A 55943-nucleotide genomic window follows, 5' to 3' on the forward strand; every position below is an offset into this window, starting at 1 on the left:
GAGTTCTACCGGGTCGGTGGACATACTCCAGTCAAGGTCGATGTACGGATCATCGCCGCCACCCACCAGAACCTGGAAACCCTGGTGCACGCCGGCAAGTTTCGTGAGGACCTGTTCCACCGCCTCAACGTGATCCGCATCCATATCCCGCGCCTGTCGGACCGTCGCGAAGACATCCCGACCCTGGCCAAGCACTTCCTCAGCCGCGCCGCCCAGGAACTGGCGGTGGAACCCAAGCTGCTGAAGAACGAAACCGAGGAATACCTGAAGAACCTGCCCTGGCCGGGCAACGTGCGTCAGCTGGAGAACACCTGCCGCTGGATCACCGTCATGGCGTCGGGGCGCGAGGTGCACATCAGCGACCTGCCGCCGGAGCTGCTGAGCCTGCCCCAGGATTCGGCGCCGGTAACCAACTGGGAACAGGCCCTGCGCCAGTGGGCCGACCAGGCCCTAGCCCGCGGCCAGTCGAGCCTTTTGGACAGCGCGGTGCCGAGTTTCGAGCGGATCATGATCGAAACCGCCCTCAAGCACACCGCCGGCCGCCGCCGCGACGCCGCAGTGCTGTTGGGCTGGGGCCGCAACACCCTGACCCGCAAGATCAAGGAGTTGGGGATGAAGGTGGACGGAGCCGACGAGGACGAAAGCGAAGAAGGCTGAGCCTTCCCCCAACAACGAGGATGTGCGTGCACCAGGATGGGGTGCATGCACTGCCCGAAGGCGCGATGAACCGCAATCGAGCACAGCGCCATCATTCAAGGCCTGGCCTTCAAATCTGAAAATTATCCCTTCGAAAACGCAAAAGCCCCGGATTCCGGGGCTTTCGGCTTTTTGTCCAGGCAATTCATGCAGCACTAGCCAGAGTTGGCACGCCCCCTGCAATAACCCCATCACTACCCAGTTTAGGGGACCTTGGTACAGGCAGGCCGGGGATTCCCCTCTTTAATACCCGGCCCATCACGCTCACAGCGACGGGCCACGTTTTCGGGAACCTCGGTACAGGCAGGCCGGGAATTCCCTCTTTAGCACCGGGCTCATCACGCGCATCGCGACGAGCCCAAGGTTTCGGGAACCTCGGTACAGGCAGGCTGGGGATTCCCTCTTTAACACCGGGCTCATCACGCTTTGAGCGACGCGCCCACAACCCTTTCGGGGACCCTGGTACAGGCAGGCCGGGAATCCCCTTCTTTACACCGGGACTCATCGCCCCCAAGGCGATCAGCCCCTCCCGCTTTTGGGGGCCTTGGTACAGGCAGGCCGGGGTTTCCCTCTTTTATTCCTCCCGCAGGTGGATCGCCAGGCGCCAGCGCCCCTCCACCTCGCTACCCGCCCAATCGCCCCGCAGCGGCCGGGCGGCCACCAGATTCAGCAGCAAGCCCCGGTCCGCCAGGCGCACCCGCCAGTTCACATTCTTCTGATTGACCTGTAGCTGACCGTTCTGCCCGCGCCCCTGGGCGTCGAACAGCAACGCCACGGCGCCGTCGATATGTTCGCCGTGAACCTTGGGCTCATGGTTGAACCACAGCACCAGGCCATCAGCGGCCACCTCGACCTGCTGCAACTCCACAGGATCGGGTTGGGTCAGGCGGCCAATCATCAGCCCCACCATCACCCCGACAATCGCCAGGGAGCCGAATACCTTCGGCATTAGCTTCGGTCGCGGGTCTTCTTCAGGCGTAGAATGCAGCCTGTCTTTCTCTTCGGAGCCGTGCATGTTTCACGTCATCCTCTTTCAACCAGAAATACCGCCGAATACCGGCAACGTTATCAGGCTATGCGCCAACAGCGGCTGCCACCTGCATTTGATCGAGCCGCTGGGTTTCGAAATGGACGACAAGCGCCTGCGTCGTGCCGGCCTCGACTATCACGAATACGCCACCTTGCAACGCCACGCCGACCTGGCCAGTTGCCTGGAAAGCCTCGGCCATCCGCGCCTGTTCGCCTTCACCACCAAGGGCTCGCGGCCCTTCCATGACGCCAGCTTCAAGGAAGGCGACGCCTTCCTGTTCGGCCCGGAAAGCCGTGGCCTGCCGGCGGACGTACTGGACGCCCTGCCCGGCGAACAACGCCTGCGCTTGCCCATGCGCGAAGGCTGCCGCAGCCTGAACCTGTCCAACACCGTAGCCGTGGCCGTCTATGAAGGCTGGCGGCAACTGGGCTTCAAATAACCATTCTCTGTAGCCGCTGCCGCAGGCTGCGACAAGGCCCGAACGGCCTTCTTGCAGGCGCGATCACGGCGCCCACTTCGTGGTCGATCGCAGCCTGCGGCAGCGGCTGCAGGGTTTGGACAGCTGACGCCCGAGCATGAAAAAAGCGCCGTGACAGGCGCTTTTTTCGTACCGCAACCCGTACTTACTGAACGGTGTTTTCGCCGGCGGACTGCAGGCGTTGCAGTTCCTGGGCGTACAGCGCGTCGAAGTTCACCGGAGCCAGCATCAGCGCCGGGAACGAACCACGGGTCACCAGGCTGTCCAGCGCTTCGCGAGCGTAAGGGAACAGGATGTTCGGGCAGAAGGCACCCAGGGTGTGGCTCATGGAAGCCTCGTCCAGGTTCTTGATCAGGAAGATGCCGGCTTGTTGCACTTCAGCGATGAAGGCCACTTCGTCGCCGTTCTTCACGGTCACGGACAGGGTCAGCACCACTTCGTGGAAGTCGGCTTCCAGGGCTTTCTGACGGGTGTTCAGGTCCAGGCCGACGCTTGGCTCCCACTGCTGGCGGAAGATGGCCGGGCTTTTCGGCGCTTCGAAGGACAGGTCACGCACATAGATGCGCTGCAGGGAGAATTGCGGTGCGCTTTCGTCTTCGGCAGCAGCCGTGTTCTGTTGGTCAGTCATCTCAGATCCTTCTTGATCTTGGGGTCTATAGGGTTAGGAATTTCAGGCCGCCAGCAGCGCGTCGAGCTTGCCGGCGCGCTCCAGGGCAAACAAATCATCACAACCACCTACATGGGTGGCACCGATCCAGATCTGCGGTACGGACGTGCGTCCGGCCTTCTGAGCCATATCGGCGCGCACCTGCGGCTTGCCATCGACCTTGATCTCTTCGAAGGCTACGCCTTTGCTCCCGAGCAGATGCTTGGCCTGCGAGCAATAAGGGCAGTAATCACTGGAGTAGACGATGACCTGGGGCATTACTTCACCAATGGCAGGTTGTCGGCTTTCCAGCTGGACACACCGCCAGACAGTTTGGCCGCGGTGAAACCGGACTTCAGCAGCTCACGGGCGTGGGTGCCGGCGTGCTGGCCTTGGGCGTCCACCAGGATGATGGTCTTGGCCTTGTGCTTCTCCAGCTCGCCGACGCGAGCGGCCAGCTTGTCCTGGGGAATGTTCAGCGCGCCGACGATGTGGCCAGCGGCGAAGTCCTTGGACGGACGGATATCGATCACTACGCCCTGCTCGCTGTTGACCAGCGCAGTCAGTTCACGGGTGCTGAGGCTGCGGCCACCGCGGCTCAATTCATGAGCGATCAACAGAGCCAGCAGGATGGCGAAGGCGCCGACGAGCAAGTAGTGTTCAGTGGCGAATTGAATCAGGTGAGCAACCATCTAAGGAGGTTCCAGGGCGTTAAAATGTCGGCCAGTATACACAGCCCTCAAGGTCGGCCAAACCCCGCCCGGCGGTGACGCCATTGGAACTTCGCTTTAAACTGCCACTCCGTTTTTCCACACCTCCTTTTTCAACACTTCCCTATCCAGCCACGAGTGGACGCCATGACTACCACGCCTAAACCTTTGGTCCTGATGATTCTGGATGGCTTCGGTCACAGCGAGAGCCACGAATCCAATGCCGTCTATGCGGCCAAGAAGCCAGTCCTGGACCGCTTGTGCGCCAGCATGCCCAACGGCCTGATCTCCGGTTCGGGCATGGACGTCGGCCTGCCGGACGGACAGATGGGCAACTCCGAAGTCGGCCACATGAACCTGGGCGCCGGTCGCGTGGTGTATCAGGACTTCACCCGGGTGACCAAGGCCATCCGTGACGGTGAGTTCTTCGAGAATCCGACCATTTGCGCGGCCGTGGACAAGGCCGTGGCCGCCGACAAGGCCGTACACATCCTCGGCCTGCTGTCGGACGGCGGCGTGCACAGCCATCAGGACCACCTGATCGCCATGGCCGAGCTGGCCTTCAAGCGCGGTGCCGAGAAGATCTACCTGCACGCCTTCCTCGACGGTCGCGACACCCCGCCAAAAAGCGCCCAGTCGTCCATCGAACTGCTGGACGAGACCTTCAAGACCCTGGGCAAGGGCCGCATCGCCAGCCTGATCGGCCGTTACTTCGCCATGGACCGCGACAATCGCTGGGACCGCGTGGCCCAGGCCTACAACCTGATCGTCGACGGCCAGGGCCAGTTCAACGCCGCCACCGCCCAGGAAGGCCTGCAAGCCGCCTACGCCCGTGAAGAGAGCGACGAGTTCGTCAAGGCCACCACCATCGGCGAGCCGGTCAAGGTCGAAGACGGCGATGCCGTGGTGTTCATGAACTTCCGCGCCGACCGGGCTCGCGAGCTGACCCGGGTCTTCGTCGAGGACGACTTCAAGGACTTCGAGCGCGCGCGCCAGCCAAAGCTGGCCGGTTTCGTCATGCTCACCCAGTACGCCGCCAGCATCCCCGCGCCGGCGGCCTTCGCTCCGGGCAGCCTGGAAAACGTACTGGGCGACTATCTGGCGAAAAACGGCAAGACCCAACTGCGCATCGCCGAAACCGAAAAATACGCCCATGTGACCTTCTTCTTCTCCGGCGGCCGTGAAGAGCCGTTCCCGGGGGAGGAGCGCATCCTGATCCCGTCGCCGAAAGTCGCCACCTACGACCTGCAGCCAGAGATGAGCGCTCCTGAAGTCACCGACAAGATCGTCGATGCCATCGAGCACCAGCGCTACGACGTGATCATCGTCAACTACGCCAACGGCGACATGGTCGGCCACAGCGGTGTGTTCGCCGCTGCGGTGAAAGCAGTGGAATGCCTGGACCTGTGTGTCGGGCGCATCGTCGATGCCCTGGAAAAGGTCGGCGGCGAAGCCTTGATCACCGCCGACCACGGCAACGTCGAGCAAATGTCCGACGAGTCCACCGGCCAGGCCCACACCGCTCACACCACCGAGCCGGTACCTTTCATCTATGTGGGCAAGCGTGCGCTGAAAGTCCGTGAAGGCGGGGTCCTGGCGGACGTGGCGCCCACCATGCTCAAACTGCTGGGCCTGGCGCAGCCTGAAGAGATGACCGGCAAGTCGATACTGCTGGACGCCTGAAACTGAAGCTGGCTGTTTCCTGCACAAACGCCCGATACGCCGTATCGGGCGTTTGCGTATCAGCAGCAGCCTTTGCCTCGCAGCCTCTCCAACTGATGAGCGCACCCAGGCAGCACCACCCGCAGCACTGCCGCACAAACAGTAATAATTATCAGTTACGATTGTGCGGCATCTGGAGAAAGCGAATGAACAAGACCACTGTATTTTTTTTAGCCTCCGTTCTTGCAGGTTGCGCCAGCCCCGCTCCTGTTGAACACAAACACACAGCTGAAATGGCTGCGTTCGAAGATCAGCGCCCCTCGGTAGAAATGGACAGCTACACCGCCGAGAAACTGAACGCCCTGCTCAAGGTTCGCCAACAGGCCGGGGCGCAAAGCACGGGCCAGCTGAGCGAGCAGATTTCACGGGCGTTCATGCACACGCCTTACGCAGCGAACATGTTGCAGGGCTCGGCGACCCTGGCAGAGAAGCTGGTCGTCGACTTCAGGGGCCTGGATTGCTTCACCTACCTGGATTACGTCGAGGCCCTGCGAAAATCCACCGATCAGGACAGCTTCATCAAGAACCTCATCCAGACCCGCTATACCGGCGACGGCGTGCACTATGCAGACCGCCGGCACTTCTTCACGGACTGGGCGCATGCCGGGCAACCGCTGACCGAAGACCTGACTGCGCAGTTGAGCGCGGATGCGGTGACCGTGACTAAACACCTCAACCAAAAGGCCAACGGGGACCTGTACCTGCCAGGCCTGCCCCTGGTCGACCGCGACATTACCTACATACCCAGCACGTCGATTGACGAGCAGGTGCTCAGCCGCCTGCAGACTGGCGACTACATTGGCATCTACACCCATCTTGCGGGCCTGGACGTCACCCATACCGGGCTCTTCATCAACACCGCCAACGGCCCCGTGCTGCGCAATGCATCGTCCAAGAAGAGGCAACGCGAGGTCATGGATTCACCCTTCATGGAATACGTGCAGAACATCCCGGGCATCGTGGTGTTGCGAACCCGACAAGACGGCCAGGCTTTCACACCGCAATCGGCGCCGGAAATCGACGCGCAATCAGCACGGCAACCCAGCCAGGCGCTCACCCACGGCTGATTGCCAACGGCGATCAGCCGCCAGCCACGCCAGCGAACGGGCCTTGCTTGATCGGGGTTTGCGGCAATAACCACCTGCACCCTGATAGCAAATGGCCCAATAACCGCCCGGAAACGGCTTTTTATGACGAACGCCGCAAAGCAGTTGGCTTTGAGGCGTTTTTTTTGCAGCGATGGGCGGGCATACTAGACCGTCCCTTTCCCTGGTGTCGCCCGCCTCTATGCTTCGCGCCCTGATTGCCCTTGCTCTGATCTGCCTGCTCCAACCGGCTTTTGCCGATGAGCGCGCGCAAACCCAACAACAGTTGGACGCCACGCGTCAGGATATTGCCGAGCTGAAAAAGCTGCTGGGCAAGCTGCAGGAAGAAAAGTCCGGGGTGCAGAAAGAACTGCGCGGCACCGAGACCGAGATGGGCAAGCTGGAGAAGCAGGTCGAAGCCCTGCAGAAAGAGCTGAAGAAAAGCGAATCCGAGCTGCAGCGACTCGATGAGGAGAAAAAAAAACTCCAGAGCGCGCGCACTGAACAGCAACGACTGATCGCCATCCAGGCCCGCGCGGCCTACCAGAACGGGCGCCAGGAATACCTCAAGCTGCTGCTCAACCAGCAGAATCCGGAAAAATTCGCCCGCACCCTGACCTATTACGACTACCTGAGCCAGGCGCGCCTGGAGCAGCTGAAGAATTTCAACGAGACCCTGCGTCAGCTGGCCAATGTGGAAAAGGACATTTCCCTGCAACAGGCCCAGTTGCTGGTGCAGAAGAGCAGCCTCGACAGCCAGCGTGAAGAACTCGACAAAGTGCGCAAGGAGCGCCAGCTGGCCCTGGCCAAGCTGAACAACGACGTGAAGGCCCGGGACGACAAGCTCAAGGCCCGCGAACAGGACCAGGCCGACCTGGCCAAAGTCCTGAAAACCATTGAAGAAACCCTGGCTCGCCAGGCCCGCGAGGCAGAAGAGGCGCGTCAGAAAGCGCTGATCGCCCAGCAGGAAGCCGAAAAAAAGCGTTTACGTGAGGCCCAGGCCGACGCCAGCGATGCCCCGCGCAAGCCCGTCAGATCAAGCCCGGGCGCCTTGGTTTCCAGCGCCGGTCCTTCCTTCGGCGGTGCATTTGCTGCAGCCCGGGGAAAACTTCCATGGCCAGTTGATGGTCGACTGCTGGCACGCTTTGGTGAAACCCGTGGCGACGACTCCCGTTCCAAGTGGGACGGGGTGATGATCAGCGCCGCCGCCGGCAGCCAGGTACACGCCGTACATGGTGGCCGGGTAGTGTTCGCCGACTGGCTGCGCGGCGCCGGGCTGCTGGTGATCCTCGATCATGGCAACGGTTACCTGAGTCTCTACGGACATAACCAGACACTGCTCAAAGAAGCCGGTGATGTGGTCAAGGCCGGAGAGTCCATCTCCACAGTGGGCAATAGTGGCGGACAGGACACTCCTGCGCTGTACTTTGCAATTCGTCAGCAGGGCCGCCCCAGCGACCCGGCACAGTGGTGCCACGCGCAAGGATAAGCGCTGCATCTAAATTAGGAGTTCGTTCGACATGCTGCATTTGTCCCGCCTTACCTCGCTGGCCCTGACGATCGCCCTGGTGATCGGAGCGCCTCTGGCGTTTGCCGCCGAAACCGCTCAATCGGCGACCGCCGCGACCACCAAGGCACCTTTGCCGCTGGAAGAACTGCGCACCTTTGCCGAGGTCATGGACCGGATCAAGGCGGCCTACGTCGAACCCGTGGATGACAAGACCCTGCTGGAGAATGCCATCAAGGGCATGCTCAGCAACCTCGACCCGCACTCGGCCTACCTGGGGCCGGAAGACTTCGCCGAACTGCAGGAAAGCACCAGTGGCGAATTCGGCGGCCTGGGCATCGAAGTCGGCGCCGAAGACGGCTTTATCAAAGTGGTCTCGCCCATCGACGACACTCCAGCGTCCAAGGCCGGGATTCAGGCCGGCGACCTGATCGTCAAGATCAACGGCCAGCCGACCCGTGGCCAGACCATGACCGAAGCCGTGGACAAGATGCGCGGCAAGATCGGCCAGAAAATCACCCTGACCCTGGTGCGCGACGGCGGCACGCCGTTCGACGTGACCCTGGCCCGCGCCACCATCCAGGTGAAGAGCGTGAAGAGCCAGTTGCTGGAGTCGGGCTACGGCTACATCCGCATCACCCAGTTCCAGGTCAAGACCGGCGAGGAAGTCTCCAAGGCCCTGGCCAAGCTGCGCAAGGACAACGGCAAGAAGCTCAACGGCATCATCCTCGACCTGCGCAACAACCCGGGCGGCGTGCTGCAGGCCGCGGTGGAAGTGGTCGACCACTTCATCACCAAGGGCCTGATCGTCTACACCAAGGGCCGCATCGCCAACTCCGAGCTGCGCTTCTCCGCCACCGGCAAGGACGAAAGCGAAGCCGTGCCGATGGTGGTGCTGATCAACGGCGGCAGCGCCTCGGCATCGGAAATCGTCGCCGGCGCCTTGCAGGACCAGAAACGCGCGGTGCTGATGGGCACCACCAGCTTCGGTAAAGGCTCGGTGCAGACCGTGCTGCCGCTGAACAACGATCGCGCGCTGAAGATCACCACCGCCCTGTACTTCACCCCCAACGGCCGCTCGATCCAGGCCCAGGGCATCGTTCCGGACATCGAAGTGCGCCGCGCCAAGATCACCAGCGAGGCCCAGGACAGCGAGTACTTCAAGGAAGCCGACCTGCAGGGCCACCTGGGCAACGGCAACGGTGGTGCCGACAAGCCGAGCGGCTCGTCGAGCAAGGCCAAGCCAATGCCGCAGGATGACGACTACCAACTGGCCCAGGCCCTGAGCCTGCTCAAAGGGCTGAGCATCACTCGCGGCAAGTGATTGAACCCTTCGCCGGTAAACCGGCTCCTACACAGGCTGTGTGAAAACGTTGCGAGTGAAGGCAAGACAAGGCAAAAACAGGCGAGGAACGGCCGGGGTCGCGTTCGACTTTAGGGGGCCTAAATGAGCATTCCGAGCCTGTTTTTAACGCAGTATTGCCAAACGCAGTAGTTTTCACACAGCCTGTACAGGAGCCGGTTTGCGTAGGAGCTGGCTTGCCAGCGAAGCGCCCGCCAGGGCGCCCATCCCCCTGAAGGCCTGATCAATATCCCCATGATTTCCCGCCGCTTACCCCTGTTACGCTCGCTCCGCGCCCCGCTGCTCAGCCTGCTGTGCATCATGCCCCTAACCACCCAAGCCGCCGAACCCACCGCCAGCGCGCCCAAGGCCTACCTGAGCCTGATCATCGACGACCTCGGCCAGAACCTGCCCCGTGACCGCCGCGTACTGGCCCTGCCCGGCCCGGTCACCACGGCGATCATGCCCGACACGCCCCACGCTGCCGAATTCGCCCGTGAGGCCCATCGCGCCGGCAAGATCGTCATCCTGCACATGCCCATGGACCCGGCCACCGGCCCCTTCGCCTGGCACCCCGAGCTGCCCATCGAAGAGCTGCAAAAACGCCTGGACGCCGCCTTCCAAGCCGTGCCCTACACCAGTGGCATCAACAACCACATGGGCAGCCGCATGACCGCCCAGCCCCAGGCCATGGCCTGGCTGATGGCCGACTTGCAGCGCCGCCACAAATTCTTCGTCGACAGCCGCACCAGCGCCCAGACGGTCGCCGCCGCACAAGCGCAGAAGATCGGTCTGGCCAGTGTTTCCCGGGATGTGTTCCTGGATGACGAGCGCACCGAGGCGGCAATTGCCCAGCAGTTGCAGACGGCGATCAAGCTGGCGCGCAAACAGGGTTCGGCGGTGATGATCGGCCACCCTTATCCCCAGACCCTGGCCGTGCTCGAACGCGAACTGCCCAAGCTCAAGGCCCAGGGCATCGAATGGATCGATATCAAGTCGATGATCAGTCTGCGCAGCAACGAAGCCATGGCCGGGCATGGCAAGAACGGCAAGTACAGATAGGGCGGCGGCAAGCCTCAAGCTGCAAGCCAAAGCGCCGCCGACCTGCTGTTACTTGTAGCTTGCCGCTTGCAACTTGCCGCTGATCTAGAGATAGCGCGCCATGATCTCCTCCACCATCCCCTCTTTGCGCATCTGCTCCAGGGCAGCCTGAAGCTTGGCCACCACCTCATCAGGCACATCCTTGTTCAGGGCCAGGTACAGCTCGGCGCTATTGAAGCGCAGCACGGTCTTGAGACCGGTGATACCTGCCTGCTTGGCCAGGTAACGTCCGGCCGGGTCGCCGGTGGCCCAGAGGTCGATCTGACCCGCCAACAGCTTCTTGGCATTGTCCTGGTCGCGCAGCACCACTTGGGGTGCCAGGCCCTGCTTGGTCAGCGTCTCGGCAATGGCATCGCCCTTGTAGGCGCCAATCTTGTATTTGCGCGCCTGCTCCAGGGATTCGAGGGTGATCTTGCTGCCGGCCTTGGCCAGCATGATCCAGTCATCCGGACCGATGGGGCCGACCCACTTGAACAGCCGTTCGCGGTCCGGCAGGCGCGCCATGACGAACACGCCATAGCCGGGTTGCTCCAGGGCCATCTTGTAGATGCGTTCCCAGGGGAAGCGCAGGGTCAGGCTGTAATTGACCCCGGCACGCTTGAACATTTCGCGGACGATATCCACGGCAATACCGTCGATATTCTCGCCTTGAGCGAAGTTCTTGCCGTTCCTGGCCATGTTGTAGGGGGGGAAGTTTTCCGTCAGCAGCACCAGGGAGGTGTCGGCGGTTTCAGCGGCGCGGGCCAAGCTGCCAAGGAGCAGAGAAGCGCTGGCGACAACCACGAGAAGACGTTTGAACATGACGGGATACCAGAATCCATGGCGTGCCCAAGAGTGCCGCGAGCACGCCATGCTGTCCAGTGGCTATCGCACAACAATCCCGCGCTGAGCCATATAGGCCTTGGCCTCGGGAACCGTGTATTCACCGAAGTGGAAGATGCTCGCCGCCAGCACCGCGCTGGCGTGACCTTCGATGATGCCGTCGGCCAGATGCTGGAGGTTGCCAACGCCGCCGGAAGCGATCACCGGAATCCCCAGGGCATCGCTGATGGCCCGGGTCACGCCCAGGTCGAAGCCGTTTTTCATGCCGTCCTGATCCATGCTGGTCAGGAGGATTTCGCCAGCACCCAGGCCTTCCATCTTCTTCGCCCACTCCACCGCATCCAGCCCGGTGGGCTTGCGTCCGCCATGGGTGAAGATTTCCCAGCGCGGGGTTTCGCCCGGACCGGAGACCTTCTTCGCATCGATGGCGACCACGATGCACTGGGAGCCGAAATGCTGCGCCGCTTCGCCGACGAACTCGGGGTTGAACACCGCCGCGGTGTTGATCGAGACCTTGTCCGCGCCGGCATTGAGCAGGTTGCGGATGTCCTGCACGGTGCGCACGCCACCGCCTACGGTCAGCGGGATGAACACCTGGCTGGCCATGCGCTCAACGGTATGCAGGGTGGTATCGCGCCCATCGACGCTGGCGGTGATGTCGAGGAAGGTGATCTCGTCAGCGCCCTGCTCGTCGTAGCGACGAGCGATTTCCACCGGGTCACCAGCGTCACGGATGTTCTCGAACTTGACGCCCTTGACCACCCGTCCGTTATCCACGTCCAGGCAAGGGATGATGCGTTTGGCCAGTGCCATGGCGAGTCCTCAGCCTTGGTACGAATCGCAGAAAGCCTGGGCTTCTGCGACATCGAGGGTGCCTTCATAGATCGCGCGACCAGTAATGGCGCCGATGATTCCCGGAGCCTTGGCATCCAGCAGGGCCTTGATGTCGCCCAGGTTGTGGATACCGCCGGAAGCGATCACCGGGATCCTGGTGGCCGCCGCCAGGGCCGCGGTGAACGGCACGTTGCAGCCCTGCATCATGCCGTCTTTGGCGATGTCGGTGTAAACGATGGCGGACACGCCGTCAGCTTCGAAGCGCTTGGCCAGGTCGATCACTTGCACGCTGCTGACTTCAGCCCAGCCGTCGGTGGCGACGAAACCGTCCTTGGCGTCCAGGCCGACGATGACCTTGCCCGGGAACGCGCGGCAGGCCTCGGCCACGAACTCCGGCTCCTTGACCGCCTTGGTGCCGATGATCACGTAGCTCACGCCAGCCTTCACATAGTGTTCGATGGTTTCCAGGGAGCGGATGCCGCCACCGATCTGGATCGGCAGGTTCGGGTAACGCTTGGCGATCGCGGTAACCACCTCGCCGTTCACCGGCTGACCTTCGAAGGCACCGTTCAGGTCCACCAGATGCAGACGACGGCAACCGCCTTCAACCCACTTGGCAGCCATGCTCACCGGGTCGTCGGAGAACACCGTGGAATCTTCCATGCGGCCCTGGCGCAGACGTACACAGGCACCGTCTTTAAGATCGATAGCGGGAATAATCAGCATCTGGCAAACCTTCAAATTCGATTGTTCAGCTTCACTCGAAAATCAATTTTTCTCGAGCGCCCACAGATCGCTTTCGATGCTCTCGAACCTCTCCTTGAGGTGCGTCTGCACATCGAAAATCGCCCTGTTGTAATAGTGCGGAGCAATTTCGCGAGTAAAGAGCTCAAGAATCTCCGCCGCCTCGAACGAGCCCAGGTCGAGCTCGAAGCGCTCCTCCATGAAGCGCTTGATCTTGTGCGTCGCCTCACTTTCCTGCTCGGCAGTGAGGCGCAGTATCGGCGGCTTGGATTTCTTGATCGCCATTTACCAGCGACCGTCCCAGGCAGCGAAGTTCTGCAGCAATTGCAGGCCGTGGGTATGGCTCTTTTCCGGGTGGAACTGCACGGCGAAACGCGAGCCTTCAGCCAGCGCTGCTGCGAAGTCCACGCCATAGTGACCGCTGCCTACCACCTGCCGGGCATTGCCGGCATGGATGTAGTAGCTGTGCACGAAGTAGAAGCGCGCCCGCTCCGCAATGTTGTGCCACAGCGGATGGTCCACCGCCTGCTGCACTTCGTTCCAGCCCATGTGCGGCACCTTCAGGTGCTCGCCGTCCTCGATCAGGCCCTTGCCGAAGAACTTCACCTGGCCGGGAAACAGGCCGATGCAGTCAACGCCCTCGTTCTCTTCGCTGTGGTCGAGCAAGGCTTGCATGCCCACGCAGATTCCGAGGAAAGGACGATCCTGGCTGACTTCGCGCACCAGGGTGTCGAAGCCCAGGCGACGGATCTCGGCCATGCAATCGCGAATGGCGCCCACGCCGGGAAACACCACCCGGTCGGCTTCGCGAATCACGTTGGCATCGCTGGTGATCAGCACCTTGCCGGCGCCCACGTGCTCCAGGGCCTTGGCCACCGAGTGCAGGTTGCCCATGCCGTAGTCGATAACGGCGACGGTCTGCATTACAGCACGCCCTTGGTGGACGGCATCTGGCCGGCCATGCGCTCGTCCAGCTCCACCGCCATGCGCAGCGCGCGACCGAAGGCCTTGAACACGGTCTCGATCTGGTGGTGTGTGTTGGTGCCGCGCAGGGTATCGATGTGCAGGGTCACGTTGGCATGGTTGACGAAGCCCTGGAAGAATTCCTGGAACAGGTCAACGTCGAAACCGCCGACAGTGGCGCGGGTGAAGGGTACGTGCATCTGCAGGCCGGGACGGCCGGAGAAGTCGATCACCACGCGGGACAGGGCTTCATCCAGCGGCACATAGGCGTGACCGTAGCGACGGATGCCCTTCTTGTCGCCGATGGCCTTGCTGAACGCCTGGCCGAGGGTGATACCGACATCCTCCACGGTGTGGTGGTCGTCGATATGCAGGTCGCCCTTGCTTTCGATGTCCAGGTCGATCAGCCCGTGCCGGGCGATCTGGTCCAGCATGTGCTCAAGGAAGGGCACGCCGATATCGAATCGGGCCTTTCCGGTGCCATCCAGGTTGATCGAGGCTTTGATCTGGGTTTCCAGAGTGTCGCGCTCGACAGATGCCTTACGTTCGGCCATCACCAGCTCCGCAAAATCATTGGGCGAAAAAGGCGAATAGTATAGGCCCGACGGCGGCCAAACAGAAACACGCTGGACAATATCCTGACGGGCGCCAGCCAATGGCTACGGGGCTGTACCTGTCATGACAACTGTAGAAACTGACGTGCGGGTGAAGGTGCCAGGCCTACAAGACCGAGGCACCTTGTCCACCGGCAAGCCGGCTCCTGAGCAGGAGCGGGCTTGCCGGCGAAGCCATCAATGGAACAGCACCGCCGTCTTCTGCAAGGTCACCCACACCCCCCAGGCCAGGGGAATGCCCACCACCAGCCAGGCAGCGATCACCACCGGCAGACTGGCGGACGAAGCTTTCCACTCCAGCACGACACTGCTGTCAGCGCCCTTGTCATGGCCCAGGGCCTGCTCGGCCGCCAGTTGCTCGTCGGTCATGAAGTACTTGTCGGCCACCGGGCGCACCAGCAGGTTGCACAGGAAACCCAGCACCAGCAGACCGGCCAGGATGTACAGCGTGATGTCATACGCCGCGGCGCGTTCAACGCCGATGCTCAACTGATACTCGCGCAGGTAGTTCACCAGCACTGGCCCCAGCACTCCGGCCGCTGCCCAGGCGGTCAGCAGGCGACCGTGGATCGCGCCTACCATCTGGGTGCCGAACAGGTCTGCCAGGTAGGCCGGCACTGTGGCGAAACCGCCGCCGTACATCGACAGGATGATGCAGAACGCTGCCACGAACAGAGCAATATTGCCCAGGTGGCCGAGGTTCGGAATCAGCGCGTACAGGGCAAAGCCCAGGGCGAAGAACACAAAGTAGGTGTTCTTGCGACCCAGGTAGTCGGAGAACGACGCCCAGAAGAACCGCCCGCCGATGTTGAACAAGCTCAACAGACCGGTAAAGCCGGCGGCAATCGCGGCGATCTGCGCCAGTTGCGCGGCGTCCAGCTGGCTGAAGCTCAGATCGTTGCCCAGCAGCTTGCCGGCGAACACTTCCTGCAACAGCGGCGAGGCCATGCCGAGGATGCCGATACCGGCCGATACGTTGAGGCACAGCACCAGCCACACCAGGCGGAACTGCGGGGTCTTCCAGGCCACGTTCACATGCACGTGGCGGTGAGTGATCATCGCATTGGCGGCTTTTTTCGCCGGAGCGGTCCAGCCCTCAGGCTTCCAGCCGGTAGGCGGAACCCGGTAGGCCAGGGCGCCACCGATCATGAACACGAAGTAGATGGCGGCCATCACCAAAAAGCTCTGCCACACGCCGACACTGGTGGGCGTGGCGAAATGGCTCATCAGGGCTGCGGCCAGAGGTGCGCCGACCATGGCACCGCCGCCAAAGCCCATGATCGCCATGCCGGTGGCCATGCCGCGCTTGTCCGGGAACCACTTGATCAGGGTCGACACCGGGGAGATGTAGCCCAGGCCCAAGCCGATACCGCCGATGACCCCGGAGCCGATCCACATCAGCCAGATCTGGTGGGTATAGACCCCCAGCGCCGAGATCAGCAGGCCGCCGCACCAGCACAGCGCCGATACCACACCGGCCTTGCGCGGCCCGGCATGTTCCAGCCAGCCACCCCAGATCGCTGCCGAGCAGCCCAGGAAGATGAAGAACAGGGTGTAGATCCAGCCGAGCATGGAAATCGGCCAGTCACACTGGGACGAAAAGACCTGCTCGATAAAGCCCATGCCCGGCGCGCACGCCACTGGCGCGCTGATGCCCAGCGCCTTGGACAGTGGCAGCCAGAACACCGAGAAGCCGTAGGCCATGCCGATGCACAGGTGAATGGCCAGAGCGGCCGGTGGGACCAGCCAGCGGTTGAAACCGGGCTTGGCAATGATGCGCTCTTTGGACAAGAACGCTGGCTGAGCGGCCGGGCTGGCCACCGCAGTGCTAGAGCTCATGGATGTTTCCCCCAATTATTAGAATTGTTCATCGGCCACTCCCCTGCGACGACCTTGGCACGCAGGCGCGGTCGTTTTATGAGTAAAGCTCCCTTTGGGCAGGCGCGACATTCAGTCGCAGAAGGACGGACGAACCGCGAGAGGTTACCATTTGCGACAAACTAAATACCCAAACTGGCATCACCTTTTTTCCCGCGACTGCTTCACCCGCAGGCCAGGCCACTAGCAAAAAAATGGCCGTTACAACGAAAAAACCTCTAACAGCAATGGGTGACCAGTCGCCAGGTTCAGAGCGTTATACTCCCTGGCTAAATTTTGAATTCGACACACAAGGACTCGCCCATGAAAGCGTTCGGCAAAATCCTGGGTCTGGTAATTCTCGGGCTGTTGCTGATCATCGTGGCTCTGGGCTTCGCCCTGACCCACCTGTTTGATCCCAACGACTACAAAGAAGAGATTCGCCAGATTGCCCGCGACAAGGCCCACATCGAGCTGACGCTCAATGGCGACATCGGCTGGAGCCTGTTCCCCTGGCTCGGCCTGGAACTGCACGACGCCGGCGTAGCCACCCTGGCCAACCCGACCCAACCTTTCGCCGACCTGCAGATGCTTGGCCTGTCGGTCCGGGTATTGCCGCTGCTGCGCCGTGAAGTGCAGATGAGCGATGTGCGGGTCGAAGGCCTCAACCTGCGCCTGAACCGCGACAAGGATGGCCACGGTAACTGGCAGGACATCGGCAAGGCCGCCCCTACCGACAAGCAGGCCCAAACCCCGGCCACCAGCACCGGCGAAGCGGGCCAGCCCAGCGTCGGCACAGACAAGCCTTCGCAGCCCATCCGCCTGGACATCGACAGCCTGACCGTGAACAACGCCCGGGTTGAGTACAACGATGAACAGACCGGCAAGCAGTTCACCGCCGAAAGCATCCAACTGAGCACCGGGCCAATTCACGAAGCCAGCAACACCCCGGTCAAGCTCACCGCATTCCTGGCCAGCAACCAGCCTGCCGTGCGGGTACGCACCGAGCTCAATGGCGAGCTGCGCTTCGATCGCGCCCTGCAGCGCTACCAGTTCGAAGACATGCGCCTGTCCGGCGAGGCCACCGGCGATCCGCTGCAAGGCAAGACCGTGACCTTCGCCGCCCAGGGCCAGCTGTTGCTGGACAAGGCCGCCAACGTCGGCCAGTGGACCGGTTTGAAAATCTCCCTCAACCAGTTGCGCGCTCTGGGCGAACTCAAGGTCAATGACCTGGACAAGACCCCGCAGATCAGCGGCGGGCTCTCCATTGCCCAGTTCGACCTGGCGAAATTCGTCGACAGCATCGGTCAGACCCTGCCGGCCATGGCCGAAGGCAGCCTGAGCAAGGTCGAGCTGGTCAGCCGCCTGCAAGGCACGCCCAGCAGCCTGGCCCTGGAAGACCTGAACCTGAAGCTCGACGACAGCACCTTCAGCGGACGCCTGGCGATCGAGGATTTCGCCAAGCAATCCCTGCGCGCCCAGCTCAAGGCCGACACCTTCAACGTCGACCGTTACCTGCCGCCCAAATCGGCCGAAGCCAACAGTGCCGCCACGGCGCGCAAGGCCGAAGTGCAAAGCAGCGAAGCCGACGCCATGGCCGGCGCTGGCACCACACCGCTGCCCAGCTCGCCGACCAAGGGCGCCTGGAGCACCGACAAACTGCTGCCGGTGGAGCGCCTGAACAAGCTCGACGTCGACGCCGACCTGAGCTTCGGCCAACTGATCCTGGACAAGCTGCCGATCCAGAATGCCGCGCTCAAGGCCAGCGGCCAGGGCGGCCTGCTCAAACTGTCCAGCCTGCGCGGCGAGCTGTACAACGGCAGCTTCGAGGCCAGCGGCAATCTCGATGTGCGCCAGAGCGCACCGCAGCTGAGCCTGCAGACCAAGATCAACCGCGTGCCGGTGGAACGCATCCTCGAAAGCCAGGGCCAGAATCCTCCGGTCAAAGGCCTGGTGACCCTGAACAGCAACCTCAGCGGCAGCGGCAACAGCCAGAAGGCGCTGATCGACAGCCTCAACGGTACTGCCAGCTTCGTCATCAACAACGGTGTGCTGCTCAACGCCAACATCGAACAGCAGCTGTGCCAGGGCATCGCGGTGCTCAACCGCAAGAACCTCAGCAGCACACCACGGGGCAAGGACACACCGTTCCAGGAGCTCAAGGGCAACCTGACGTTTCGCAACGGCGTGGCCAGCAACCCGGACCTGAAAGTGCGCATCCCCGGCATGACCGTCAACGGCAATGGTGATATCGACCTGCGGGTGCTGGGCATGGACTACCGGGTCGGCATCGTCGTCGAGGGTGACCTCAGCGATAACCCGGACCCGGCCTGCCAGGTCGGTGAACGCTTCGCCGGCGTTGAACTGCCCCTGCGCTGCCGCGGCCCACTGGAGCTGGGGGCCAAGGCCTGTCGTTTGGACAAGGACGGCCTGGGCCAGGTAGCCGCCAAGCTGGCCGGTGACCGCCTGCAACAGAAGATCGACGAAAAACTGGGTGACAAGGTCAGCCCGGAACTGAAGAACGCACTCAAGGGGCTGTTCAAGCGATGAGAGCCGAGGCCTTTGCACCGGCGGTGCTGGACTGGTACGACCGCCATGGTCGTCATGACCTGCCCTGGCAGCAGGACATCAACCCGTATCGGGTGTGGGTGTCGGAGATCATGCTGCAACAGACCCAGGTCAGCACCGTACTCAACTACTTCGACCGCTTCATGGCCTCGCTGCCCACGGTGCAGGCCCTGGCCGAAGCCCCGGAAGACGAAGTGCTGCACCTGTGGACCGGCCTGGGCTACTACACCCGGGCGCGCAACCTGCAAAAGACCGCGAAGATCGTCATGGCCGAGTACGGCGGCGAGTTTCCCCGGGATGTGGAAAAACTCACCGAGCTGCCGGGCATCGGCCTGTCCACCGCTGGCGCCATCGCCAGCATCAGCATGGGCCTGCGGGCGCCGATCCTCGACGGCAACGTCAAGCGGGTGCTGGCACGCTTCACCGCCCAGGAGGGCTACCCGGGCGAACCCAAGGTGGCCAAGCAGCTGTGGGCCACTGCGGAACGCTTCACGCCCCACAGCCGGGTCAACCACTACACCCAGGCGATGATGGACCTGGGGGCGACCCTCTGCACCCGGAGCAAGCCCAGCTGCCTGCTGTGCCCCCTGGAGCGAGGCTGCGAAGCCCACATGCTCGGCCTGGAAACCCGCTACCCGATTCCCAAGCCACGCAAGGAGGTGCCGCAGAAGCGCACCCTGATGCCATTACTGGCCAACCGCGAAGGCGCCATCCTGCTTTATCGGCGCCCCTCCAGCGGCCTCTGGGGCGGGTTGTGGAGCCTGCCGGAACTGGATGGCCTGGACGACATCCCGCACCTGGCATCGCAGCACTCCCTGGAGCTGGGCCAGCAACAGCAGATGCCCGGCCTGGTCCACACCTTCAGTCACTTCCAACTGGCCATCGAGCCCTGGCTGATCCGGGTCGAAGAGTCGGCCCTGCACGTCGCCGAGGCCGATTGGCTCTGGTATAACCTCGCCACCCCGCCGCGCCTGGGCCTTGCCGCCCCGGTGAAGACACTGCTCAAACGCGCGGCCGAAGTCTTGAATGCAGGAGAGTCGTCATGACCCGCACCGTAATGTGCCGCAAATACCAGGAAGAACTGCCGGGCCTGGAACGCCCCCCGTACCCGGGCGCCAAAGGCCAGGATATTTTCGAACACGTCTCGGCCAAGGCCTGGGCCGACTGGCAGAAACACCAGACCCTGCTGATCAACGAAAAGCGCCTGAACATGATGAATGCCGAAGACCGCAAATATCTGCAGGGCGAGATGGACAAATTTTTCTCCGGCGAGGAATACGCCAAGGCCGAAGGCTACGTGCCACCGGCTGAGTAAAACCCGCACAAAATCGGGGGCGGAACGTAAGCGGCGGTAATAATTAAACTTTTTTTCAAAACTTGCTTGACGCCCCCCTGAAAAACCCGTTTAATGCGCCCCGTTGCCCAGATAGCTCAGTCGGTAGAGCAGGGGATTGAAAATCCCCGTGTCGGCGGTTCGATTCCGTCTCTGGGCACCACCTTAAGCTTTCAGGTGGTGTTTACATCACGTGAAAGCAACCAAGAAACCCGCCTAGTGCGGGTTTTTTGTTGCCTGAGATTTAGCCCCTCCCCGTAAAACCTGCATCGCCAAGAGTGTCGCACCCCGACAGAAATACCCCGATACCCCATGACCCAACTCAAGTCGTGACTTGCTGGCACTCTCCTCAGTTTGCCAATCCGTCAGGCTGCCCTCTGTGGAGGTTCATATGAGTCAGGCAATTACGGGGAACAATCCGGACACCCACCTTCTTCCGCTGATCGACTGCCTCGGCGAGCTGATCCGTCAATCGCGCCGACAGGCACTACGCGCTGTCGATACGTTACAGGTACAAACCTGCTGGCAGATTGGCCGGCATATCGTAGAGTTCGAGCAAGGGGGTGCTGAGCGGGCAGCCTATGGAAAGCGTCTGCTGCCAGAGCTGGCAAAAGTACTGAGCGCGGAGTTTGGCAAAGGCTTCGACGCTACCAACCTGCGGCATATGCGGGGATTCTTCCTGAGCTTCGAAAAATGCGACGCACTGCGTCGCGAATTGAGCTGGACCCACTATCGCTTGCTGCTAAGGGTCGAAAGCCAGCACGCTCGCCAGTGGTACATGCATGAAGCCGCGACACAGGGCTGGTCAACCCGAGCCCTGGAACGCCAGATCGGCACGCTCTATTACGAACGCCTCCTGAGTAGCCAGGATCGCGCACCCGTCGAGCAAGAGGCGGCCATCAAGATTCAAGCCCTGAGCAAGACTCCCAGAGAGTTTGTCCGCGATCCGGTACTGCTGGAGTTTCTTGGAGTACCCAACGCCGCCAGCCTGCTGGAGAACGATCTGGAGCAGGCGCTGATCAATCAGTTACAAGCCTTCCTGCTTGAACTGGGCAAGGGCTTCGCCTTTGTTGCTCGCCAACAGCGCATCAGCACCGAGAGCAAAGACTTCTACCTCGATCTGGTGTTCTACAACTACCTGCTCAAATGTTTCGTGGTCTTCGATCTCAAGCGTGGCGAACTCGGCCATCAGGATATTGGCCAGATGGATATGTACGTGCGCCTTTACGATGAACTCAAGCGCGGGGCGGACGACGGACCTACAGTGGGCATCATTCTGTGCACACAAAAGGACGAATCCGTGGTTCGTTATTCCGTGCTGCACGGGCATGAACAACTGTTTGCCAGCAAGTACAAGCTGATACTGCCCAGCGAAGAGCAACTGCGCGATGAACTGGACCGCGAGCGAGCCAGGATCGAAGAACGCCTACTGGCGCAAACTGACCAAACGCTTCCCAGAAGTTCATAAGCGCCTCAGATGCTCTCAGGCCAGTTTGAAGGCAGCCAGAATCCTATCGATCCTGGCCGCATTTACGCATTACCTGCATCCGCCGATCAGAAGGCCTTATCCGCCCACTCCAGCGCCTGCCCCTGGGCCACATCGAGCAGGGCCACGCCATCACCGAGCAGCAGCGAGGCGATGTCGGCGATCTGGAACAGGTCGCTGGAGTCAGCCGTTTGCGCGGTCATGCAGGACAGGCTGTTCATCAGTTTGTGAAGGGCACGTATGCGCTGATCGGCGCAGGCCAGGAGATCGACCAGGGGCGCATAGGGATTGATCAGTAGGACGGGGTTGTCCGCTGGCGTGTGTTGAAGAGGGATGTATCCGTTCATTGGTGACACTCCTTGTGTATGAGGAGCTACCACCCCACTTCCTACCGGCCAGGTGGCAGCTGCACGCGGGGGTAGGAACCGGTCACAAGATCCGGCCACGCCGAAGCGTGCCCGCGTACAGCCGCCATAACGCATAGGCAGCAAACAGCACCCAAAGCGCTGGGTGCTGGTACGCATCTTATGATCGGGTTCCTACGCCCGGCCGCTGATTTGGCAGCGACCGGCGCAGAGTAAAGAGCAGGTCCGATCAGCGCAAGCCCTCACCTGGTGACTGAAAGCAACCAGTCCACTCAGTGTTTGTGCCGATGATGAACATCGGGGAAGTGTGCATGGCTATGCCGGATCGGCGCGTGCTCATGGGGATGGCTGTGGGGCTCCGAGCCGTCCCACTCAAAGCCGTGTTCATGCTGGTGGTGCTCGTCATGCCTATGGCGATGGTTGTGCGCGAGAGGCTCGTGCTGATGCTCGTGAACGTGGTGTTCCATCAAGTGAATCCACACGCCGATGGCCATCAGTGCCGCAGCCAGCAGAAACCACAGGGAAACCGACTCGCCGAGGATCAGAATCGAGAGCGCTGCGCCAAGGAAAGGCGCCGTGGAGAAGTAGGCTCCGGTGCGCGCACTGCCCAGCCCTCGCAGGGCCAGGACGAACAGCACCAGGCTGACGCCGTAACCCAAAAAACCCACCAGCAGTATCGGCCCCAGCGTGGCAGCAGCAGGCAGTTGCGCGCCAACAAGCAACGCCAGGCCGGCATTGACCACCCCCGCCACCACCCCTTTGCTGCCGGCAATGAACAGCGCATCGGACGCCGAGACGTTACGGGTCAGGTTGTTATCGATGGCCCAGCACAGGCAGGCGAAGGCCACCGCCAGTGGCCCCAACCAGTCATCAGCGCCGGCGTGCTGCTGCGGCCATGACAGAACGATCCCGCCCAACACGATGGCGAGCATGCCGAGCACGATCCGGCGATCGGCGTTCTCCTTGAACACCAGCCACGCCAGCACCGCGGTGAGTACCGACTCCAGGTTGAGCAGCAACGAGGCGGTGGCGCCTGCGGTCCGCGTCAGGCCGAACATCAGCGCGACCGGCGCCAGCACTCCGCCAAACAAAATCGCCCCCAGTAGCCACGGCCACTCGCGCGCCGTCAGCCTCGTCGGTCGCCAACCCCGATCGCGAACGCAACGGACAATGGCCAGGCCGATGCCACTGCCCAGGTACAGCAGCCCAGCCAGGAGCATCGGCGGAACGTCCAGCCCCAGCAGCTTGGCCAACGGCGTACTGGCGCCGAACAAGGCGGCGGCCGCCAGCGCATAGAGAACACTCAAGTTCATGGTCGGATCACCCTTCAGGCTCATTGCAAGATGCTGAACAGGATGACCCTGGCGGTGTAGAAATGCCGTGAATCAACCTACAACCGATCGGCAAGCCTCAGCTTCCAGGGGACGCTGCGCGTCCCAGCGGGAGCAAGCTCCCTCGCCACAGGTACAGCGCCTGCCCTTGGCTGACTGGCATTACCGCCTAGAGCGGCTTTTTCACTGAGCATGGCTCTGCAGTTTCAGCCGCCTTGCTGCACCGTACCGACCTCAGCATGCAGCTTTATACCCAATGCGCCCATGACCTTCATGATGGTCGCCAAACTGGGGTTGCCATCAGCTGATAGGGCCTTGTAAAGCCCCTCGCGAGTCAGGCCAGTATCTCGGGCTAGCTGCGACATCCCACGCGCTCGCGCGATATCACCCAAGGCCGCAGCCAGCAGCACGGGATCGTTCTCCTCCAGACAGGCTTCAAGGTAAAGAGCCATGTCCTGTTCAGTCTTCAAGTGATCGACTACATCCCACTTGCTCAGTTTTATCTTGGTCATCTCATCCTCCTAGAGCTCACGGGACAGCCTGATGGCAATCCTTATATCAGCGGCCTGAGTCGCCTTGTCACCACCAGCCAGCAGAACAATCACTTCATAGCCGCGCTGCACGAAATACAGTCGATAACCCGGCCCATAATCTATCCGCAACTCAGATACCCCCTCACCCACCGGCTTGCAGTCACCCAAAACCCCCAACTCCACTCGACGAAGTCGAGCTTTGATCCGAGCCTGTGCCCGAGCGTCCCTCAGCCTGGCAAACCACTGGCTATAACGCTCTGTCTGAATAAGCGCGTGCATGCACAAAATGTAAACCACAGTTTACATTTCATCAATAATGAGCACCCCCTCTCCGACAAAGCGTCCACATCACAACTCAATAACACCAGACCCATAAAAAAGGCCTGGATCGAAATGGAGCCAGGCCTCACAGGCAAACATCAGCAAGTCACCACTTGCTCGCATAGCAGCCTCAGCCAGAAGCGGCATCCATCAACACCTTGAGCGCCGCATCGGCCTCGACGCGTTGTGCCTGGGTGGGTTTGCCGGCAAATTGGCTGCGCTGCTTGTTGAGGGTCAGGTAGGCGTTGTCGCCATCGCCCCAAATGTAGGAGTAAATCAGCAGGAAACTGTCGGAGCCGGACTGGCAGTAAGGGGCGACGCTGCGCAGCGGCGCCAGCAGTTGGATCATCTCGCCATAGTTGTCGGTGAACTCCAGCAGGGCGAACTGCCAACGACCGGTCTGCGGATCGTATTGGGAGGAGCCGCCAGTGCCCGCCCACATTTGCACCACTTCCTGCAGGCTGCGCGCACCGGAATCCTGCAACCACTCGGCATCGACCCGGGCCGAGCCGTACATGTCCTTGCTGTCGAACCACTTCTGCCAATCGCTGTAGGAAATCGCCGGACGTGGCGGCGCAGCCATGGCTTGGGCGTACTGCTCGGGGGTCATGTTGCAACGCAGATACACCGAGGAAGGCTCGCTCGCCTGTGACTGCCCGGTCGCAGCCAAAAGCGCTGCCAGCGCCAGCCCTGTCCATGAGCGAAGTTGCATGGTTGCCGTTCCTGATCGTTCGAGAAAAGGCCGCCAGTCTACCGGCGCCGATCGACGCAGAGGGCCTGCCCTCTGCCGCAGAATCCGATCAGCACCGAACGCCAGCATACAAGCTCAAGCAAGCGCCTGCGCCGCCTGCCAATGCTTCATCTCCTCAGCGATAAAGTGCTGCACCAGATCGCTGTACAGCTTCTCGATGGCATCCGCGCTCAGGCCTTCGGCCTCGGCCCATTCGCGGCGGGTGGCGAGCATCGCCTTGAAGCGCTCCTCGGCCCGCACGGTGGCCGCCGAGGTCTTGAACTTCGACGCCGCCAGCACGTACTTGAAACGCGCACCCAGCAGTGCGATTACCGCCCGATCCAGGGTGTCGATTTCCCGGCGGATATCTTCCATGCCCTGGCATTGTTCCGGGCTCATCTGTTGCTTTACTTCCATGCTCAAGGCTCCATCGACGTCCAGGGATACCCGGCTTCGGCCGGGCCCGGATTATTCCCATGGCGGCGCATCGGAGTAAAGTTGCGGGCTCGCGCCCATTCGACTGCCAAGGAACTGCTCGCGTGAACCAGAAGAGAACCCGAGTCCGCCTGCCCCACCCCAAGCCCGGCAAAACCGGCAGGGGGGCCTGGGTATTCCTGCTGATCGGTGGCGTGCTGCTGGCACTCACCGCACTGCTGGGCTGGACCCTGGTAAGCGCGCTGCAGGACGGCCTGATCGCCACCCGCAACCGCGCCGGCCCCAAGCTCGTCTACAGCCAGGCACAACAACCGACCCAGTTCTATATCGAGCTGCTCTGGCAATGCACCAGCACCCTGTTGCTGGGCGCACTGGCCGTTGCCACGCTGTGGATCGGCCGGGTATTAATGGGCGCACAAAAAAACATCGCTGATGCCGGATGCCGCTCCGGCATAGTGCAGCCGCCCAGGAACAACCGCCCATGTCCCTGCTGTCCTCCCCCGAACTGCCTGCCACCCGCCCCGCCGCTGCCGGTCCAGATTCAGGTGCAGGTGCAGGTGCAGGTGCAGGCCCCAGCGCAACCTTCAGCGAACCGGCGGCGGATGGCGTTCTCCTCGGCGGCTTCACTTGGCGCCACCCATCAGCCGATCCAGCACGGCCGGTGGTGATCATCAACGCCGCGACCTCGGTGCGCTGCCGCTACTACTTCCGCTTCGCCGACTACCTGTTCGCCAACGGCTTCGACGTGATGACCTATGACTATCGCGGCATCGGCGAGTCGCGTCGGGGCTCGCTCAAGGGGTTCAAGGCGTCCTGGTCGGATTGGGGCGCACTGGATTTCGAAGCCATGCTGCAACGGGCCCAGCGCGAGTTTCCCGGACAGCCGATCGATGTGGTGGGTCATAGCTTCGGCGGCTGCGCCGTGGGCCTGGCCGCCTCCGCCGGGGTGATCCGTCGCGTGGCCACCATGGGCGCGCAATTCGCCTACTGGCGTGACTACGAGCCCCGGCTGCGCTGGCGCATGCTGGGCAAATGGCATGTGTTGATGCCCCTGCTGACGGGCCTCTACGGCTACTTCCCCGGCAAGCGCCTGGGCTGGATGGAGGACACACCTGCCGGGGTGGTCCGCGACTGGGCCACCCCGCACCCACGCTACGAAGGCCGCCCCAGCGGCCGCAGGCTGGCCGCAAAGCGTAGTGGGCAGCCCTTCGCCCAGGTCAGCGCAGCGATCCTCGCCATCAGTGTCAGCGACGACCCCTTTGGCACCGTGACGGCCATCGAGCGGCTACTGGGCTACTTCAGCAACAGCCCACGTACACATCTGCGCCTTCACCCCGAGGACATCGGCGAGGCCGAGATCGGCCATTTCGCCTTCTTCCACAGCCGCTTCGAAAGCCGGCTCTGGCCGCTGCTGCTGCACTGGCTGCAGCACGCCAGCCTGGCCCCGAGCAGCCCCGGGCAACAGCTGATGCTGGAGCGCTGATCAGGCAAAGGCGTTGATGAACCAGGTGATCAGCGGGATCGCCACAATGTCGATCAATACCGCACCGCACAGCGGCACGATGATGAAGGCCTTGTAGGAAAAGACCTTGTAGTGATCACAGATCGCGCCCATGTTGGCCACCGCATTGGGCGTCGCCCCCAGGCCGTGCCCCATGAAGCCGGCACACAGCACCGCCGCGTCATAGTTGCCGCCAAACAGGCGGAACAGCAGGAACACACACAGCAGCACCATCACCAGCACCTGCACCACCAGGATCACCAGCAGCGGCAGGCCGAGCTGTTCCAGCTCCCAGAACTTCAGGCTCATCATGGCCATGGTCAGGAACACCCCCAGGCATACGTCGCCCAGGGTGCTCACTGCGCTGTCGGGGATGTCGATGATTCGCGCCCGGTCATTGAGGTTGCGCAGGATGATCGCCACGAACATCGCCCCCACGTAGCTCGGCAGCACAATGCCCAGGTGTTCGTTCAATGCGCTGCCGATCCAGAAGCCCAGCACCATGATCAGCAGGACGCAGGTCAGCAGGCGCAGCAAGGTCGGCGCATCCAGAGGCGCCACCGAGCCCTGGGCGGCGCTTTCCAGGTGCTGCAAAGTGCTGACCTGATCGGCCTGGATCTGCAAGCGGTTGCGCTCGATCAGCCAGCGCGCCAGCGGGCTGCCCAGCAGGCCACCGGCAACCATGCCGAAGGTGGCCGAAGCCAGGGCCGCCGTGGTGGCGCCCACCGCCCCGAGGTTTTCCGCGATGGGACCAAAGGCCGCCGCGGCGCCAAAGCCGCCCTCCAGGGACACCGCACCGGCCATGATGCCCAGCAGCGGATCGATGCCCAGCGCCTTGGCCGCACCGACACCCACCAGGTTCTGCAGCAGCGCCAGGGACCAGCAAGCCCCCAGGTAGACGAACAGGATCTTGCCGCCACGACGCAGCAGGCCGAGGCTGCCCCCCAGGCCCACGGTGGTGAAGAACGCCACCATCAGGGGCGTCTGGATCGCGGTGTCGAGCTTGATCGCCAGCAGTTGCTGGTCGCGCAGCAGCCAGACGATCAGGGCAAAGCCGAAACCGCCGATCACCGGCGCCGGGACACAGAGCTGGGTCAGCCAGCGGCTGCGTTTCTTCAGCTGGGCTCCCACCCCCAGCAGGATCAGGGCCAGCGCCAGGGTGGTCAGCGCGTCCAATTCAAAAGTCGGCATGGCAAACATCTCTTCTTGTCATTGTGGTGTTGCGCGGCGAGGGGCGTGCCCCTCAGTGAATCAGGCTGGCCAATAGGCGCGCGGCCACGCGGGCGGTGCGCTGGTCCTGGTCGAGCCCGGGATTGAGTTCGGCAATGTCGGCTACGCGCAATTTGCCGCTGGCCCGAGCGTGGCGTACCAGGTGCTCGACCACTTGCACGTCCACTCCGTGGGCCGAGGGTGCACTGACGCCGGGAGCCTGGCTGGCTGGCAGCACATCCAGGCAGATGGTCATGTACAGCACGTCGATACCGTCGAGAAAAGCGTCGAGGCAGGCCTCGATGGCCGGCAGGTTCCAGCCCTGCATCTGCCGGTCCAGCAGGTAGCGCACATTGAGCTCCCGGGCCTGCTCGAACAGCGCCTGGGTATTGCTCAACTCGCTGACCCCCAGGCAGCAATACTCGAAGGGCATGCCGGCCTGTCGGCAATACTCGGCGATCTGCCGGAACGGCGTGCCGGAACTGCTTTGCGGTGCCTGACGCAGGTCGAAGTGAGCGTCGAAATTGAGAATGCCAATCCGCGGACAGGGCTGTTGGCGGCGCAGGTAATCGGCCAGGCCACTGAAGCTGGCAAAGGCGATTTCATGACCACCACCCAGGCCCAGGGCCAAGTGCCCCTGTTCGAGCAACTGGCCGAGGCGATTGGCGTAGAGCTGCTGGGCGCTTTCCAGAGCGTGGCCGTTACAGGCCACGTCCCCGGCGTCATACAGCGGGCCTCGGCCGTGCCAGGCCAGGTTGGCCAGGGCCGCGCGCAAGGCCGCCGGCCCCTGGCTGGCACCGGTACGCCCCTGGTTGCGCTTGACCCCTTCGTCACAGGCCAGCCCGAGCAAGGCAACACCCGCCGGCTGCTGTTCACTCCAGGGCTGTACCCACTGGTGCCAGCGCCGGGCGGCCAGGCCTTCGGCCAGGTCGATACGACCCTGCCAGAGGTGCATGGGGGCGGTAGTGATCATGGTCTTGCTCCAGTCAATTCAATCCAGTCGGGCACTCAGGCGCTGAGCGGCTTCGCGGGTCCAGCGGATCAGCCGCTCACTGCGCTGTTCGGCGCGGAACGCCGGGGCCATGAGGCTGATGGCGCCTTGCAGGCGGTCACGGCTATCGAGCAAGGGCGCGCTGACACCCCAGATGCCGTGGTCGATCTCGCTCAGGCTCACGGCATGCCCGGCTGCGCGAATCGCCGCGTAGCTTTCCAGGTACGCGGCGACATCCGCTTCCTCGACGCCCCGCTGGCGCAGGATCGACAAGCACAGCTCAGGCTCCATGTAGGCCAGCAACACCTTGGCCGAGGCGCCCAGCAGCAGCGGCTGCGCCAGGCCCTTCTGGTAGCAGCAGCGCAGGGGCTGCGGGCTGTCCACCAGTTCAATACAGATCGCCTGCCCGTTGCTGGGTACCATCAGCGCGACGCTTTCCTGGCTGAGCTCGGCCAGGCGGTTGAGCTCCGGTTTGGCCAGGGTCACCAGCAGGCCTTCGCGGTCGAACTTCTTCGCCAGTTGCAGGCAAGTGGGCCCGGGCAGGTAGCGGCCCTGGCCATTGTCCTGGGCCAGCCCCCAGCGCAACAGGGTCTTGAGATGGCGATAGGTACTGCTCAAGGGCTGCTGCAAGTTCAGCGAAAGCTCCTTGGCGGACATGGCCTCCGGGGATTGCCCCAGGGCCACGAGTATTTGCAGCAGACGGTCAGTGGGCGTGTGGTAGTTCATAGCGGCCTCTTGCAGCCATGGTGCATGGACTTTCCCGGCAAATGAAATCAGATTCCCAAGCAGTGGGAAAAGACTGCAAAAAACCTTCGGCAAAAGCACACCGCTGCAATAGCCCGCGGCTCATACAGGATCGACGGTGCCCGCCAAGAGACCATGGCGGGTGCCAGCGCGGTGATTTGCTGGCATCCTCTCCCGCCTGACTGGCCGCTCGCCTGGTATCTGCGAGCGCCACCCCTTTGTGCAACAAGGTAAGACGCCCATGGCATCGATCGACAAACAACACAAACGTGCCGCCCGGGCAAAGGCCAAGGCCAAGCAAAACCGCGCCAAGCGCACAGCCCCCACCTCGGAGCTGGAACTGGACCCCAACGACAGCCGCATCGACTTCGAATCGGTAGACCTGACCGAGCTGTTCGTGAAAATGCGTGACGCTGAGAAAACCAGCCAGCAAGCGCTGTGCACGGTGTTCCTCGCGGACCCGCTGCTGGAGCTGGTCTACGAGCAGGAGGGCGAACAGGGCGCCACGGATTTCATCCTGGCGGCACTGATCGAATACCGTAACTGGTCCACCGAGGCCGACGAGGCCACGGCCCTGGCCTGGATCGAGTCCGAGGCCTTCCAGGCCGACTACCTGGCCGCATCCCAGGCACTGTTCAGCGCCGAGGGCTGAGTTTCTTCCGGGCATGAAAAAGGGCGCATTCAGCAATGAATGCGCCCTTTTCCGTTTCAGCTAAACAGCCTGGCGTGATGCTCAGGCCGCTTCCAGCCGAGGGATTTCCATGCCGATGCGCGAGCTGGCGAAGTTCAGGTCGCCGCTGGCGATGGACTGGGCCTTGAAGCCCGAGCCGATCAGGTCGCGAACATACAGCTTGTTGTACATGAACATGAACACCAGGTTGCTCAGGCCGAAAGTGAACATGGCCAGCAGGAACATGATGGCGGCCCATTTCCAGTCGGCGCGGAACAGTGCCGGGATGAAGCCGAAGAAGAACACGGTCCAGGAGAAACCAACTGGCGCTTCCTTGATGGCTCCGGTGTTCGGGTTTTTGAAGATGATTTTAGTGAACGCCATGCGCGTCTCCTTGCCGCCCTTGTTTGAGAGACCAATGGCCGGGCGATCACCATTGAACCCTGAATGCTCGTTCTTCGAACCGGGACTGTCGGGCATGCCACAGGCAGGCGCTGACAATCAGGAACCAGGGCTAGTGCGCACGGATCAAGGGAAAGAGGCGGTAGGAGGATTCAGTACCCCGACAAGCATTCAGTCCCTTGCAATACAGCGCTATTCCCTAGCTCCTCTCACGCTGGCACGCAAGAGCTCTTATCGAAGAGCGCGCAGGCTACTATTTCGCCTGCATGCTGTCCATGAAACGCCATGTAACAAGTGAAAAATCCAATAAAAAAGGCCGCGGTCAATGCTGACAGCAGCCGTTTTGTCACTCAGAACGCCAACTTTTCAGCAGCCTCTGCCGAATCCTTCGTCATCGCCTGGTGGAACTGCTCGGCACTGATTTCGCTGAGCGTGGTGTAACCGTCGTAATGGTAAAAACGCTGTTTGTCCCGTGCATAGCGGTCCGCGAGAAACTCCAGGCTGGCCAGGTCGATGCGCTTGGCACTCACCGGGCGCCGGCCACAGAACAGCTTGCGCGTGCCCAGCTGCAAGAAGTCCGGATGGGGAACCCTCACTTCTTCCGGGCTGAACTCCACCTCCAGCGCCTTGCCGGCAGAAAACATCTGCGTCGCGCTGAAGGCGTAGCTGCCCATGAAGCGCGTGTGGGCCGGGTCGAGGTTCCTTTTTCTTTCGCTGTAGTAGTACACCGCGCCCTTATCCCTGGCCCAGCCATGCCCACAAGACTCGAAGCTGGCCAGATCCGCCTTACCCAGCGGCTCAGGCGCCTGATAAAAGACCCTGTGGCAAAAAACCGTCTGGCCATCGGTTAGATAGGGCCCACCCAGGGCACGGTACTGATCGACGGAGGCTGAAGAAAATCGCTCCGGCACCTGGGTCTCGGCACGATGAAAGGGGATCAGGTACAAGCCGTTGGCATCACCGCACAGGTGCGTGTCCAGCAGCTTGAAACTGCCGGCATCCAGACCATTGATAGCGCGACCATGAAAGTGCACCTGGTGCCCCAGCTCAAACCCCAAGCCGATGGAGCGCAGGGCGGGCGTTGTCGACGCTGGCTCACAGGGCTTTTGCAAACGGTGCCACCAGTAGCCCTGCAGCTGCGGGTGAGCCTCGAAGAACGCAGCCCACTCCTGCAGCATCCCGTCATCAATCACCCCAGCCGAACCGAGAGGGCCGTGCTTGTCGCCCACCAGCACCGGTGAATGGTTGTACTCACCGCGCTCCAGCCGGGCCACCACAAAACTCTGCACATCCACGTCCAGCGGCTTGTTGAACAGATAGGCGCGCTGCTCGTCGGCGTAGTAATGAAACCCCAGGTGGCGAAAACTCGGAGCATGGGCCCCGCGCAAGCGGGTGCCATTGCAGTAGACAAACTGGTCGTCCACGGCCACGTACGGGTCCGGCGTTTCACTGCGACTCAAGACTCGTCCCGCAGCATCGAACACCGACTCAACGCGGTTCAGCAAGCGAAAGTCGCCGACATAACGCAGGGTCTTCCCGGTCAGGAAGTAGGCCCGTTGGGCGTCCTTGGCGTAGCGCTCATTGAGCACACAGAACGTCGTCAGATCGGCCTTGTCGATGCGATAGAAATACTCGTAGGCAATACTGGAGCCCTGCTGCGCCTGGACGATCACCGAATGCCCATCGGTGCCCCAGCGCCGGGCCAGCATGTGAAAACCGTCCGGATTGGCAATCGGCAACGGCGAACCGTCCTTCTGGTGCAGCGGCACGCCGCCCCGGCAGACCTGATCATTGATCACCTGATAAGCCGGATGGTTGGTGCCACGCACCCGGTCCTCGGCGCTGGCGATCACCCGTGCGCCCAGGAAGACCTTGGCGCCGTCACTGAACAGCACCGCAGATGAAGGCCAGTCCTCCGGCACCGGGTCCAGCAGCGCCAGACGCTCTGGGTGTGCGTCCTCGATCAGCGCCAGCCCATAGTCGTGACAGAAGTAGGCCCGCTGGTGATCGCTCCAATGGTCATGGCCCAGGCTTCGCAACCCGCGACACACGCGCATCGGCAACGCCTGCAACGGGTGGTAGCCGTAACGTTCGAAGTAACGGGGCAAGGCATAGTAATCGGCCCGGGCATCACGCAGCAGGTGCCGATGAACACGATGGCGCCAGAGCGGCTCGCCCTCTACCAGAGGGGAAACCGGGTATTGCTCGGCTGCGGCCTGAGAAGCCTGCTCAGCCGGCGTCCGCCCCTCACGCTGCAGCATGAGGTACACGTCCCGGGCCCGCTCCTCCACCAACAGCGCCCCCTCCATAAAGGCAAACCCCTGATGCCATTCAAGGTCGAGCTTTTCCCACTCGGCAAAATCCATATCCAAGCCCTTCATCGCCACATCCCAAGCTGACCGAGCGGTGGATTATCAGTAGGCGACCTGCGAGCGTAAAGCGCCCCGACGCCAGACCGCGACTGAGCATCAGCCCGCCACAAACAGACATGCTACCTCGTATTCGGACATGAAAAAGGCCGCGGTCATCTCTGAGCGCAGCCTTTTTCCACAAGCAGTGAATCAAACCGTCAGTTCAGCGCCAGAGCCCCGCTGCGCTCGGCCTTGCGCCGACGGGCCACCAACAGGCCCGCAGCGATGACGATGACACTGAGCAGGCCAGTGGCGAGGATCTCCACCCGATGCTCTTCCTGGAACAGCATGATGCCCAGGATCGCCACGATGAACACGATCACCGCGTAGGTCAGGCCTGGGAACAGCCACATGCGGAAGGCGATCTTCTCACCGACGGCCATGCGTTTCTGGCGCATGCGCAGTTGCGATACGGCAATCACCAGGTAGACCAGCAAGGCGATGGCGCCGGAACTGGCCAGGAGGAACTCGAACACCGCAGCCGGCGCTACATAGTTGGCGAATACCGCAAGGAAGGCCGCAGCGGTGGACAGGATCACCGCCCAATATGGCGTGCCGCTGGCATTGGTGCGCTTGGCGACCGCTGGAGCATCGCCCCGCTTACCCAGGGAGAAGAGCATGCGCGAGGCGGTGTAGAGCGCCGAGTTCAGGCAACTGGTCACGGCCACCAGCACCACCAGATCGACGATCAGCTTGGCGTTGGGAATGCCCATGCGATCGAGCACGGTCTGGTAGGAACCGACCTGGGCCAGGCTTGGGTCGTTCCACGGCACCAGGGCCACGACGATGAAGATCGACACCAGGTAGAACAGACCGATCCGCCAGATCACCGAATTGGTGGCCTTGGAAATCTGTTTGCCCGGGTTGTGGGATTCCGCCGCAGCGATGGTGACGATCTCGGTCCCCATGAAGGAGAACATGGTGGTCAGCATGGCCGCCAACACCGCGCCCATGCCGTTGGGCATGAAGCCTTGGGTGTCCACCAGGTGCGAGACGCCGCTGACCTGGCTGCTGGGCAGCAAGCCACAGATGGCGGCAAGGCCGAGGATCACGAAGCCGATGATGGCCACCACCTTGATCAAGGCGAACCAGAACTCGAACTCGCCGTAGTTCTTCACGCTGAACAGGTTGGTAGCGGTCAGCAGCAGGGTGATCACCAGGGTGAAGACCCAGATCGCCACGTTGGGGAACCAGGCATGCAGGATGGTTGCAGCGGCGTTGGCTTCCAGCGGGATCACCAGCACCCAGAACCACCAGTACAGCCAACCGATGGTGAAACCGGCCCAGTGGCCAATGGCCCGATCGGCGTAGGTCGAGAACGACCCGGTGTCCGGCGAGGCGACGGCCATTTCCGCCAGCATGCGCATCACCAGCACCACCAGGGTGCCGGCGGCGGCGTAAGCCAGCAGCACGGCCGGACCGGCCTCGGCGATGGCGTGGCCGGAGCCGACGAAGAGACCCGCGCCGATAACGCCGGCGATCGACAGCATGGTCACATGCCGTGGTTTGAGCCCCTGTTCGAGGTCATTGGAGAGTTGCGTACCGCTCATGAAAAGCACCTTTGCAACGAAAAAAGAGTCACTCCACCCGGTCTGCATTCGTTCTCGTAAAAAGAATTCAACAGGGCGTTCTTTATTTCGCACGCAAGAATTGCGCCAAAATGTTACAGAGTCCCGGACAACAGGGCTTGGCGAGCCGACCGATGGAAATCCCAAGTCATTGAGAATAATGGTATTTCGCCACTTCGTTACCGGGCGACTCACTTTGTAGGACGAAACAGCGCACCAGAAACACACCCCCAAAGTGCGTGATGCACAATTAGGAAGCAGATCCATGACCTTTGGCCCGTTAACCCTTCCAACACCCGGCCAAAGCTGGCACCATCGCGCCTTTTTTTACGCGACACCTACCGGATTTCAGGCGAATTCAGGGTTCAAACGGGCGTTCGGTTGTTGATGGGGCGACAGTCTTCTGTGCTGATGCGACAACCTGCCACATACCCTCTGTTTACCTCCGGTAGCGCTGTTGGCTGCGCTTGGAACCCTATGCTAGCTTGGCGCCTCGCCAGGAAGGCCGCCAACAGCAGGAGCACAATGAACTCTATGAGGACCGCACATGGCTGAGGCCACGCCCGCGCTTGAAATCCGCAACTTGCACAAACGCTACGGCACTCAGGAGGTACTCAAAGGTATCTCGCTGACCGCACGCGACGGTGACGTGATATCGATCCTGGGTTCCTCCGGCTCCGGCAAGTCCACTTTCCTGCGTTGCATCAACCTGCTGGAAAACCCGCACCAGGGCCAGATCCTGGTGGCCGGCGAAGAGCTCAAGCTCAAGGCCGCGAAAAACGGCGAGCTGGTGGCCGCCGACGGCAAGCAGATCAACCGCCTGCGCAGCGAAATCGGGTTCGTCTTCCAGAATTTCAATCTCTGGCCACACATGAGCGTGCTCGACAACATCATCGAGGCACCGCGCCGGGTGCTGGGCCAGAGCAAGGCCGAGGCCATCGAAGTGGCCGAAGCGCTGCTGGCCAAGGTCGGTATCGCCGACAAGCGCCACGCCTACCCGGCCCAGCTGTCCGGCGGCCAGCAGCAACGCGCCGCCATCGCCCGGACCCTGGCGATGCAACCCAAAGTCATCCTGTTCGACGAGCCGACCTCGGCCCTGGACCCGGAAATGGTCCAGGAAGTCCTCAACGTGATCCGCGCCCTGGCCGACGAAGGCCGTACCATGCTGCTGGTCACCCATGAAATGAGCTTTGCCCGCCAGGTCTCCAGTGAAGTGGTATTCCTTCACCAGGGCCTGATCGAAGAGCAGGGATCGCCACAGCAGGTCTTCGAGAACCCGCTTTCGGCACGCTGCAAACAATTCATGTCCAGCAACCGCTAACGGAGCTACACGCATGCAGAGCTATAAGAAGATCCTCCTGGCCGCTGCCGTCACTCTGGCTTTCAGCGCCAGCGCTGCCGCCGAGACCCTGAAAATGGGCATCGAGGCCGCCTACCCACCGTTCAACAACAAGGATGCCAGCGGCCAGGTGGTCGGCTTCGACAAGGACATCGGCGACGCCCTGTGCGCCAAGATGAAGGTCGAATGCACCGTGGTCACTTCCGACTGGGACGGCATCATTCCGGCCCTGAACGCGAAGAAGTTCGACTTCCTGATCTCCTCGCTGTCGATCACCGACGAGCGCAAGCAGGCGGTGGACTTCACCGACCCGTACTACTCCAACAAGCTGCAGTTCATCGCCCCTAAAGACAAAACCGACTTCAAGACCGACAAGGCCTCGCTCAAGGGCAAGATCATCGGCGCGCAACGGGCGACCCTGGCCGGCACCTGGCTGGAAGACAACCTGGGTGACGACATCACCATCAAGCTCTACGACACCCAGGAAAACGCCTACCTGGACCTGACCTCTGGCCGCCTGGACGCGATCCTGGCCGACAAGTACGTCAACTACGAGTGGCTGAAAAGCGAAGCCGGCAAGCCTTACGAGTTCAAGGGCGACCCGGTTGAAGAAAGCGACAAGATCGGGATTGCCGTGCGCAAGAAAGATCCACTGCGCGAGAGACTCAACGCCGCCCTGAAGGAAATCGTGGCCGACGGCACTTACAAGAAGATCAACGACAAGTACTTCCCGTTCAGCATCTATTGATACTGACTTGCCTGACCGGCGCCTGCCCCCTGGGCGCCGGTCCTTAGCAAAGCCATCCAGACCCCATGAATATCGATCTCTACGGATTCGGCCCGGCGCTCGCCGCCGGCGCGCTGATGACCGTCAAGCTGGCCCTCTCGGCATTGTGCCTGGGGCTGGTGCTCGGTCTGCTCGGCGCCTTGGCCAAGACTTCTCCGTACAAGCCGCTGCAATGGCTTGGCGGCGCTTATTCGACCCTGGTGCGCGGCGTTCCCGAGCTGCTCTGGGTCCTGCTCATCTACTTCGGTACGGTCAACCTGATGCGTGCCCTGGGCGAGTTCTTCGGCAACCCCGATCTTGAACTCAATGCCTTCGCCGCCGGGGTGATCGCCCTTGGCCTGTGCTTCGGCGCCTACGCCACCGAAGTGTTCCGCGGCGCGATCCTGGCCATTCCCAAGGGCCACCGTGAAGCCGGCATGGCCCTGGGCCTGTCGAAATGGCGGATCTTCACCCGGCTGATCATGCCGCAGATGTGGCGCATCGCCCTGCCGGGCCTGGGCAACCTGTTCATGATCCTGATGAAGGACACCGCCCTGGTGTCGGTGATCGGCCTGGAAGAAATCATGCGTCACTCGCAGATTGCCGTGACCGTTTCCAAGCAGCCGTTCACCTTCTATATGGTCGCCGCCTTCATGTACCTGGGCCTGACCGTGCTGGCCATGACCGGCATGCACTTCCTGGAAAAACGCGCCGCTCGCGGCTTCGCAAGGAGCGCCCAATGAACTGGGAAGTGATCATCAAATGGCTGCCAAAGCTGGCTCAGGGTGCAACCCTGACCCTGGAGCTGGTGGCCATCGCGGTCATCGCCGGCCTGCTGCTGGCGATCCCCCTGGGCATCGCCCGCTCATCACGGCTGTGGTACGTGCGCGCCCTGCCCTACGCCTACATTTTCTTCTTCCGCGGCACACCGCTGCTGGTACAGCTGTTCCTGGTGTACTACGGGCTGGCGCAGTTCGATGCGGTGCGTGAAAGCGCACTGTGGCCCTATCTGCGCGATCCGTTCTGGTGCGCCACCGTGACCATGACCCTGCACACTGCGGCCTACATCGCCGAGATCCTGCGCGGTGCGATCCAGGCCATCCCGCCGGGTGAAATCGAGGCCGCGCGGGCCCTGGGCATGTCCCGACCCAAGACGCTGTTCTACATCATCCTGCCGCGCGCTGCGCGCATCGGCCTGCCGGCCTACAGCAACGAAGTGATCCTGATGCTCAAGGCCAGTGCCCTGGCCAGCACCGTAACCCTGCTGGAACTGACCGGCATGGCACGCACCATCATTGCCCGCACCTACCTGCCGGTGGAGATTTTCTTCGCCGCCGGGCTGTTCTACCTGGTGATGGCCTACGTCCTGGTACGCGGCTTCAAGCTGCTGGAACGCTGGCTGCGAGTCGACGCCTGCCAGGGACGCTGACCTTCCCCCGCTCCCGCCCGGGAGCGGGCCTGCCCGGACCCACCGCCCATGCCCTCGATCCTCCAAGGCCCCGCGCTGCTCGATCGCTTCCAGGCCCTGGACGGCTTCCTGCTTGAACACCAGGCGCTCTGGCGCCCGCGCCCGTTCCACCATCTGCAACTGCCGTGGGAATCCACTCATCCCGAACTGGCCCAGTGGCTAAGCCAACGCTCCCTGGAAGACGCCGAAGCCGCCCACAACCATCCGCAGCAGCTCCAGGCGCCGGCGCCCTTTGCCCAACTGGCGGAGCAGGCCCAAGCACTCGGCGCGCTGGGCGAACTTCCCATAAAGGCACTGCCCGCGCCTCACCCGCGCCTCAATGTCGACGTGCCCGGGCGCAAATGGCAGCAGATCGAAGCCTTCGCCGCCTGCCTGCAATTCGACCGCGCTCCGACTCACTGGCTTGACTGGTGCTCCGGCAAGGGCCACCTCGGCAGGCGTCTGCTGCAACCCGGGCAGCAACTGACCTGCCTGGAATACGACCCGGCGCTGATCGACAGTGGCGAGCAACTGAGCCGGCACCACGGTTTGCCCGCGCGTCATGTGCAACAGGACGTGCTGGCCGATGACACGCCCCAGCAGCTCTGCGCCGAGCACAGTCCGGTGGCCCTGCATGCGTGTGGCGATCTGCATGTGCGCTTGATCCAGCTGGCCAGCCAGCAGGGTTGTCCACAGCTGGCCATTGCCCCGTGCTGCTACAACCGCACCCGCGCCAGCCACTACCGGGGCTTATCCACAGCGGCCCAGGCCTCGCGCCTGGAACTGTCCCTGGAGGACCTGGCCCTGCCCATGAGCGAAACCGTCACCGCCGGCGCTCGGGTCCGGCGCCAGCGCGACCGCTCCATGGCCCGGCGCCTGGCCTTCGACCTGCTGCAACGGCAAGTGCGCGGGGTCGACCAATACCTGCCAACGCCTTCGCTGCCCAGCCACTGGCTGGACAAACCCTTCGCCGACTACTGTCGCGACCTGGCCGCCCTCAAGGACTTATCCACAGTCGATTGCCAGGATTGGGCCGCGCTCGAAGCCGCCGGCTGGCAGCGCCTGGCCCAGGTGCGCAACCTGGAGCTGCTGCGGGGCCTGTTCCGCCGCCCGCTGGAATTGTGGCTGGTGCTGGACCGTGCGCTGTTCCTGCAAGAACAGGGCTACGCCGTGCGCCTCGGAACCTTCTGCCAGGCTCCCTTGACCCCGCGCAATCTGCTCCTGCTGGCAGAGCGCCCTTAACCGCCTGCTACGACAACTCCGACCCATGCTCGTTGTGCATAACCACCGCGGCCAGTGACCTCACCAACGGACGTCGGATACCCCATGGGTCACCCGCAAGCCATTGAAAGTCGCCGAGCCAGCCGGGGAAGTGACTCAACTTCACAAAAGAAAAAAACCAAGCTCATGACGCCTACTAGTCTCTAAGGCGTGCAGGGCATATGCCGCACTCAAGCCACAGCTCTGGCGCAACTCAAGCGGTCATGTTTCGACAGGAAGTCGCCAAGCTCACCATCACTGACAGGGAGTCAACCATGAACATCATCGACCCTCAGGCACCCACCTACGAAACCCTGCAAAAGGGTTTCAACTTGCGTTGGCCACCCAGTATCGAACAGGGCGCGAACCGAATTTATGTGTGTACGACACCTGATGAAGTTCTGACGGCAGCCAATACAGCACTGCATGATGGCTATCGCATTACGGTGCGCAGTGGCGGCCACTGCTACGAGGGCTTTGTTTCCAACAAGTTGAGCGGCGAGACACAAAACCTGGCGATTATCGACCTCGGTGAAATGAAAGGCCTGAAGTACGACGAGAGCCAAACCATCACTTCGCCCTGGGATAGCCAGAACAAGACGTATCGTTTCATGGCATTGACCGGCAATCAGAACTGGGACGGCTACCTGTCGCTGTACAAGCAGGCCGGGCGCACCCTTCCTGGCGGCTCATGTTATTCGGTCGGTTTGGGCGGGCACATCAGCGGCGGCGGTTACGGTTTGTTATCGCGCCTTCAGGGCTTGACCGTGGACTGGGTCACCGGCGTCGACCTTCTTGTGCCTGTGGAAAACTCGCGGCAACTGGAGTTCCGGCATGTTCGCGCGGACAGCCCGTCGAACAACGACAAGGCATTGTTCACCGCCTGTTGCGGGGCCGGCGGCGGCAACTTCGGCATCATCATCGGCTACTACTTCGACCAACTCCCACAAGCCCCGCAACAAGCCTACTGGATTCCCCTGGCCTACCCGTGGAAAGAACTGATTCCCAACTTCTCGAACTTCCTGCGGGCCTATTGGCAATGGTTCTCGGATAACGACGCCAACGCGACCAGCCCGGTGGAAGGCGTTGGCAACGGTGGCTTGTTCACCCTGCTGAAACTCAACCATGTGGATACCTCCGACCATGTGGTGCTGGCGATCCAGTACACCGGCCCCAATGGCCGGGTCGGCGGCGCCAACGATATCCCGCTCAACGACTTCATCAGCAAGATGAACGCCGCGGCGGGCATCACGCCGACCCTGCATGACGGCTTTATCGCGCCTAACATTGCCCCGCTCAGGCACCCGCTCGCCGGCAGGAAATTCAGAGGCGCGGTGCCTGAGCACACGGCGATGGACTGGCTGTACGTCACGCAAATGATCAACGGCTCGGGCAACAATCAGCGGGGCAAATACAAGTCTGACTATCAGGTCGAACAGTTCTCCGAACAGGCCTGCAACGCCCTGCTGACGCACTTGACCGAAGCCACGCCAGACAAACGCTTCAGCCAGTCGCTGGTACAGATCGACTCCTACGGCGGGGCGATCAATAAAAAGGGCATGGGCACCACCGCGGTTCCGCAAAGAAGCTCACTGCTCAAAGCCCAATACCAGACGTACTGGACCCACGCTGCCGACGACGCGGTGCAAATCGCCTGGATCCGCAACATCTTCACCGCCGTGCACGGCGGCAAGCCCAAGCGCCCCACCTACGATGGCTGCTACATCAACTACCCCGATGTCGACATGAAATACACCGCCACCGGCACGGTAGACCCCGACTGGCTGAACTTGTACTACGGCTGGAACAGCGAACTCATCAACAGACTGTCCAACTTGAAAGCCGCCATCGACCCCAACAACCTGTTTCGTCATGAACTGTCCATTCCGGCCACGAAGGCCGAGTAGGTCGCAGCCTGGCCCCCCGGCGGCATGACCACAGCCTGCTCGGCTGAGCCTGCGTCGCAGGTTCGATGAGCAAGCTGTGGAGCCGTGCGACAGGCTGTCGCGACCTGTGGATAAGTCTGTTGATGGAATTCTGGCAAAGCCTTTGATTGCATGGCGCTGAAGGACTTTTGCAGACTGGTCATTTTTTGTTCACAAAATAAAAGCCCGAAAAAACAGCCAGTTGCATAAAGATGAGAACGGCTCCACAAATCCGACAGTTCCCGGCCCTGGCGACCCATCCGTTGTGCATAAACACCTGAGCGAACGGGCATAACGCCCTGCGCCCAGGTGCCAGGGAGCGACCTCAGGCAAGGGCCTGATAGCGCCCCTTACTCATCGGCCCGCGCCGGGATCCACCACTCTTCGCCCCGGGCGGTGCTGATGTACTCCGGCCAGCGGAAATCATGGGGCACCTTGAAGTCCTCGGGCAGCAGCGGCGCCTGCCAGCGGCTGCCGCCGATGCCGCCGCCGGTACGCTCGACGAACTCGGCCTTGGCCGCGCTGAGCAGGGCTTCGTCGGTCAGCAGGTCGACCAGGGTCGCGGCGATGGTCTTGGCGGCGACCTCGATCATCGGGTCGATGGTCTGGCGAATGCCGCCCAGGGCGTTGGACACCCAGTCCGGATAGACCGTGCCCGGCGGCGCGCTGAGCATCGGCCGGGCCACCAGCAGGCGCACGGTCGGGCAGTGCCAGGTGTATTCCGGGTAGTCGTCGGAGGTCAGGTAGTTCTGCCAGGCCGGCATTTGCAGGCGCATCTGGCGCTCGCATTCCTGGGGCTCGATCAAGGCTTCGGTGGCCGGCAGGAAGGGCTTGTCCATGGCTTCAAGGCCGAGGTTGCGCTGGATCTCGCGGGCGATTTCCCGGGCTTCCTCATCCCACTGCGGGGCGCCTACCGCCGCCAGGTTGTCGTAAGTGGCCTGGGCCATGACGTGGTTGGGCAGGCCGCCCCGGGACTTGCAGACCCAGGTCTTTTTCCAGCGACAACCGGTGGCCATGGCCGCGGCGGCGGCATTGTTGTCCATGACCTGGGAGATGGTTTCGGCCTGCTCGATGGAGTCGCAACGCAGCAGGTACTGGATCTGCGACAGGTGCGGCGGCAGGTTGTCGGCGGTGGCCTGGCCGGCGGTGAGAATCGCCTCGTTGTAGCTCCACAGGCCGGTGAACGGCAGGGTCGAGCGACGCAGACTTTCGTTGAGGGTGTAGAAATGCACCAGGGCGTCGTTGGCCCCCGGCGCTCGGGCCGCCAGGTGGTTCTGCGGAATCGGGCTGTAACGATCGGCGGCGATCCAGTTCTGCGGGTCCTCGCAGGTGAAGCTGTAGATGTAGGCGTAGGCGATGCCGCAGTGGGTGTCCCAGGTGGTGGTGTTGTTCAGCGGCAGCATGTAGGTGGGGTGAAAGCTGATGGCCGCGTCGAGGTCGTCGTAGTAGCCCTTGGCGGCGTGGACCGGCTTGGAGGCGCGGAGTTTTTCCGCCGGCTCGCCGAAGAACCTGATGCTGCCCTGCAGGCCGAATTCCACCATGGTCGCCTTGGCCGCCAGGGCCCCGCCAAGGGCGCTGATGCCCAGGGCCGAATGCGGGTCGGTGTGCCCCGGGGCAAAGCGCGACAGGCCATCGCGCGGCTGCTTGCGGGTGGTCGCCGCCTGGCAGTTGCCGGGCACCGCATCGTACTCGCCGTAGGTGGCCAGCAGCGGGCCCTGGCCCTGGGTGAAGGTGGCGCAGAAGGCCGTGGGCATGCCGCCGCTGCCGCGCTCGACGGTGAAGCCCTCGGCCTCCAGCAGTTCGACATACCAGGCACAGGACTTGTACTCGCGGAACGCCGGCTCGGCGTAATGCCAGATGATCTGGTGCCAGTCCGACAGTTGCTGGCGGTGGCGCTCAACCCAATCGAGAGCGAATGCTTTGTAGCGGGACATGCGCGGCACTCCTGGTTATCCAGGTTCCGGCCGGCCGCTGCCCGGACGCCTCGGCACCCGTGCAAGACCTGCAGGACCTCTTGTTGTTATAGGGATGGTCCGGTCGGTTGCGGCCCGGATCGAGGTCCAGTATTGGTGAAGCAGCTGCGACATCAATCGAATTTTTTCGCCAGCAATGTCAAAGAAAATTGACCAGTTCGGCGCCATCGCGGCCCATACTGCGACGCGGCCGGCCCCTCCTCGGGGCCCTGCCTGGGCAGCACCCAGGTACCGGCCGGTCCCCTTCGAAGACAGGTTTCCTTGACCCGGAGTTTGCATGCGCTATCCCTCGATCACTGCCCTGCGCGCCCTCGACGCCGTGGCCCGGCTAGGCAGCGTGACCGCCGCCGCCCAGCAACTGAGCCTGACCCGCAGCGCCATCAGCCACCAGATCATCAGCCTGGAACAGAGCCTGGGTTTTGCCCTCACCGAACGGGTCGGGCGCGGCATCGGCCTGACCTACCAGGGCGAGTGCTACGCCCGGGAAGTGCGGCGCATCCTCGCGGACATCCAGGACGCCGGGCGGCGTTTCGACGGCCAGGCGGTGTCGGGCAAATTGCGCATCAGCTGTAATCCGGGCTTTGCCAGTTTCTGGCTGTGCAACCACATCAACGGCTTCCTGCGCCAATACCCCCAGGTGCAGCTGCAGGTGGTCAGCCCTCGGGCCCAGGACGACACCAGCGACGCCGAGGCCGATCTGTTCATTGCCTATGGCATCGGCGACTGGCCGGGGCTGCTGGTGGAGCAGATCGTCACCCTGCGCTTCTCGCCGGTGTGCAGCCCGCGCCTGATCAACGCCATCGGCGGTTTGAAGAGCCCGCTGGACCTCAAGGACTTTCCGTTGATCCACATGAGCGACACCAGCGACTGGCGGGTCTGGCTGGCGGCCGCCGGTGCCAGTCAGGTCAACCCCGACCGTGGCATTACCTTCTCCGACGCCCATTGCGCGCAATCCGCCTGTATCGCCGCCCAGGGCGTGGCCATCGGCGACAACCTGCTCAGCGGCGATGCCCTGGCCCGGGGGCTGCTGGTGCGCCCGTTCGATATCAGCATCAGCGCCCTGCGCGGTTATTTCCTGGTGATCAATCCGGCCAAGGCCGAGCGGCCAGCGGTCCAGGCCTTCAGCGACTGGCTGAAAAACCAGCTGCAGGCCAGTGCCCAAAGCATCAGTGACAGCCCGCTGATCGAGCCCTGAAAGCCGAGTCGAATGGGAAATTTCACTCACCAATGAGGCAAAAATTATTCCATTGATGTGGCGTTGCTTTTCACAATAATGAATCCACCACCTGCTGCACTCACAATAAAAATTCAATCGTGCAGGTGGGTTTCCGGGAGATCTCTGTAGTGTCCAGCAGCCCCTCGACTCAACTCAGCGCCCAAGGAATCAGCCAGTATTACGGCAACTTCACCGCCCTGGACGGCATCGATCTGGACGTTCGCCAAGGCGAATTCCTCACCCTGCTGGGCCCCTCCGGCTCAGGCAAGACCACCCTGTTGATGATCCTCGCGGGCTTCCTCAGCCCCAGCGCCGGCAAGCTGCTGGAGCGTGGCGTCGACATCAGCCGGCGCCCGGCGGAAAAACGCAACTACGGCATGGTGTTCCAGGGCTACGCCCTGTTCCCGCACATGAGCGTGGCCGACAACGTCGCCTATCCCTTGCGCATTCGTGGAGTGAAGGCCGAGGAGCGCCAGCGCCGGGTCAAGCACATCCTCGACGTGGTGGGCCTGGGGGCTCACCTGCACAAGAAACCCTCCGAGCTGTCCGGCGGCCAGCAGCAACGGGTGGCCATCGCCCGGGCCCTGGTGTTCGAGCCGGACATGTTGCTGCTGGACGAGCCGCTGTCGGCCCTGGACAAGAACCTGCGCGAGCAACTGCAGACCGAGCTGCAACGCATCCACCGCCAGGTCGGCACCAGCTTCGTCTTCGTCACCCACGACCAGGGCGAAGCCCTGGCCCTGTCGACCCGCATCGCCATCTTCAACCAGGGACGACTGGCGCAGATCGATACCCCGGAAACCATCTACGACCGGCCGAAAAACCGCTTCGTCGCCGAGTTCCTCGGCAAGATGAACCTGTTCCCGCTGCAGGGCCTTTCCCGCAATGGCAGCCAGGCCAGCGGGCGCTTTGGCGACAGCCCGCTGCACGCCACCACGACCGGTGACATCAGCAACCAGCCGCAGTTGCTGGCGGTGCGCCCGGAACACATGACCCTGCACACCGAGCGCCCACAAGCCGGCGAACACAACGTGCTGCCCGCCTGCCTTGGCGAGCGGGTCTACCAGGGGTCCAGCACTCATCTGGCGCTGAACATCAGCCCGGAACTGGCGCCGGTCAACCTCTCGGTGTCCGGCGATCATCCCGGTGCCCGCTTGCCCAGTGGCACCCCGGTGTGGCTGAGCTGGCCGGTGCGCCACAGCTTCCTGCTGGAAGCCTGAGCCGGCCACGCTCGCTGTCGAGCGTTTGCGTAGAAAGCCAATCACACTATCGGCCGGCGCCTGGCGCATCGGCCTCGCGAGGACTTGCCCCATGAGCCAGCACCACCAACGCGACTGCATCGAAATCCTCATCGAAAAAGCCCGTGGCGGGCAGGTCAGCCGCCGCACCTTCCTCCAGGCCATGGGCCTGCTGTCGGCGGTGCCCCTGGCATTGCGCAGCGGTATCAGCTGGGCGGCGGACAAGCCGCTGGTGGTGGTCAACTGGGGCGGCGATGCGCTCAACGCCTTTCGCAGCGCCTGGACCGACAGCTTCACCCAGAGCACCGGCATCCCGGTGCGCATCGACGGCGCCGGCCCCACCGAAGGCGCCATCCGCTCGCAGCTGGCCAGCGGCCGGCCAAGCTGGGACGTGGTGGATGTGGACAGCTACAGCGCCATGACCCTGGGCCGCGACAAGGTCCTCCAGCCCCTGGACTACAGCGTGGTGCAACGGGACCTGGTGGCCCCGGAGCTGTCCCACGAACACGGCGTCGCCGGCTACCTGTTCAGCTACGTGATCGCCTGGGACAGCCAGAAATACGGCAACCACAGCCCCAAAAACTGGGCGGATTTCTGGAACGTGGAGCAATTCCCCGGCAAGCGCACCCTCTACAAATGGATGAACGGCATGCTCGAAGCCGCGCTGCTGGCCGATGGCGTGGCCGCCGACCAGCTGTACCCGCTGGACGTGCCCCGGGCCTTGCGCAAGATCGATGAGCTCAAGCCCCACGTCCTGTCGTTCTGGGGCTCGGGCGCGGAAAGCCAGCAACTGATGATCGAAGGCGAAGCCTCCATGGGCGCCATCTGGCACACCCGCGCCACCCTGCTCCACGAGGACAGCGGCGGCCGCATCCAGTGGGGCTTCGACCATGCCTTCCTCAACGCCAGCAGTTGGGGCGTGCTCAAGGACAACCCGGCAGGCGCCGCACCGGCCATGCAGTTCATCCAGCACGCCTTGCAGCCCGCCGGCCAGTTGAAGCTGTTCGAAGCCCTGGGCAACGGCCCGTCCAACGCCGCCACCCAGCAACTGATGAGCGCCGAACAGCGGGAGATCAACTGCGCCTCCGAAGCCAACATGAAGAAGCAGATCTTCCTCGACACCCAGTGGTACGCCGACCACTACTCCAGCACCCTGGAGCAGTACCTGACCCACCTGTCCAAGTGAGCCGTCGACCATGAGTGCAACCCGAACCGCGCGCCTGGAACGCAGCCTGCTGCTGTTTCCCCTGCCGTTGCTGCTGGTGGTGTTCTACCTGTTGCCGTTCTTCGGCGTGGTGAGCTGGAGCTTCACCCTGCCCGAGCCCGGGATCGAGCAGTACCAGCGCATCGCCACGGACCCGGCGATCCACGACATGCTCCTGCGCACCCTGCGCCTGTGCCTGACGGTGAGCCTTCTGGCCCTGGTGATCGGCTACCTGCTGGCCTATTGCTGGGTGTTCAGCCCGCCGTTCTGGCAGCGCATGGTGGAGATCTGCGTGTTCATCCCGTTCTGGATCTCGGTGCTGGTGCGGGCCTTCGGCTGGCTGATCGCCCTGCGCAGCAATGGCGTGGTCAACGACAGCCTGCTGTCCCTGGGCTGGATCGATCATCCGTTGCAACTGACCCGCAACGAGCTGGGAGTGGTGATCGGCATGCTGCACTTCATGATTCCGTATGCGCTGTTCCCGCTGCTGTCGAGCATGCGCCAGCTGGATCAACGGGTGCTGCTGGCCTCCCGCGGCCTGGGCGCCGGCGCGCTGCGGACCTTCTGGCAAGTGCTGCTGCCCCAGACCCTGCCGGGGCTCTTGGGGGCCTTCATCATGGTCTTCGTGTTCTGCCTGGGCTTCTTCATCACCCCGGTGCTGCTGGGTGGCGGGCAGACGGTGATGATCGCCGAGTACGTGTTCCTGCAGATGTTCCAGACCAGCAACTGGGGCCTGGGCGCGGCCCTGAGCCTGGTGCTGCTGACCCTGGTCAGCGCGCTGATCTGGCTGCTGCTGCGCGTCACCCGTGTCAATCGACTGGTGGGTTGAGGTCACTATGAATACACATCGCACTGCATTGAGTACCCGACTGATCGCCGTGGTCGCCATGGCCTTCATGCTGTTCCCGCTGCTGACGGTGATCCCGGTGTCGTTCACCGCCAAGCGCTACCTGTCGATGCCGGACGGCAACTGGTCGCTGCGCCACTACGAGGCGCTGCTGAGCAACCCCGACTGGCTGTCGAGCATCGGCCAGAGCCTGGCGATTGCCAGCGCCACCAGCCTGATCGCCACCGTGCTGGCGGTAAGCTTCAGCCTCGGCATCTGGTACCTGCGCTCGCGCCTGGCGACCCTGCTGATCGGCCTGGTGCTGCTGCCCATGGCCATTCCGCCGGTGATCTCGGCGCTGGTGCTGTACTTCATGGAAACCAACCTGGGGCGCATCGCCCCGGGCTGGGGCTACGACACCCTGCCCGGGGTGGTGATCGCCCACGTGGTGATGGTGGTGCCCTACGGCGTGGTGACCATGCTGGTGGCCCTGAGCCAGGTGGACCGGCGCATCGAACTGGCCTCGCGCAACCTGGGAGCGAGCCTGATGCAGACCACCTTCCTGGTGATGCTGCCGAACCTCAAGCTGGGGATTTTCTCCACCGCGCTGCTGAGCTTTGCCCTGTCCTGGGAGGAGGTGGCGGTGACCCTGTTCATCACCAGTGTCGACGTCAACACCCTGCCCCGGCGGATCTGGAGCGGCCTGCGGGACAACGTCGACCCCAGCGTGGCGGCGATCTCGGTGCTGCTGATCGGCCTGACCCTGCTGGTGCTCATGGGCCGCCTGGCCTTGCAGTACGCCGCCCAGCGCCGCGCCCGCACCTGACAGCCCCTTGTGGCGAGGGAGCTTGCTCGCTCGCCACCCCTACTTTCGCGCTCATGACTAATCACCTTCTAGCTGACCGACGTCATGCCCCGCCCCCCGCGTTTTATCCGATAGTGCGCAGCTCGCTCCAACGGCTTGCCCGGGCTCTTCTAGACTCGATGGGTGGTCGTATTCGGAACCGAACGGGTCGCTTTCGTGCGGTTCAATCAGAGGCAGCGTGTCAAGCTGCCCTTTATGCCCTGAACAGGTGCGGCAACGACCGTACCGGGTACAACAAGATACCCATTCAGGGTGCATGGCCAACGGCCTGAAACGCCGCGCTACCGTGACGTGGCAACCAGTGCCGCAGCCGACACTTTCGGACAGCCGACAACCACCAGGTTCGTCCGTGACCGTGAGGAATTGCTGTATGCCTGATGAAACACTGCATCTGCCGTTGATCCACACCCTGCTGGAGCGTCACAAAGGCTCCCCGGGTGCGCTGTTGCCGATTCTCCATCAGATTCAGGAAGAGCTCGGCTACATCCCCGATCTGGCCGTCCCCGACATTGCCCATGCGCTCAATCAGAGCCAGGCGGAAGTGCGCGGGGTGATCAGCTTCTACCATGATTTTCGTACCGCGCCACCGGCGCGGCACATCCTGCGCCTGTGCCGTGCCGAGTCCTGCCAGAGCCGCGGCGCCGAGCAACTGGCGGCGCAACTGCGCGCACGCCTGCAACTGGATGACCACGGCAGCAGCGCCGACGGTTCCATCAGCCTGCGGCCGGTGTACTGCCTGGGTGCCTGTGCCTGCTCGCCGGCCCTGGAGCTGGATGGACAACTGCATGCCCGAGTCAGCGCCGAACGCCTGGACGCGCTGCTGGACAGTTGCCGGGAGGACGCGTGATGCCGAGCCTCTATCTGCCCTGTGATTCCCTGGCCCGGGCCGTGGGCGCCGACGCGGTGGCCGACGCCATCGCCTCCCAGGCCGAGCACCACAACCTGCCGCTGCAATTGCAACGCACCAGCTCCCGTGGCCTGTACTGGCTGGAACCGCTGCTGGAAGTCGATACCCCGGACGGACGCCTGGGCTTCGGCCCGGTGAGCGTCGCCGACGTGCCCTCGCTGCTGAAAGCCCTGCAAGACGCCCCTACCAGCCATCCCCTGGCCCTGGGCCGAGTCGAAGACCTGCCCTACCTGAAAAGCCAGCAACGCCTGCTGTTCGCCCGCGCCGGCATTACCCGGCCGCTGTCCCTGGCGGACTATCGGGCCCACGGCGGCTTCGAGGGCCTGAGCCGCGCCGTCGCCCTGGGCGGTGAGCAGACCGTGACCGCGGTGCTCGACTCAGGCCTGCGCGGCCGCGGCGGCGCGGCCTTCCCCGCCGGGATCAAATGGCGCACCGTGCGCGACACCCCGCAGCAGCAAAAGTACGTGGTGTGCAACGCCGACGAAGGCGACTCCGGCACCTTCGCCGACCGCATGCTGATGGAAGGCGACCCCTTCCTGCTGATCGAAGGCATGGCCATTGCCGGCATCGCGGTCGGCGCCAGCTACGGCTACATCTACGTGCGCTCGGAATATCCCCAGGCGGTGGCGACCTTGCGCGAGGCCCTGGACATCGCCCGGGATGCCGGTTACCTCGGGGCCAATGCCGGCGGTAGCGGCCAGGCGTTCGACATGGAGGTACGGGTCGGCGCCGGGGCCTATATCTGCGGCGAGGAAACCGCGCTGCTGGACTCCCTGGAAGGCAAACGCGGCATCGTTCGCGCCAAGCCACCGATCCCGGCGCTGCAAGGCCTGTTCGGCCAGCCGACCCTGGTGCACAACGTGCTGACCCTGGCCTCGGTGCCGCTGATCCTGGAAAAGGGCGCAGCCTTCTATCGCGACTACGGCATGGGCCGCTCCCTGGGCACCATGCCCTTCCAGCTGGCGGGCAACGTGCGTCATGGCGGCCTGGTGGAACGGGCCTTCGGCCTGACCCTGCGCGAACTGGTGGAAGGCTACGGCGGCGGCACCGCCAGTGGCCGACCACTGAAGGCCGCGCAAGTGGGCGGCCCGCTGGGCGCCTGGGTGCCACCGGCGCAGTTCGATACACCGCTGGATTACGAAGCCTTCGCCGCCATGGGCGCGATGCTCGGCCACGGCGGCGTGGTGGTGGCCGACGACAGCCTGGACATGGCCCACATGGCGCGCTTCGCCCTGCAATTCTGCGCCGAGGAGTCCTGCGGCAAATGCACCCCATGCCGCATTGGCTCGACCCGCGGCGTGGAGGTCATCGACCGTCTGCTGGCGGCCCCCGATCAAGGCCGCCGCGACGAGCAGGCGCTGATCCTCAAAGACCTGTGCGACACCCTGCAATACGGTTCGCTGTGCGCCCTGGGCGGGATGACCTCCTACCCGGTGGCCAGCGCCCTGAAGCACTTTCCCGCCGACTTCGGTCTGCAGCCCTCGGAGGCCGACCAATGATCAGTATTTTCGACCCTGCCACAGACATCGACCTCAATGCCGTGGACTTCGGCACCCCGGCCCGCGACAGCCAGGTGCAAGTCAGCCTGAACATCGACGGCCGCAGCATCAGCGTGCCCCAGGGCACCTCGGTGATGCGCGCCGCGGCGCTGATGGGCACCACCATTCCCAAACTCTGCGCCACCGACAGCCTGGAAGCCTTCGGCTCGTGCCGCATGTGCCTGGTGGAGATCGACGGCATGCGCGGCTACCCGGCCTCCTGCACCACCCCGGTCAGCGAAGGCATGGTGGTGCATACGCAAACGCCGAAACTGGCGACCCTGCGGCGCAACGTGATGGAGCTGTACATCTCCGACCACCCGCTGGACTGCCTGACCTGCTCGGCCAATGGCAACTGCGAACTGCAGACCGTGGCCGGCCAGGTGGGTCTGCGGGAAGTGCGCTACGGCTATGACGGCGCCAACCACCTGGACGATCAGAAAGACAGCTCCAACCCCTACTTCGACTACGACCCGAGCAAGTGCATCGTCTGCAACCGCTGCGTGCGCGCCTGCGAGGAGACCCAGGGCACCTTCGCCCTGACCATCAGCGGCCGCGGCTTCGAATCCCGGGTCGCGGCGGCCGGTGGCGACAACTTCCTGGACTCCGAATGCGTATCCTGCGGTGCCTGCGTGCAGGCCTGCCCCACCGCGACCCTGATGGAAAAAAGCGTGGTGGAAATGGGCCAGACGGAGCGGGCAGTGATCACCACCTGCGCCTACTGCGGGGTTGGCTGCTCGTTCCGCGCCGAGATGAAGGGCGAGCAACTGGTGCGCATGGTTCCGGACAAGAACGGCCAGGCCAACCACGGCCATTCCTGCGTCAAGGGCCGCTTCGCCTGGGGCTACGCCACCCACCCGGATCGCATCACCAAGCCGATGATCCGCAAGCACATCAGCGACCCGTGGCAGGAAGTCAGCTGGGACGAAGCGGTGACCTACGCCGCCAGCGAGCTGCGGCGCATCCAGTTCAAGTACGGCCGCGACTCCATCGGCGGCATCACCTCCAGCCGCTGCACCAACGAAGAAACCTACCTGGTACAGAAGCTGGTGCGGGCGGCCTTCGGCAACAACAACGTCGACACCTGTGCGCGGGTCTGCCACTCGCCCACCGGCTACGGCCTCAAGCAGACCCTGGGGGAATCCGCTGGCACCCAGAGCTTCGACTCGGTGATGCAGGCCGACGTGATCCTGGTCATGGGCGCCAACCCCAGCGACGCGCACCCGGTGTTCGGTTCCCAGCTCAAACGGCGCCTGCGTGAAGGGGCCAAGCTGATCGTCATCGACCCACGGCGCATCGATCTGGTGGACGCGGTGCACGCCCGCGCCGAGTTGCACCTGGCCCTGCGCCCAGGCACCAACGTGGCCATGCTCAATGCCCTGGCCCATGTGATCGTCACCGAGGGCCTGGTCAATCAAGAGTTCGTCGACGCCCGCTGCGAGCCGCAAGCCTTCGCCCAATGGAGCGCCTTCGTCAGCCGCGCCGACAACTCGCCGGAAGTGCTCGGCGCGATCTGTGGCGTACCCGCCGCCGATATCCGCGCCGCTGCGCGCCTGTACGCCACCGGCGGCAACGCGGCGATCTACTACGGCCTGGGCGTCACCGAACACAGCCAGGGCAGCACCGCGGTGATGGGCATCGCCAACCTGGCGATGGCCACCGGCAACATCGGCCGCGAAGGGGTCGGGGTGAACCCGCTGCGGGGGCAGAACAACGTCCAGGGTTCCTGCGACATGGGCTCCTTCCCCCACGAGCTGCCGGGCTACCGGCACATCTCCAACCAGGCGGTGCGCCAGGAGTTCGAGCAGGCCTGGAACGTCACCCTGCAAGCCGACCCCGGGCTGCGCATTCCCAACATGTTCGAAGCGGCCCTGGGCGGCAGCTTCAAGGGCCTGTACTGCCAGGGCGAGGACATCGCCCAGAGCGACCCCAACACCCAGCACGTGACCGCGGCCCTGTCGGCCATGGAATGCGTGGTGGTGCAGGACATTTTCCTCAACGAGACCGCCAAGTTCGCCCACGTGTTCCTGCCGGGCAGCTCGTTCCTGGAAAAGGACGGCACCTTCACCAACGCCGAACGGCGCATCTCCCGGGTGCGCAAGGTCATGGAGCCGCTGGGCGGCAAGGCCGACTGGGAAGGCACCCTGGCCCTGGCGGCGGCCCTGGGCTACCCGATGCACTACAACCATCCCTCGGAAATCATGGATGAAATCGCCCGCCTGACCCCGACCTTCACCGGCGTCAGCTACGCCAGCCTGGATCGCCACGGCAGCCTGCAATGGCCGTGCAACGACGCCGCGCCGGACGGTACGCCGACCATGCACATCGACGAGTTCGTGCGCGGCAAGGGCCGTTTCATGCTCACCGGCTACGTGCCCACCGACGAGAAGGTCAATGGCCGCTACCCGCTGCTGCTGACCACCGGCCGCATCCTCAGCCAGTACAACGTCGGCGCCCAGACCCGACGCACCGACAACGTTGCCTGGCACGCCGAGGACCGCCTGGAAATCCACCCCACCGACGCCGAGAGCCGGGGCATCAACGAAGGCGACTGGGTGGGCATCGGCAGCCGCGCCGGGCAGACCGTGCTGCGCGCCCGGGTTACCGAGCGGGTAGCGCCGGGCGTGGTCTACACCACCTTCCACTTCCCCGAATCGGGGGCCAACGTGATCACCACCGACAACTCCGACTGGGCCACCAACTGTCCGGAGTACAAGGTCACGGCGGTGGAAGTCAGCCGCGTCTACCACCCTTCCGAATGGCAGAAGCGCTACCAGGCATTCAGCGACGAACAGCATCGCCTGCTGGATGAACGCCGGCGCTCCCGGGGCGGCAAGGCGGAGGTGCGCCGATGAGCACCGCCAACCTGATCAAGATGGCCAACCAGATCGCCGCGTACTTTGCCAACGAGCCGGATCAGGCGCAGGCGGTGCTGAGCGTGCGCAACCACATGCAGATGTTCTGGACCCCGGCCATGCGCAAGGAACTGCTGGCCTGGCAGACCGAGCAGCAAGGTGCCGAACTGCATCCGTTGGTCCAGCAAGCAGTACGTGACGCGGGCTGGGAGGCCTAGGCAAAAGCTCCCTGGCCGGCTAACCCCCGGCCGGGGACACTCACTGACCGGGGCAACGCCGGTCCGCTGGAGGCCTGGACTGGACCGCCAGCGGCAGGGTTGCCCCCGGTTTGCTCAGCGGCAGCAACTGGTACACCGCAAACGCACACATCGCTTGCACCTCGCCCCCGGCCACCGGGATGTAATTCAAGCCGACAAAGGCTTCGTAACTCTTGCCCGGCTCCAACAGCACCACCTTCTTCACCGGCGGACAGGCGCGATAGGTACTGCCATAACTGCCTGCGGCAACACCTCCCCCTTCCAGCAGAAAAGGCCTGCCAGCGGGCACCCGATACTCGGTGACGACCTCGTTGTAAGAACCCTCGCCCATACGGATCGCCCCCACGTAGGACGGCAGCTTCGGCGCGAAACGCGGCAGCATGTCGATCTGCCTTGGCTGCATTGGAAACTGCGGATAGTTGATGTTCGCCTGTTGATCGCTGCCGAAGCGCCCGGCCTTGGCCAAGCGCTTGCTGTCACCCTGGCAACCGGCATAGGCCTCACCGCGCACCTCGCCATTGGTGATCACCCGCAACTGCGCCGTCGGCACACCCAGGGGCGGCTCCGAATAAGGCTCCACCGGCTTGACGCTACAGGCGCCGAGCAACGACAGCAGCGCCAGCAAGGGAATATTTCCAGGTTTCATGACTGATCTTTCCTTTGTCTGAAGCGGTATGAGCGGCTGAGCAGGCTATCGGCCGAGTGGGGGCCGTCTGCACTGAATCATCGGCTATCCGCCGATGATTCAAAGCCTCCTCGCGCTTGAGCCCCAGAGTGCCTGGGAACGCTACGTATAGAGTCCGCATGGGCCCACGCAAAAATAGTCAGATTTCAGGGGTTTACAGAACCCCGCCAATCGCTATAATCGTCGCCCTAACACGCCGGTATAGCTCAGTTGGTAGAGCAACTGACTTGTAATCAGTAGGTCCCGGGTTCGACTCCTGGTGCCGGCACCATACAAAGCAAAGCCCCTGCAGAAATGCAGGGGCTTTGTTGTTTCCGTACCTCAGAAAAGCCTCACGTCATGTCGTGAGAGCGCCCACAAATTGTCCGCACCTACGCTTTCGCTTCCTGGCATGCCCATCATTTTCATCGAGACTTGGGATTTGCTCGTCGTCAACGCACGACCTATGCCTCTAGCCATTTCGAGCAGGTCATTTGCATCGAATTTGATCGACGCGCAACCAGAAGGATAAGGAGCGCCCACGTGGCAGGCACCCAGCAGAGCTCCCTCGAAGGGCCAAGGTGATGGAGGTTGGATGAAAAACCCCGCCGAAGCGGGGCTCAAGGGTCAGACTCGCCTATTGGCGGCCTCATAGACTTCATCGTCGCGTCTGGCCCCAATGCACAGGACCAGCACGATCTCAGAACCTTGGATCCTATAGACGATGCGAACACCACCTGTCCGAATCCGGCGGTGACCGGCGAGAGCGCCGCGAAGGAGCTTGCCGATCTTGTCTGGCTCGCCTTCAACGATCCGCTCCCGGATCACCTTAAGGACTCTTTTTGCCTCAGCCCTACCTAACTGAGCGAGATCTTGCTCAACATCAGGGTGAAACCGAACGCTCCAGTTCATTG

At 63.0% G+C, this 55943-nt stretch carries 54 protein-coding genes and 2 tRNA genes (1 of these 56 only partly in view); 30 read left to right on the forward strand and 26 right to left on the reverse strand.

Translation table 11 applies throughout. From position 1 onward, the window contains the following. Window positions 1-657, forward strand: the end of a protein-coding gene (gene ntrC / locus J5M73_RS10320; protein ID WP_060842227.1) for a nitrogen regulation protein NR(I). 780 nt of this gene lie to the left of the window's left edge; 657 of the gene's 1437 nt are visible here — the last part of the coding sequence; its start codon lies off the left edge, out of view; its stop codon occupies window positions 655-657. Between the two features lie 613 nt (window positions 658-1270). On the opposite strand, the gene J5M73_RS10325 is transcribed toward ntrC, so the two are convergent. Beyond that, the gene (locus J5M73_RS10325) at window positions 1271-1711 is read right to left on the reverse strand and encodes a hypothetical protein (protein WP_102862742.1); all 441 of its coding nucleotides are present in this window, start codon (window positions 1709-1711) and stop codon (window positions 1271-1273) included. On the opposite strand from J5M73_RS10325, the gene trmL reads away from it, so the two are divergent. Next, a complete protein-coding gene (trmL, locus tag J5M73_RS10330) occupies window positions 1710-2165 on the forward strand; it encodes a tRNA (uridine(34)/cytosine(34)/5-carboxymethylaminomethyluridine(34)-2'-O)-methyltransferase TrmL (RefSeq protein ID WP_016963309.1) in 456 nt (151 codons plus the stop codon). The genes J5M73_RS10325 and trmL overlap by 2 nt on opposite strands. A 184-nt stretch (window positions 2166-2349) precedes the next feature. On the opposite strand, the gene secB is transcribed toward trmL, so the two are convergent. Genes secB through J5M73_RS10345 form a run of 3 tightly spaced genes read right to left on the reverse strand, consistent with a single transcriptional unit; the run spans window position 2350 to window position 3542 of the window. Continuing rightward, entirely contained in the window at window positions 2350-2832 is a 483-nt protein-coding gene (gene secB, locus J5M73_RS10335; RefSeq protein ID WP_016963308.1) for a protein-export chaperone SecB, read from the reverse strand. A 42-nt stretch (window positions 2833-2874) separates the two neighbouring features. Beyond that, window positions 2875-3129: a glutaredoxin 3 gene (gene grxC, locus J5M73_RS10340; RefSeq protein WP_102862741.1), complete on the reverse strand. Its 255-nt coding sequence runs from the start codon at window positions 3127-3129 to the stop codon at window positions 2875-2877. Next, window positions 3129-3542 (reverse strand): rhodanese-like domain-containing protein, encoded by a 414-nt coding sequence (locus tag J5M73_RS10345; RefSeq protein WP_102862740.1) that lies wholly within the window; start codon window positions 3540-3542, stop codon window positions 3129-3131. Before J5M73_RS10345 ends, grxC begins: the two co-directional genes overlap by 1 nt. 165 nt (window positions 3543-3707) lie before the next feature. On the opposite strand from J5M73_RS10345, the gene gpmI reads away from it, so the two are divergent. The 5 genes from gpmI (at window position 3708) to J5M73_RS10370 (ending at window position 10278) form a co-directional block, all read left to right on the forward strand. Further along, window positions 3708-5243, forward strand: a complete 1536-nt coding sequence (gpmI, locus tag J5M73_RS10350; RefSeq protein WP_102862739.1) for a 2,3-bisphosphoglycerate-independent phosphoglycerate mutase — start codon at window positions 3708-3710, stop codon at window positions 5241-5243. Window positions 5244-5428: 185 nt separating this feature from the next. Next, window positions 5429-6349: a DUF1460 domain-containing protein gene (locus J5M73_RS10355; protein WP_102862738.1), complete on the forward strand. Its 921-nt coding sequence runs from the start codon at window positions 5429-5431 to the stop codon at window positions 6347-6349. A 220-nt stretch (window positions 6350-6569) separates the two neighbouring features. After that, window positions 6570-7856, forward strand: coding sequence for a murein hydrolase activator EnvC (locus J5M73_RS10360; protein ID WP_102862737.1), 1287 nt, complete (start codon window positions 6570-6572; stop codon window positions 7854-7856). A gap of 31 nt (window positions 7857-7887) precedes the next feature. Further along, window positions 7888-9198, forward strand: a complete 1311-nt coding sequence (locus tag J5M73_RS10365) for a S41 family peptidase (RefSeq protein WP_102862736.1) — start codon at window positions 7888-7890, stop codon at window positions 9196-9198. Between the two features lie 273 nt (window positions 9199-9471). Continuing rightward, a complete protein-coding gene (locus J5M73_RS10370) occupies window positions 9472-10278 on the forward strand; it encodes a divergent polysaccharide deacetylase family protein (RefSeq protein ID WP_102862735.1) in 807 nt (268 codons plus the stop codon). Window positions 10279-10362: 84 nt separating this feature from the next. Here J5M73_RS10370 and J5M73_RS10375 read toward each other — a convergent pair whose 3' ends face one another. The 7 genes from J5M73_RS10375 to J5M73_RS10405 form a co-directional block, all read right to left on the reverse strand. Further along, window positions 10363-11118 (reverse strand): ABC transporter substrate-binding protein, encoded by a 756-nt coding sequence (locus J5M73_RS10375; RefSeq protein ID WP_207815529.1) that lies wholly within the window; start codon window positions 11116-11118, stop codon window positions 10363-10365. Window positions 11119-11181: 63 nt separating this feature from the next. Then, the gene (gene hisF / locus J5M73_RS10380) at window positions 11182-11952 is read right to left on the reverse strand and encodes an imidazole glycerol phosphate synthase subunit HisF (RefSeq protein ID WP_015633827.1); all 771 of its coding nucleotides are present in this window, start codon (window positions 11950-11952) and stop codon (window positions 11182-11184) included. 9 nt (window positions 11953-11961) lie between these two features. Then, window positions 11962-12699, reverse strand: a complete 738-nt coding sequence (hisA, locus tag J5M73_RS10385; RefSeq protein ID WP_011058739.1) for a 1-(5-phosphoribosyl)-5-[(5-phosphoribosylamino)methylideneamino]imidazole-4-carboxamide isomerase — start codon at window positions 12697-12699, stop codon at window positions 11962-11964. 42 nt (window positions 12700-12741) lie between these two features. Continuing rightward, complete coding sequence (locus J5M73_RS10390) at window positions 12742-13002, reverse strand: DUF2164 domain-containing protein (RefSeq protein ID WP_102862732.1); 261 nt, start codon at window positions 13000-13002, stop codon at window positions 12742-12744. After that, entirely contained in the window at window positions 13003-13641 is a 639-nt protein-coding gene (gene hisH / locus J5M73_RS10395; protein ID WP_102862731.1) for an imidazole glycerol phosphate synthase subunit HisH, read from the reverse strand. It abuts the gene before it with no gap. Further along, the gene (gene hisB, locus J5M73_RS10400; RefSeq protein WP_011058736.1) at window positions 13641-14234 is read right to left on the reverse strand and encodes an imidazoleglycerol-phosphate dehydratase HisB; all 594 of its coding nucleotides are present in this window, start codon (window positions 14232-14234) and stop codon (window positions 13641-13643) included. The genes hisH and hisB overlap by 1 nt, the downstream gene beginning before the upstream one ends. A gap of 237 nt (window positions 14235-14471) precedes the next feature. Continuing rightward, window positions 14472-16133: an OFA family MFS transporter gene (locus J5M73_RS10405; RefSeq protein WP_102862730.1), complete on the reverse strand. Its 1662-nt coding sequence runs from the start codon at window positions 16131-16133 to the stop codon at window positions 14472-14474. Between the two features lie 342 nt (window positions 16134-16475). Here J5M73_RS10405 and J5M73_RS10410 point away from each other — a divergent pair, with 342 nt between their 5' ends. The 5 genes from J5M73_RS10410 (at window position 16476) to J5M73_RS10430 (ending at window position 21520) form a co-directional block, all read left to right on the forward strand. Continuing rightward, window positions 16476-18701, forward strand: a complete 2226-nt coding sequence (locus tag J5M73_RS10410) for an AsmA family protein (RefSeq protein WP_102862729.1) — start codon at window positions 16476-16478, stop codon at window positions 18699-18701. Further along, window positions 18698-19765, forward strand: coding sequence for an A/G-specific adenine glycosylase (mutY, locus tag J5M73_RS10415; protein WP_102862728.1), 1068 nt, complete (start codon window positions 18698-18700; stop codon window positions 19763-19765). The genes J5M73_RS10410 and mutY overlap by 4 nt, the downstream gene beginning before the upstream one ends. Then, entirely contained in the window at window positions 19762-20034 is a 273-nt protein-coding gene (locus J5M73_RS10420) for an oxidative damage protection protein (RefSeq protein WP_047301095.1), read from the forward strand. The genes mutY and J5M73_RS10420 overlap by 4 nt, the downstream gene beginning before the upstream one ends. A gap of 105 nt (window positions 20035-20139) precedes the next feature. After that, window positions 20140-20215 (forward strand) — tRNA-Phe (locus tag J5M73_RS10425). 228 nt (window positions 20216-20443) lie between these two features. Beyond that, window positions 20444-21520 carry a PDDEXK nuclease domain-containing protein gene (locus J5M73_RS10430; RefSeq protein WP_207815536.1) on the forward strand — a complete coding sequence of 359 codons (1077 nt, stop codon included), beginning with the start codon at window positions 20444-20446 and terminating at the stop codon, window positions 21518-21520. An 86-nt stretch (window positions 21521-21606) separates the two neighbouring features. Here J5M73_RS10430 and J5M73_RS10435 read toward each other — a convergent pair whose 3' ends face one another. The 6 genes from J5M73_RS10435 to J5M73_RS10460 form a co-directional block, all read right to left on the reverse strand. Further along, a complete protein-coding gene (locus J5M73_RS10435) occupies window positions 21607-21885 on the reverse strand; it encodes a hypothetical protein (RefSeq protein WP_207815537.1) in 279 nt (92 codons plus the stop codon). A gap of 290 nt (window positions 21886-22175) precedes the next feature. Beyond that, entirely contained in the window at window positions 22176-23216 is a 1041-nt protein-coding gene (locus tag J5M73_RS10440; protein ID WP_207815538.1) for a DMT family transporter, read from the reverse strand. Between the two features lie 224 nt (window positions 23217-23440). Then, on the reverse strand, window positions 23441-23746 hold the full coding sequence (locus tag J5M73_RS10445) for an addiction module antidote protein (protein WP_060842214.1): 306 nt from the start codon (window positions 23744-23746) through the stop codon (window positions 23441-23443). A gap of 9 nt (window positions 23747-23755) precedes the next feature. Beyond that, entirely contained in the window at window positions 23756-24046 is a 291-nt protein-coding gene (locus J5M73_RS10450; RefSeq protein ID WP_207815539.1) for a type II toxin-antitoxin system RelE/ParE family toxin, read from the reverse strand. Window positions 24047-24218: 172 nt separating this feature from the next. Beyond that, window positions 24219-24800 (reverse strand): hypothetical protein, encoded by a 582-nt coding sequence (locus tag J5M73_RS10455; protein WP_207815540.1) that lies wholly within the window; start codon window positions 24798-24800, stop codon window positions 24219-24221. A 114-nt stretch (window positions 24801-24914) separates the two neighbouring features. Next, complete coding sequence (locus J5M73_RS10460) at window positions 24915-25235, reverse strand: isochorismate lyase (RefSeq protein ID WP_102862725.1); 321 nt, start codon at window positions 25233-25235, stop codon at window positions 24915-24917. 499 nt (window positions 25236-25734) lie between these two features. Here J5M73_RS10460 and J5M73_RS10465 point away from each other — a divergent pair, with 499 nt between their 5' ends. Next, on the forward strand, window positions 25735-26736 hold the full coding sequence (locus J5M73_RS10465; RefSeq protein WP_207815541.1) for an alpha/beta fold hydrolase: 1002 nt from the start codon (window positions 25735-25737) through the stop codon (window positions 26734-26736). On the opposite strand, the gene gltS is transcribed toward J5M73_RS10465, so the two are convergent. The 3 genes from gltS to J5M73_RS10480 are packed head-to-tail and all read right to left on the reverse strand — an operon-like array spanning window position 26737 to window position 29680. After that, window positions 26737-27945: a sodium/glutamate symporter gene (gene gltS, locus J5M73_RS10470; RefSeq protein ID WP_102863055.1), complete on the reverse strand. Its 1209-nt coding sequence runs from the start codon at window positions 27943-27945 to the stop codon at window positions 26737-26739. Between the two features lie 52 nt (window positions 27946-27997). After that, entirely contained in the window at window positions 27998-28936 is a 939-nt protein-coding gene (gene hutG, locus J5M73_RS10475) for a formimidoylglutamase (RefSeq protein WP_207815543.1), read from the reverse strand. A gap of 18 nt (window positions 28937-28954) precedes the next feature. Beyond that, window positions 28955-29680, reverse strand: coding sequence for an IclR family transcriptional regulator (locus J5M73_RS10480; protein WP_207815545.1), 726 nt, complete (start codon window positions 29678-29680; stop codon window positions 28955-28957). A gap of 259 nt (window positions 29681-29939) precedes the next feature. Between J5M73_RS10480 and J5M73_RS10485 the strand changes: the two genes are divergently transcribed. Continuing rightward, window positions 29940-30350, forward strand: coding sequence for a hypothetical protein (locus J5M73_RS10485; protein WP_102862720.1), 411 nt, complete (start codon window positions 29940-29942; stop codon window positions 30348-30350). Between the two features lie 81 nt (window positions 30351-30431). Here J5M73_RS10485 and J5M73_RS10490 read toward each other — a convergent pair whose 3' ends face one another. The 3 genes from J5M73_RS10490 to gabP form a co-directional block, all read right to left on the reverse strand. After that, window positions 30432-30752 (reverse strand): hypothetical protein, encoded by a 321-nt coding sequence (locus J5M73_RS10490; RefSeq protein ID WP_102862719.1) that lies wholly within the window; start codon window positions 30750-30752, stop codon window positions 30432-30434. Between the two features lie 368 nt (window positions 30753-31120). Next, window positions 31121-33151, reverse strand: coding sequence for a DKNYY domain-containing protein (locus J5M73_RS10495; RefSeq protein WP_102862718.1), 2031 nt, complete (start codon window positions 33149-33151; stop codon window positions 31121-31123). Between the two features lie 188 nt (window positions 33152-33339). Continuing rightward, on the reverse strand, window positions 33340-34731 hold the full coding sequence (gabP, locus tag J5M73_RS10500; RefSeq protein WP_102862717.1) for a GABA permease: 1392 nt from the start codon (window positions 34729-34731) through the stop codon (window positions 33340-33342). 565 nt (window positions 34732-35296) lie between these two features. On the opposite strand from gabP, the gene J5M73_RS10505 reads away from it, so the two are divergent. From J5M73_RS10505 to J5M73_RS10530, 6 genes are all read left to right on the forward strand, one after another. Next, the gene (locus tag J5M73_RS10505) at window positions 35297-36070 is read left to right on the forward strand and encodes an ABC transporter ATP-binding protein (protein WP_102862716.1); all 774 of its coding nucleotides are present in this window, start codon (window positions 35297-35299) and stop codon (window positions 36068-36070) included. Between the two features lie 13 nt (window positions 36071-36083). Then, the gene (locus tag J5M73_RS10510; RefSeq protein WP_102862715.1) at window positions 36084-36836 is read left to right on the forward strand and encodes an ABC transporter substrate-binding protein; all 753 of its coding nucleotides are present in this window, start codon (window positions 36084-36086) and stop codon (window positions 36834-36836) included. Between the two features lie 65 nt (window positions 36837-36901). Then, entirely contained in the window at window positions 36902-37597 is a 696-nt protein-coding gene (locus J5M73_RS10515) for an ABC transporter permease (protein WP_016963587.1), read from the forward strand. Continuing rightward, window positions 37594-38283, forward strand: coding sequence for an ABC transporter permease (locus J5M73_RS10520; RefSeq protein ID WP_016963588.1), 690 nt, complete (start codon window positions 37594-37596; stop codon window positions 38281-38283). The genes J5M73_RS10515 and J5M73_RS10520 overlap by 4 nt, the downstream gene beginning before the upstream one ends. Window positions 38284-38331: 48 nt before the next feature. Then, window positions 38332-39543 carry a methyltransferase gene (locus tag J5M73_RS10525; protein ID WP_102862714.1) on the forward strand — a complete coding sequence of 404 codons (1212 nt, stop codon included), beginning with the start codon at window positions 38332-38334 and terminating at the stop codon, window positions 39541-39543. A gap of 293 nt (window positions 39544-39836) precedes the next feature. Next, window positions 39837-41468, forward strand: coding sequence for a BBE domain-containing protein (locus J5M73_RS10530; protein WP_102862713.1), 1632 nt, complete (start codon window positions 39837-39839; stop codon window positions 41466-41468). Window positions 41469-41836: 368 nt separating this feature from the next. Here J5M73_RS10530 and J5M73_RS10535 read toward each other — a convergent pair whose 3' ends face one another. Continuing rightward, on the reverse strand, window positions 41837-43420 hold the full coding sequence (locus J5M73_RS10535; protein WP_102862712.1) for a peptidase M20: 1584 nt from the start codon (window positions 43418-43420) through the stop codon (window positions 41837-41839). Between the two features lie 316 nt (window positions 43421-43736). Here J5M73_RS10535 and J5M73_RS10540 point away from each other — a divergent pair, with 316 nt between their 5' ends. From J5M73_RS10540 to J5M73_RS10580, 9 genes are all read left to right on the forward strand, one after another. Further along, complete coding sequence (locus tag J5M73_RS10540) at window positions 43737-44654, forward strand: LysR substrate-binding domain-containing protein (protein WP_102862711.1); 918 nt, start codon at window positions 43737-43739, stop codon at window positions 44652-44654. A gap of 149 nt (window positions 44655-44803) precedes the next feature. After that, window positions 44804-45895, forward strand: a complete 1092-nt coding sequence (locus J5M73_RS10545) for an ABC transporter ATP-binding protein (RefSeq protein WP_115581402.1) — start codon at window positions 44804-44806, stop codon at window positions 45893-45895. A gap of 91 nt (window positions 45896-45986) precedes the next feature. Next, on the forward strand, window positions 45987-47099 hold the full coding sequence (locus J5M73_RS10550) for an ABC transporter substrate-binding protein (RefSeq protein WP_102862709.1): 1113 nt from the start codon (window positions 45987-45989) through the stop codon (window positions 47097-47099). Window positions 47100-47109: 10 nt separating this feature from the next. Further along, window positions 47110-47946, forward strand: a complete 837-nt coding sequence (locus J5M73_RS10555; RefSeq protein ID WP_060842203.1) for an ABC transporter permease — start codon at window positions 47110-47112, stop codon at window positions 47944-47946. Between the two features lie 7 nt (window positions 47947-47953). Then, complete coding sequence (locus J5M73_RS10560; protein WP_115581401.1) at window positions 47954-48769, forward strand: ABC transporter permease; 816 nt, start codon at window positions 47954-47956, stop codon at window positions 48767-48769. A 409-nt stretch (window positions 48770-49178) separates the two neighbouring features. Next, entirely contained in the window at window positions 49179-49655 is a 477-nt protein-coding gene (locus J5M73_RS10565; RefSeq protein ID WP_102862707.1) for a formate dehydrogenase subunit gamma, read from the forward strand. Beyond that, window positions 49655-51214, forward strand: coding sequence for a formate dehydrogenase beta subunit (locus J5M73_RS10570; RefSeq protein WP_207815547.1), 1560 nt, complete (start codon window positions 49655-49657; stop codon window positions 51212-51214). Before J5M73_RS10565 ends, J5M73_RS10570 begins: the two co-directional genes overlap by 1 nt. After that, window positions 51211-54108, forward strand: coding sequence for a formate dehydrogenase subunit alpha (fdhF, locus tag J5M73_RS10575; RefSeq protein WP_207815548.1), 2898 nt, complete (start codon window positions 51211-51213; stop codon window positions 54106-54108). Before J5M73_RS10570 ends, fdhF begins: the two co-directional genes overlap by 4 nt. Then, the gene (locus tag J5M73_RS10580) at window positions 54105-54326 is read left to right on the forward strand and encodes a formate dehydrogenase subunit delta (protein ID WP_102862704.1); all 222 of its coding nucleotides are present in this window, start codon (window positions 54105-54107) and stop codon (window positions 54324-54326) included. Before fdhF ends, J5M73_RS10580 begins: the two co-directional genes overlap by 4 nt. Window positions 54327-54366: 40 nt before the next feature. On the opposite strand, the gene J5M73_RS10585 is transcribed toward J5M73_RS10580, so the two are convergent. Next, entirely contained in the window at window positions 54367-55011 is a 645-nt protein-coding gene (locus tag J5M73_RS10585; protein ID WP_102862703.1) for an amidase, read from the reverse strand. Window positions 55012-55245: 234 nt separating this feature from the next. On the opposite strand from J5M73_RS10585, the gene J5M73_RS10590 reads away from it, so the two are divergent. Next, a tRNA-Thr gene (locus J5M73_RS10590) sits at window positions 55246-55321 on the forward strand. Window positions 55322-55656: 335 nt separating this feature from the next. Here the strand turns inward: J5M73_RS10590 and J5M73_RS10595 are convergent. Then, window positions 55657-55941, reverse strand: a complete 285-nt coding sequence (locus J5M73_RS10595) for a type II toxin-antitoxin system RelE/ParE family toxin (RefSeq protein ID WP_207166922.1) — start codon at window positions 55939-55941, stop codon at window positions 55657-55659. Window positions 55942-55943 lie beyond the last annotated feature (2 nt).

The sequence above is a fragment of the Pseudomonas sp. 50_B genome, from assembly GCF_017491625.1.
Taxonomy (GTDB): domain Bacteria; phylum Pseudomonadota; class Gammaproteobacteria; order Pseudomonadales; family Pseudomonadaceae; genus Aquipseudomonas; species Aquipseudomonas danubii.

Excerpts from the sequence above, each read along its gene's own strand:
- J5M73_RS10555 (WP_060842203.1), top strand. The coding sequence starts at position 47,110 with ATGAGTGCAACCCGAACCGCGCGCCTGGAACGCAGCCTGCTGCTGTTT.
- fdhF (WP_207815548.1), top strand. The coding sequence starts at position 51,211 with ATGATCAGTATTTTCGACCCTGCCACAGACATCGACCTCAATGCCGTG.
- J5M73_RS10370 (WP_102862735.1), top strand. The coding sequence starts at position 9,472 with ATGATTTCCCGCCGCTTACCCCTGTTACGCTCGCTCCGCGCCCCGCTG.
- gabP (WP_102862717.1), bottom strand. The coding sequence starts at position 34,731 with ATGAGCGGTACGCAACTCTCCAATGACCTCGAACAGGGGCTCAAACCA.
- J5M73_RS10520 (WP_016963588.1), top strand. The coding sequence starts at position 37,594 with ATGAACTGGGAAGTGATCATCAAATGGCTGCCAAAGCTGGCTCAGGGT.
- J5M73_RS10365 (WP_102862736.1), top strand. The coding sequence starts at position 7,888 with ATGCTGCATTTGTCCCGCCTTACCTCGCTGGCCCTGACGATCGCCCTG.
- J5M73_RS10585 (WP_102862703.1), bottom strand. The coding sequence starts at position 55,011 with ATGAAACCTGGAAATATTCCCTTGCTGGCGCTGCTGTCGTTGCTCGGC.
- gltS (WP_102863055.1), bottom strand. The coding sequence starts at position 27,945 with ATGCCGACTTTTGAATTGGACGCGCTGACCACCCTGGCGCTGGCCCTG.
- J5M73_RS10535 (WP_102862712.1), bottom strand. The coding sequence starts at position 43,420 with ATGTCCCGCTACAAAGCATTCGCTCTCGATTGGGTTGAGCGCCACCGC.
- J5M73_RS10565 (WP_102862707.1), top strand. The coding sequence starts at position 49,179 with ATGCCTGATGAAACACTGCATCTGCCGTTGATCCACACCCTGCTGGAG.
- J5M73_RS10505 (WP_102862716.1), top strand. The coding sequence starts at position 35,297 with ATGGCTGAGGCCACGCCCGCGCTTGAAATCCGCAACTTGCACAAACGC.
- mutY (WP_102862728.1), top strand. The coding sequence starts at position 18,698 with ATGAGAGCCGAGGCCTTTGCACCGGCGGTGCTGGACTGGTACGACCGC.
- J5M73_RS10510 (WP_102862715.1), top strand. The coding sequence starts at position 36,084 with ATGCAGAGCTATAAGAAGATCCTCCTGGCCGCTGCCGTCACTCTGGCT.
- hisB (WP_011058736.1), bottom strand. The coding sequence starts at position 14,234 with ATGGCCGAACGTAAGGCATCTGTCGAGCGCGACACTCTGGAAACCCAG.
- J5M73_RS10445 (WP_060842214.1), bottom strand. The coding sequence starts at position 23,746 with ATGACCAAGATAAAACTGAGCAAGTGGGATGTAGTCGATCACTTGAAG.
- grxC (WP_102862741.1), bottom strand. The coding sequence starts at position 3,129 with ATGCCCCAGGTCATCGTCTACTCCAGTGATTACTGCCCTTATTGCTCG.
- J5M73_RS10420 (WP_047301095.1), top strand. The coding sequence starts at position 19,762 with ATGACCCGCACCGTAATGTGCCGCAAATACCAGGAAGAACTGCCGGGC.
- J5M73_RS10540 (WP_102862711.1), top strand. The coding sequence starts at position 43,737 with ATGCGCTATCCCTCGATCACTGCCCTGCGCGCCCTCGACGCCGTGGCC.
- secB (WP_016963308.1), bottom strand. The coding sequence starts at position 2,832 with ATGACTGACCAACAGAACACGGCTGCTGCCGAAGACGAAAGCGCACCG.
- J5M73_RS10325 (WP_102862742.1), bottom strand. The coding sequence starts at position 1,711 with ATGCACGGCTCCGAAGAGAAAGACAGGCTGCATTCTACGCCTGAAGAA.
- hisF (WP_015633827.1), bottom strand. The coding sequence starts at position 11,952 with ATGGCACTGGCCAAACGCATCATCCCTTGCCTGGACGTGGATAACGGA.
- J5M73_RS10515 (WP_016963587.1), top strand. The coding sequence starts at position 36,902 with ATGAATATCGATCTCTACGGATTCGGCCCGGCGCTCGCCGCCGGCGCG.
- J5M73_RS10560 (WP_115581401.1), top strand. The coding sequence starts at position 47,954 with ATGAATACACATCGCACTGCATTGAGTACCCGACTGATCGCCGTGGTC.
- J5M73_RS10525 (WP_102862714.1), top strand. The coding sequence starts at position 38,332 with ATGCCCTCGATCCTCCAAGGCCCCGCGCTGCTCGATCGCTTCCAGGCC.
- J5M73_RS10430 (WP_207815536.1), top strand. The coding sequence starts at position 20,444 with ATGAGTCAGGCAATTACGGGGAACAATCCGGACACCCACCTTCTTCCG.
- hisH (WP_102862731.1), bottom strand. The coding sequence starts at position 13,641 with ATGCAGACCGTCGCCGTTATCGACTACGGCATGGGCAACCTGCACTCG.
- J5M73_RS10460 (WP_102862725.1), bottom strand. The coding sequence starts at position 25,235 with ATGGAAGTAAAGCAACAGATGAGCCCGGAACAATGCCAGGGCATGGAA.
- J5M73_RS10355 (WP_102862738.1), top strand. The coding sequence starts at position 5,429 with ATGAACAAGACCACTGTATTTTTTTTAGCCTCCGTTCTTGCAGGTTGC.
- J5M73_RS10490 (WP_102862719.1), bottom strand. The coding sequence starts at position 30,752 with ATGGCGTTCACTAAAATCATCTTCAAAAACCCGAACACCGGAGCCATC.
- J5M73_RS10480 (WP_207815545.1), bottom strand. The coding sequence starts at position 29,680 with ATGAACTACCACACGCCCACTGACCGTCTGCTGCAAATACTCGTGGCC.
- J5M73_RS10495 (WP_102862718.1), bottom strand. The coding sequence starts at position 33,151 with ATGAAGGGCTTGGATATGGATTTTGCCGAGTGGGAAAAGCTCGACCTT.
- J5M73_RS10440 (WP_207815538.1), bottom strand. The coding sequence starts at position 23,216 with ATGAACTTGAGTGTTCTCTATGCGCTGGCGGCCGCCGCCTTGTTCGGC.
- trmL (WP_016963309.1), top strand. The coding sequence starts at position 1,710 with ATGTTTCACGTCATCCTCTTTCAACCAGAAATACCGCCGAATACCGGC.
- J5M73_RS10465 (WP_207815541.1), top strand. The coding sequence starts at position 25,735 with ATGTCCCTGCTGTCCTCCCCCGAACTGCCTGCCACCCGCCCCGCCGCT.
- J5M73_RS10580 (WP_102862704.1), top strand. The coding sequence starts at position 54,105 with ATGAGCACCGCCAACCTGATCAAGATGGCCAACCAGATCGCCGCGTAC.
- J5M73_RS10435 (WP_207815537.1), bottom strand. The coding sequence starts at position 21,885 with ATGAACGGATACATCCCTCTTCAACACACGCCAGCGGACAACCCCGTC.
- J5M73_RS10530 (WP_102862713.1), top strand. The coding sequence starts at position 39,837 with ATGAACATCATCGACCCTCAGGCACCCACCTACGAAACCCTGCAAAAG.
- hutG (WP_207815543.1), bottom strand. The coding sequence starts at position 28,936 with ATGATCACTACCGCCCCCATGCACCTCTGGCAGGGTCGTATCGACCTG.
- J5M73_RS10450 (WP_207815539.1), bottom strand. The coding sequence starts at position 24,046 with ATGCACGCGCTTATTCAGACAGAGCGTTATAGCCAGTGGTTTGCCAGG.
- hisA (WP_011058739.1), bottom strand. The coding sequence starts at position 12,699 with ATGCTGATTATTCCCGCTATCGATCTTAAAGACGGTGCCTGTGTACGT.
- J5M73_RS10345 (WP_102862740.1), bottom strand. The coding sequence starts at position 3,542 with ATGGTTGCTCACCTGATTCAATTCGCCACTGAACACTACTTGCTCGTC.
- J5M73_RS10390 (WP_102862732.1), bottom strand. The coding sequence starts at position 13,002 with ATGGCGATCAAGAAATCCAAGCCGCCGATACTGCGCCTCACTGCCGAG.
- J5M73_RS10375 (WP_207815529.1), bottom strand. The coding sequence starts at position 11,118 with ATGTTCAAACGTCTTCTCGTGGTTGTCGCCAGCGCTTCTCTGCTCCTT.
- J5M73_RS10550 (WP_102862709.1), top strand. The coding sequence starts at position 45,987 with ATGAGCCAGCACCACCAACGCGACTGCATCGAAATCCTCATCGAAAAA.
- gpmI (WP_102862739.1), top strand. The coding sequence starts at position 3,708 with ATGACTACCACGCCTAAACCTTTGGTCCTGATGATTCTGGATGGCTTC.
- J5M73_RS10455 (WP_207815540.1), bottom strand. The coding sequence starts at position 24,800 with ATGCAACTTCGCTCATGGACAGGGCTGGCGCTGGCAGCGCTTTTGGCT.
- J5M73_RS10485 (WP_102862720.1), top strand. The coding sequence starts at position 29,940 with ATGGCATCGATCGACAAACAACACAAACGTGCCGCCCGGGCAAAGGCC.
- J5M73_RS10360 (WP_102862737.1), top strand. The coding sequence starts at position 6,570 with ATGCTTCGCGCCCTGATTGCCCTTGCTCTGATCTGCCTGCTCCAACCG.
- J5M73_RS10405 (WP_102862730.1), bottom strand. The coding sequence starts at position 16,133 with ATGAGCTCTAGCACTGCGGTGGCCAGCCCGGCCGCTCAGCCAGCGTTC.
- J5M73_RS10570 (WP_207815547.1), top strand. The coding sequence starts at position 49,655 with ATGCCGAGCCTCTATCTGCCCTGTGATTCCCTGGCCCGGGCCGTGGGC.
- J5M73_RS10595 (WP_207166922.1), bottom strand. The coding sequence starts at position 55,941 with ATGAACTGGAGCGTTCGGTTTCACCCTGATGTTGAGCAAGATCTCGCT.
- J5M73_RS10410 (WP_102862729.1), top strand. The coding sequence starts at position 16,476 with ATGAAAGCGTTCGGCAAAATCCTGGGTCTGGTAATTCTCGGGCTGTTG.